At 58.4% G+C, this 57,671-nt stretch carries 53 protein-coding genes (2 of these 53 cut by a window edge); 28 read left to right on the top strand and 25 right to left on the bottom strand.

The window, feature by feature from the left end; genetic code table 11:
• Nucleotides 1-661 carry the 3' portion of a metal ABC transporter permease gene (locus ACWPM9_RS04555; RefSeq protein ID WP_484756912.1) on the top strand. The gene continues 197 nt to the left of window position 1, outside the view, so the window shows 661 of its 858 coding nt (coding positions 198-858); its start codon lies beyond the left edge, outside the window; the stop codon is at nt 659-661.
• Nucleotides 662-695: 34 nt separating this feature from the next.
• On the opposite strand, the gene ACWPM9_RS04550 is transcribed toward ACWPM9_RS04555, so the two are convergent.
• The 3 genes from ACWPM9_RS04550 to ACWPM9_RS04540 all read right to left on the bottom strand — a co-directional run bounded on the left by ACWPM9_RS04550 (nt 696) and on the right by ACWPM9_RS04540 (nt 7,237).
• Entirely contained in the window at nt 696-2,240 is a 1,545-nt protein-coding gene (locus ACWPM9_RS04550) for a trimethylamine methyltransferase family protein (RefSeq protein ID WP_484757595.1), read from the bottom strand.
• A 79-nt stretch (nt 2,241-2,319) separates the two neighbouring features.
• Entirely contained in the window at nt 2,320-4,776 is a 2,457-nt protein-coding gene (locus tag ACWPM9_RS04545; protein ID WP_484756911.1) for a GcvT family protein, read from the bottom strand.
• A 10-nt stretch (nt 4,777-4,786) separates the two neighbouring features.
• Complete coding sequence (locus tag ACWPM9_RS04540) at nt 4,787-7,237, bottom strand: GcvT family protein (RefSeq protein WP_484756910.1); 2,451 nt, start codon at nt 7,235-7,237, stop codon at nt 4,787-4,789.
• Between the two features lie 127 nt (nt 7,238-7,364).
• Between ACWPM9_RS04540 and ACWPM9_RS04535 the strand changes: the two genes are divergently transcribed.
• Entirely contained in the window at nt 7,365-8,210 is an 846-nt protein-coding gene (locus tag ACWPM9_RS04535) for a LysR family transcriptional regulator (RefSeq protein WP_484756909.1), read from the top strand.
• 5 nt (nt 8,211-8,215) lie between these two features.
• On the opposite strand, the gene ACWPM9_RS04530 is transcribed toward ACWPM9_RS04535, so the two are convergent.
• Nucleotides 8,216-9,118 (bottom strand): DMT family transporter, encoded by a 903-nt coding sequence (locus tag ACWPM9_RS04530; RefSeq protein WP_484756908.1) that lies wholly within the window; start codon nt 9,116-9,118, stop codon nt 8,216-8,218.
• A complete protein-coding gene (locus tag ACWPM9_RS04525; RefSeq protein ID WP_484756907.1) occupies nt 9,115-9,339 on the bottom strand; it encodes a hypothetical protein in 225 nt (74 codons plus the stop codon). The genes ACWPM9_RS04530 and ACWPM9_RS04525 overlap by 4 nt, the downstream gene beginning before the upstream one ends.
• Between ACWPM9_RS04525 and ACWPM9_RS04520 the strand changes: the two genes are divergently transcribed.
• The 6 genes from ACWPM9_RS04520 (at nt 9,319) to ACWPM9_RS04495 (ending at nt 15,949) form a co-directional block, all read left to right on the top strand.
• A complete protein-coding gene (locus ACWPM9_RS04520; protein WP_484756906.1) occupies nt 9,319-10,227 on the top strand; it encodes a LysR family transcriptional regulator in 909 nt (302 codons plus the stop codon). The two genes, ACWPM9_RS04525 and ACWPM9_RS04520, sit on opposite strands and share 21 nt — an antisense overlap.
• A gap of 167 nt (nt 10,228-10,394) precedes the next feature.
• Nucleotides 10,395-11,555, top strand: coding sequence for an ABC transporter substrate-binding protein (locus ACWPM9_RS04515; RefSeq protein ID WP_484756905.1), 1,161 nt, complete (start codon nt 10,395-10,397; stop codon nt 11,553-11,555).
• Between the two features lie 200 nt (nt 11,556-11,755).
• Entirely contained in the window at nt 11,756-12,742 is a 987-nt protein-coding gene (locus ACWPM9_RS04510; RefSeq protein ID WP_484756904.1) for an ABC transporter ATP-binding protein, read from the top strand.
• Nucleotides 12,739-13,689, top strand: coding sequence for an ABC transporter permease (locus ACWPM9_RS04505; protein ID WP_484756903.1), 951 nt, complete (start codon nt 12,739-12,741; stop codon nt 13,687-13,689). The genes ACWPM9_RS04510 and ACWPM9_RS04505 overlap by 4 nt, the downstream gene beginning before the upstream one ends.
• The gene (locus ACWPM9_RS04500) at nt 13,679-14,494 is read left to right on the top strand and encodes an ABC transporter permease (protein WP_428187748.1); all 816 of its coding nucleotides are present in this window, start codon (nt 13,679-13,681) and stop codon (nt 14,492-14,494) included. Before ACWPM9_RS04505 ends, ACWPM9_RS04500 begins: the two co-directional genes overlap by 11 nt.
• Before the next feature lie 30 nt (nt 14,495-14,524).
• Nucleotides 14,525-15,949, top strand: a complete 1,425-nt coding sequence (locus tag ACWPM9_RS04495; RefSeq protein WP_428187747.1) for a gamma-aminobutyraldehyde dehydrogenase — start codon at nt 14,525-14,527, stop codon at nt 15,947-15,949.
• A gap of 39 nt (nt 15,950-15,988) precedes the next feature.
• Here the strand turns inward: ACWPM9_RS04495 and ACWPM9_RS04490 are convergent, their stop codons facing one another.
• Both ACWPM9_RS04490 and ACWPM9_RS04485 read right to left on the bottom strand, forming a co-directional pair.
• Nucleotides 15,989-17,917 (bottom strand): FUSC family protein, encoded by a 1,929-nt coding sequence (locus ACWPM9_RS04490; protein ID WP_484756902.1) that lies wholly within the window; start codon nt 17,915-17,917, stop codon nt 15,989-15,991.
• Complete coding sequence (locus ACWPM9_RS04485) at nt 17,914-18,369, bottom strand: MarR family winged helix-turn-helix transcriptional regulator (RefSeq protein ID WP_484756901.1); 456 nt, start codon at nt 18,367-18,369, stop codon at nt 17,914-17,916. The genes ACWPM9_RS04490 and ACWPM9_RS04485 overlap by 4 nt, the downstream gene beginning before the upstream one ends.
• 131 nt (nt 18,370-18,500) lie before the next feature.
• Between ACWPM9_RS04485 and ACWPM9_RS04480 the strand changes: the two genes are divergently transcribed.
• Entirely contained in the window at nt 18,501-19,163 is a 663-nt protein-coding gene (locus ACWPM9_RS04480) for an SH3 domain-containing protein (RefSeq protein WP_484756900.1), read from the top strand.
• Nucleotides 19,164-19,185: 22 nt separating this feature from the next.
• On the opposite strand, the gene tal is transcribed toward ACWPM9_RS04480, so the two are convergent.
• A complete protein-coding gene (tal, locus tag ACWPM9_RS04475; protein ID WP_428187743.1) occupies nt 19,186-20,142 on the bottom strand; it encodes a transaldolase in 957 nt (318 codons plus the stop codon).
• Nucleotides 20,143-20,337: 195 nt separating this feature from the next.
• Here tal and ACWPM9_RS04470 point away from each other — a divergent pair, with 195 nt between their 5' ends.
• Nucleotides 20,338-21,345 carry a sugar-binding transcriptional regulator gene (locus ACWPM9_RS04470; RefSeq protein WP_484756899.1) on the top strand — a complete coding sequence of 336 codons (1,008 nt, stop codon included), beginning with the start codon at nt 20,338-20,340 and terminating at the stop codon, nt 21,343-21,345.
• On the opposite strand, the gene ACWPM9_RS04465 is transcribed toward ACWPM9_RS04470, so the two are convergent.
• Together ACWPM9_RS04465 and ACWPM9_RS04460 are read right to left on the bottom strand one after the other, a co-directional pair.
• On the bottom strand, nt 21,342-22,226 hold the full coding sequence (locus tag ACWPM9_RS04465; protein ID WP_484756898.1) for a methylated-DNA--[protein]-cysteine S-methyltransferase: 885 nt from the start codon (nt 22,224-22,226) through the stop codon (nt 21,342-21,344). The genes ACWPM9_RS04470 and ACWPM9_RS04465 overlap by 4 nt on opposite strands.
• A 67-nt stretch (nt 22,227-22,293) precedes the next feature.
• Complete coding sequence (locus ACWPM9_RS04460) at nt 22,294-22,791, bottom strand: DUF2244 domain-containing protein (RefSeq protein WP_484756897.1); 498 nt, start codon at nt 22,789-22,791, stop codon at nt 22,294-22,296.
• 22 nt (nt 22,792-22,813) lie between these two features.
• On the opposite strand from ACWPM9_RS04460, the gene nth reads away from it, so the two are divergent.
• Nucleotides 22,814-23,590, top strand: a complete 777-nt coding sequence (nth, locus tag ACWPM9_RS04455; protein WP_484757594.1) for an endonuclease III — start codon at nt 22,814-22,816, stop codon at nt 23,588-23,590.
• 4 nt (nt 23,591-23,594) lie between these two features.
• Here nth and ACWPM9_RS04450 read toward each other — a convergent pair whose 3' ends face one another.
• The 6 genes from ACWPM9_RS04450 to ACWPM9_RS04425 form a co-directional block, all read right to left on the bottom strand.
• On the bottom strand, nt 23,595-24,320 hold the full coding sequence (locus ACWPM9_RS04450) for a sulfate transporter family protein (protein ID WP_484756896.1): 726 nt from the start codon (nt 24,318-24,320) through the stop codon (nt 23,595-23,597).
• Nucleotides 24,321-24,401: 81 nt separating this feature from the next.
• A complete protein-coding gene (locus ACWPM9_RS04445) occupies nt 24,402-25,205 on the bottom strand; it encodes a carbon-nitrogen hydrolase family protein (RefSeq protein ID WP_484756895.1) in 804 nt (267 codons plus the stop codon).
• Between the two features lie 176 nt (nt 25,206-25,381).
• On the bottom strand, nt 25,382-26,713 hold the full coding sequence (locus ACWPM9_RS04440; RefSeq protein WP_484756894.1) for an NAD(P)/FAD-dependent oxidoreductase: 1,332 nt from the start codon (nt 26,711-26,713) through the stop codon (nt 25,382-25,384).
• Between the two features lie 153 nt (nt 26,714-26,866).
• Nucleotides 26,867-27,235, bottom strand: coding sequence for a DUF1850 domain-containing protein (locus tag ACWPM9_RS04435; protein WP_484756893.1), 369 nt, complete (start codon nt 27,233-27,235; stop codon nt 26,867-26,869).
• Nucleotides 27,232-29,319, bottom strand: a complete 2,088-nt coding sequence (locus tag ACWPM9_RS04430; protein ID WP_484757593.1) for a TRAP transporter permease — start codon at nt 29,317-29,319, stop codon at nt 27,232-27,234. The genes ACWPM9_RS04435 and ACWPM9_RS04430 overlap by 4 nt, the downstream gene beginning before the upstream one ends.
• Nucleotides 29,320-29,441: 122 nt before the next feature.
• A complete protein-coding gene (locus ACWPM9_RS04425) occupies nt 29,442-30,398 on the bottom strand; it encodes a TAXI family TRAP transporter solute-binding subunit (protein WP_428187734.1) in 957 nt (318 codons plus the stop codon).
• A 660-nt stretch (nt 30,399-31,058) separates the two neighbouring features.
• On the opposite strand from ACWPM9_RS04425, the gene ACWPM9_RS04420 reads away from it, so the two are divergent.
• Together ACWPM9_RS04420 and ACWPM9_RS04415 are read left to right on the top strand one after the other, a co-directional pair.
• The gene (locus ACWPM9_RS04420) at nt 31,059-32,054 is read left to right on the top strand and encodes a P1 family peptidase (RefSeq protein ID WP_484756892.1); all 996 of its coding nucleotides are present in this window, start codon (nt 31,059-31,061) and stop codon (nt 32,052-32,054) included.
• A 94-nt stretch (nt 32,055-32,148) separates the two neighbouring features.
• Complete coding sequence (locus ACWPM9_RS04415) at nt 32,149-33,324, top strand: alpha-D-ribose 1-methylphosphonate 5-triphosphate diphosphatase (protein ID WP_484756891.1); 1,176 nt, start codon at nt 32,149-32,151, stop codon at nt 33,322-33,324.
• 3 nt (nt 33,325-33,327) lie between these two features.
• Here ACWPM9_RS04415 and ACWPM9_RS04410 read toward each other — a convergent pair whose 3' ends face one another.
• The 7 genes from ACWPM9_RS04410 to ACWPM9_RS04380 form a co-directional block, all read right to left on the bottom strand.
• Nucleotides 33,328-34,077, bottom strand: a complete 750-nt coding sequence (locus tag ACWPM9_RS04410; protein ID WP_484756890.1) for an ABC transporter ATP-binding protein — start codon at nt 34,075-34,077, stop codon at nt 33,328-33,330.
• A complete protein-coding gene (locus ACWPM9_RS04405) occupies nt 34,074-34,907 on the bottom strand; it encodes an ABC transporter ATP-binding protein (protein WP_484756889.1) in 834 nt (277 codons plus the stop codon). The genes ACWPM9_RS04410 and ACWPM9_RS04405 overlap by 4 nt, the downstream gene beginning before the upstream one ends.
• On the bottom strand, nt 34,904-35,833 hold the full coding sequence (locus tag ACWPM9_RS04400) for an ABC transporter permease (RefSeq protein WP_428187729.1): 930 nt from the start codon (nt 35,831-35,833) through the stop codon (nt 34,904-34,906). Before ACWPM9_RS04400 ends, ACWPM9_RS04405 begins: the two co-directional genes overlap by 4 nt.
• A complete protein-coding gene (locus tag ACWPM9_RS04395) occupies nt 35,830-36,834 on the bottom strand; it encodes an ABC transporter permease (protein WP_428187986.1) in 1,005 nt (334 codons plus the stop codon). The genes ACWPM9_RS04400 and ACWPM9_RS04395 overlap by 4 nt, the downstream gene beginning before the upstream one ends.
• 81 nt (nt 36,835-36,915) lie before the next feature.
• Nucleotides 36,916-38,556, bottom strand: coding sequence for an ABC transporter substrate-binding protein (locus ACWPM9_RS04390; RefSeq protein WP_484756888.1), 1,641 nt, complete (start codon nt 38,554-38,556; stop codon nt 36,916-36,918).
• Nucleotides 38,557-38,605: 49 nt separating this feature from the next.
• The gene (locus tag ACWPM9_RS04385; protein ID WP_484756887.1) at nt 38,606-39,658 is read right to left on the bottom strand and encodes a dipeptidase; all 1,053 of its coding nucleotides are present in this window, start codon (nt 39,656-39,658) and stop codon (nt 38,606-38,608) included.
• Nucleotides 39,659-39,840: 182 nt separating this feature from the next.
• The gene (locus ACWPM9_RS04380; RefSeq protein WP_484756886.1) at nt 39,841-41,256 is read right to left on the bottom strand and encodes an amidase; all 1,416 of its coding nucleotides are present in this window, start codon (nt 41,254-41,256) and stop codon (nt 39,841-39,843) included.
• Between the two features lie 415 nt (nt 41,257-41,671).
• On the opposite strand from ACWPM9_RS04380, the gene ACWPM9_RS04375 reads away from it, so the two are divergent.
• From ACWPM9_RS04375 to ACWPM9_RS04345, 7 genes are all read left to right on the top strand, one after another.
• Complete coding sequence (locus ACWPM9_RS04375; RefSeq protein WP_484756885.1) at nt 41,672-42,769, top strand: ABC transporter ATP-binding protein; 1,098 nt, start codon at nt 41,672-41,674, stop codon at nt 42,767-42,769.
• 2 nt (nt 42,770-42,771) lie between these two features.
• On the top strand, nt 42,772-43,695 hold the full coding sequence (locus ACWPM9_RS04370; RefSeq protein WP_428187724.1) for an ABC transporter permease: 924 nt from the start codon (nt 42,772-42,774) through the stop codon (nt 43,693-43,695).
• Nucleotides 43,688-44,491, top strand: a complete 804-nt coding sequence (locus tag ACWPM9_RS04365; RefSeq protein WP_428187723.1) for an ABC transporter permease — start codon at nt 43,688-43,690, stop codon at nt 44,489-44,491. Before ACWPM9_RS04370 ends, ACWPM9_RS04365 begins: the two co-directional genes overlap by 8 nt.
• Before the next feature lie 41 nt (nt 44,492-44,532).
• Nucleotides 44,533-45,567: an ABC transporter substrate-binding protein gene (locus ACWPM9_RS04360; protein WP_484756884.1), complete on the top strand. Its 1,035-nt coding sequence runs from the start codon at nt 44,533-44,535 to the stop codon at nt 45,565-45,567.
• A gap of 74 nt (nt 45,568-45,641) precedes the next feature.
• A complete protein-coding gene (locus tag ACWPM9_RS04355) occupies nt 45,642-46,826 on the top strand; it encodes a serine hydrolase domain-containing protein (RefSeq protein ID WP_484756883.1) in 1,185 nt (394 codons plus the stop codon).
• Between the two features lie 27 nt (nt 46,827-46,853).
• A complete protein-coding gene (locus ACWPM9_RS04350; RefSeq protein WP_484756882.1) occupies nt 46,854-48,524 on the top strand; it encodes an amidohydrolase in 1,671 nt (556 codons plus the stop codon).
• Nucleotides 48,525-48,529: 5 nt separating this feature from the next.
• Nucleotides 48,530-49,192: a TetR/AcrR family transcriptional regulator gene (locus ACWPM9_RS04345; RefSeq protein WP_484756881.1), complete on the top strand. Its 663-nt coding sequence runs from the start codon at nt 48,530-48,532 to the stop codon at nt 49,190-49,192.
• A gap of 11 nt (nt 49,193-49,203) precedes the next feature.
• Here the strand turns inward: ACWPM9_RS04345 and ACWPM9_RS04340 are convergent, their stop codons facing one another.
• Both ACWPM9_RS04340 and ACWPM9_RS04335 read right to left on the bottom strand, forming a co-directional pair.
• Complete coding sequence (locus ACWPM9_RS04340) at nt 49,204-50,109, bottom strand: sugar kinase (RefSeq protein ID WP_484756880.1); 906 nt, start codon at nt 50,107-50,109, stop codon at nt 49,204-49,206.
• Nucleotides 50,106-50,816 (bottom strand): GntR family transcriptional regulator, encoded by a 711-nt coding sequence (locus ACWPM9_RS04335; RefSeq protein WP_484756879.1) that lies wholly within the window; start codon nt 50,814-50,816, stop codon nt 50,106-50,108. The genes ACWPM9_RS04340 and ACWPM9_RS04335 overlap by 4 nt, the downstream gene beginning before the upstream one ends.
• Before the next feature lie 98 nt (nt 50,817-50,914).
• On the opposite strand from ACWPM9_RS04335, the gene uxaC reads away from it, so the two are divergent.
• From uxaC to ACWPM9_RS04295, 8 genes are all read left to right on the top strand, one after another.
• Nucleotides 50,915-52,321 carry a glucuronate isomerase gene (gene uxaC, locus ACWPM9_RS04330; protein WP_484756878.1) on the top strand — a complete coding sequence of 469 codons (1,407 nt, stop codon included), beginning with the start codon at nt 50,915-50,917 and terminating at the stop codon, nt 52,319-52,321.
• 85 nt (nt 52,322-52,406) lie between these two features.
• Nucleotides 52,407-53,342: a TRAP transporter substrate-binding protein gene (locus ACWPM9_RS04325; protein WP_428187985.1), complete on the top strand. Its 936-nt coding sequence runs from the start codon at nt 52,407-52,409 to the stop codon at nt 53,340-53,342.
• An 88-nt stretch (nt 53,343-53,430) separates the two neighbouring features.
• Nucleotides 53,431-53,922 (top strand): TRAP transporter small permease, encoded by a 492-nt coding sequence (locus tag ACWPM9_RS04320; RefSeq protein WP_484756877.1) that lies wholly within the window; start codon nt 53,431-53,433, stop codon nt 53,920-53,922.
• A 1-nt stretch (nt 53,923) separates the two neighbouring features.
• Nucleotides 53,924-55,204 carry a TRAP transporter large permease gene (locus ACWPM9_RS04315; protein ID WP_428187714.1) on the top strand — a complete coding sequence of 427 codons (1,281 nt, stop codon included), beginning with the start codon at nt 53,924-53,926 and terminating at the stop codon, nt 55,202-55,204.
• A 9-nt stretch (nt 55,205-55,213) separates the two neighbouring features.
• Nucleotides 55,214-55,537: a cupin domain-containing protein gene (locus ACWPM9_RS04310; protein WP_484756876.1), complete on the top strand. Its 324-nt coding sequence runs from the start codon at nt 55,214-55,216 to the stop codon at nt 55,535-55,537.
• Nucleotides 55,538-55,556: 19 nt separating this feature from the next.
• A complete protein-coding gene (gene kduI, locus ACWPM9_RS04305; protein WP_484756875.1) occupies nt 55,557-56,378 on the top strand; it encodes a 5-dehydro-4-deoxy-D-glucuronate isomerase in 822 nt (273 codons plus the stop codon).
• Complete coding sequence (kduD, locus tag ACWPM9_RS04300; protein WP_484756874.1) at nt 56,375-57,121, top strand: 2-dehydro-3-deoxy-D-gluconate 5-dehydrogenase KduD; 747 nt, start codon at nt 56,375-56,377, stop codon at nt 57,119-57,121. The genes kduI and kduD overlap by 4 nt, the downstream gene beginning before the upstream one ends.
• 10 nt (nt 57,122-57,131) lie before the next feature.
• Nucleotides 57,132-57,671 carry the beginning of a mannitol dehydrogenase family protein gene (locus ACWPM9_RS04295; RefSeq protein WP_484756873.1) on the top strand. Its footprint extends 891 nt past the window's final position, so only the first 540 of its 1,431 coding nucleotides appear in the window; the start codon lies at nt 57,132-57,134; the stop codon falls past the right edge of the window.

Here is a 57,671-nt window from a genome sequence, read left to right as displayed (position 1 = left end):
GCCACTGGCACTGGGAGCCTTTGCGGCGGGCATGGTCTGTGCGGTTGCCACCGGCTACCTCAAGGAAAACAGCCGCATCAAGGAAGACACCGTGCTTGGAATTGTCTTCTCAGGAATGTTCGGGCTTGGCCTCATTCTCTATCTGAATGTCGAAAGCGACGTGCATCTCGATCACATCCTGTTTGGCGATATGCTGGGCATTCAGATGAGCGATCTTCTGCAAACAGGCCTCATTGCATTGGCAGCCACCGCCTTCCTCGTTCTTTGGCGCAAGGATCTGTTGGTCCATGCCTTCGACCCTCAGCATGCACGCGCCATCGGCCTGCCGGTGCGTTTCCTGCATTATGGGCTGCTGGCTGTTCTCTCGCTGACCGTGGTCGGTGCCCTGAAGGCGGTCGGCATCATTTTCTCGGTCGCCATGCTGGTGGCACCAGGCGCAATCGCGTTCCTTCTGACGCGACAGTTCACCGCAATGCTGATCGTCTCCGTGGCCATTGCCTGCGGATCATCCCTGCTCGGCATCTATCTGAGCTTCGTCCTCGACAGCGCACCGGCACCCACCATCGTCCTGCTTTTGACCGCCACTTTCATTTTTGCCTTCGTCCGGACCGTTCGACGCGCGGGGCGCGCAACAGATACACCAGTTGTAAACGCAGAATAGGCAGACGATCTGCGTTCGGCCCTCCGCTTCGCCGCTAGCAATAGATCTGATATTTCTCCCGGATTGCCCTGTCGGCATCGGCATCGATGGTCGAAAGCGGAGCGCTCTCAAGAATGCGGTTCTTCCGGGCAATGGCTTTCTGCAACAGATCCGGCCGGCCATTCTCCACCCACTCCTTGGGGCTCGTTCGATCGGCAACGGCTGGATAGATATATTCAGTCTGCATCAGCTCCAGCGTCTGCGGGTCGCCCAGATAGTGGCCGGGACCCTCCAGACACACCGATCGCATGGTCTCGATCGACAGGCTGTCCTCTGTCACATCGATGCCGCGGATACAACGCTGCGCCTGTCCCAACAGGTCGTCACCCAGAACAAGACTTTCCAGCGAAAAGCCCAGCAGCGAGGCATGCATGCCGACGGACTCGTAGACGAGGTTCAGTCCGGCAAGACCGGCGAGCACATTGGAAATTCCCTGTTCCCATCCTGCCTGCATGTCCGGCAACTTGGAATCTGCAATACCGGCAGCCGCTCCGCCCGGCAGATCGTAGAAGCGGTGCATCTGGGCAAGACCCGCAGTCAGCAAAGCCTGTTCGCCTGACCCGCCCGACATGGCTCCCGTGCGAAGATCCGAAACGAAAGGCCATGTTCCGAAGATCGCCGGGTGACCGGGTGCCATGGCATTGACATAGACCACGCCAGCCAGGCACTCGGCGACCGCCTGGACAATGGCAGCGGCCAGAGGAGCCGGTGCCGTGGCGCCCGCCTGCCCCGCCGATAACAGCAGCACCGGCATGCCAGCACGAATGCAGGCCTCCATGGTAATGCAGCTTTCCTCGGCGAACTTCATGGGCGGCACGACGAAACAGTTGGAATTCGACACGAACGGCCGCGCCCGCCACTTGTCCTCGCCACCGGCGATCATGTGCAGGACATCGAAACAACCCTCGACATGGGCGGGATCGGAAAAGCTCGTCCCCACATGCTTGGTCGTCCCCGCACAGCAGGCATAGAGCGTGTTGATATCCATCAGGAAATTGTCGGTGACATCACGGCACACCATTGCGCGCTGGAAAAAATGCACATTGTCGAGATGCTGCACCAGACGGGCGGCATCGAGCAGATCCCTGGAGGTCGATTCCCGATACTCGCGCTTTTCGCAATCCACTACATGTACGGCAGCACCTGCCGTTCCATAATGAACGCGGGTGCCGGACAACTGCATATCGTGCTTTGGATCACGGCCAAAAAGCGTGAGGTTGCGCGCGGCAAGCGCCAACATGTCCTCCACCAGTGCCCGGGGAAACCGAAGCCGCCCGTCGTCGCCCAACAAGGCACCCGCCTTCGTCATGATTTCCACGCCCGACTTTGGCGCATTGGCAAGGCCAATCTGTTCCAGGGCGTCAAGGGCTGCTTCATGTATGCGAAGAACATTGGCGTCGGTCAGGGGTTTGTATTGCCCGCCCGAGAGGCCGGGTCTAACGGGCCGGATATTCTCCGCAAGCGGTGAGCTGCGCATGGCCACCCGTGCGGCACGTCCGCCGCTGCGACGCGATGGCACCACTGCGCAACCGGGCCCCATGTCCCCCAAGCTGCTGGAGGGCACCTCAGTCGATCCAAGTTCTACAATCATGGTACCCTCCCAAAATGTTCGGTTCTGCCTAGACCCGCACGCGCTCGGCGCCCGGATCATACATCGGCTTCAGCGATGCCTCCGCCGGGAACCGTTCGCCGGCGATCTCGATTTCGTATGTGGACGACAGAACATCGGCAGCCGTCTCCCCGGCACAGGGCACATAGCCCATGCCGATGGCACCGCCGAGGAAGTGACCGTAATTACCTGACGTCACCGGACCGATGATCTTGCCATCGCGCACCAGTGCCTCGTTGTGAAAGAGCAGCGGCTCGGGATCCTTGAGCCTGAACTGCACCATGCGGCGCGTCAGCCCATCGTCCTGTTTCCTGAGAACGGCATCGCGCCCGATGAAGTCGCCCTTGGCCGTCTTCACAGCAAAGCCGAGGCCCGCTTCCAGCACGTGATCCTCATCCGTGATGTCGTGACCGAAATGGCGGAAAGCCTTTTCGATGCGGCAACTGTCGAGCGTATGCAGACCGCAAAGCGTCAAGCCGACATCCGCCCCCGCCTCTTCCAGTGCCTCGAACACATGCGCGGCCTGATCGGTTGAGACATAAAGCTCCCAGCCGAGTTCGCCCACATAGGTGACGCGGTGCGCGCGGGCGATCCCCATTCCGACCTCGATCTCGCGGGCCGTACCGAAGGGATGCGCCGCATTGGATAAATCATCCGGGCTCACCTTGGCCATCAGATCGCGCGCCTTGGGACCCATGACGCATAGCACGCTTTCTGAAGCCGTAAGGTCGGTCACGACAACGAATTCATCCGTTAAAATATGCCGGCGAAGCCAGGCGAGATCGCGCTGCAGCGTGGCTGCAGGAACCACCAGGAAGAAGGCCGTCTCGGACAATCGTGTGACCGTCAGATCGCTCTCGATGCATCCTCTGCCATTCAGCATCTGGGTGTAGACAATGCGTCCGTTCGGCACATCCATCTGGTTGGCGCACAGCCGTTGCAGGAAGGACAGGGCATCGCGTCCCTCCACCCGGATTTTGCCGAATGAGGTCATGTCGAAAAGACCTACATTCTCGCGCACCGCCATATGCTCGACCCGCTGGTTTTCAAACCAGTTCTGGCGCTTCCAGCTATATTGGTATTCCGGTTTCTGCCCCTCTATGGTGAACCAGTTGGCACGCTCCCAGCCAGCGACCTCGCCAAAGACGGCACCGCGATTTTTCAGATGTTCGTGAATGGGCGAGCGTCGCACACCGCGTGCCGTCTCCATCTGGCGGTAGGGAAAATGATCGGCATAAAGCAGACCCAGCGTTTCGGTCACCCGTTCGCGAAGATAGGCACGGTTCTTCTGGAACGGCTGGGCACGACGGATATCAACTTCCCACAGATCGAAGGGCGGCTCGCCATCGTTCATCCACTGCGCCAGCGCCATACCCGCACCGCCAGAGGACACGATACCGATGGAATTGTAGCCGGCGGCCACCCAGTAGCCCTTCAGCTCCGGTGCCTCCCCGAGATAATAGCGGTCATCCGGCGTGAAACTTTCCGGGCCGCAGAAGAATGTGTGGATGCCGGCCGTTTCCAGCATGGGCAAACGGTTGATCGCCATCTCCAGGATCGGCTGAAAGTGATCGAAATCATCCGGCAACTGGTCGAAACAGAAATCGGCGCGAATGGCCTCTCCCTTGGGCGGCCAGGCCTTGGCCTTGAGCTCGAAGGCACCCAGCAACAGCTTGCCTGCATCTTCCTTGTAATAGGCCTGTTCGTCGGGGACGCGCAGCACCGGCAATTGCTTCAGTCCGGCCACGGGTTCGGTGACGATGTAGAAATGCTCGCAGGCATGCAGTGGAACAGTCACGCCGGACTTGGCCGCGAAGTCTCGGCCCCACATGCCAGCCGCATTGACGACATGCTCCGTCTCGATCGTATATTGCTCGCCGTTCTGCGCGCATACGACCCCGGTTACCCGTCCGTCCACGGTCAGCACATCGACAACCTGCACCCCTTCGATGACCGTGGCGCCGAACTGGCGCGCGCCCTTGGCAAGGGCCATGGCGATATTGGCCGGATCGCATTGCCCATCGAGCGGCAGATGCACCGCTGCAACTGCATCGGCGATATTCAAATGCGGATACATCGCCTTCGCTTCATCGGGCGAGATTTCTTGGACGTCTATCCCGAATGCCCGGGCAAGCGATGCCTGGCGATAGATCTCCTGTTTGCGTTCTTCGGTCAGTGCGACGGTGATCGACCCGTTCTGCTTCATGCCGGTGCCGATACCGGTCTCGTCTTCAAGCTTGACGTAGAGATCGCGCGAATATTTGGCGAGGCGCGTCATATTCTGGCTGGAACGCAACTGGCCGATCAGCCCGGCGGCATGCCAGGTTGTCCCGCACGTCAGCTGCTTGCGCTCGAGAAGCACGACATCCGTCCAGCCCAGCTTGGCCAGATGATAGGCCACCGAGCAGCCGGAAACGCCCCCACCGATAATGACCGCGCGCGCTTTGGAAGGGATCGTCTTGCTCATACTTCAAATCTCATGCTTTCAATCTTTCATTTGTCGGGTCCCAGAGCGGTTGATCGGCTTGCACCACCGCCTTGAACCGATCGCCGAAAATCTCGACCTCGACTTCAGTTCCCTCCGTCGCCAGATCCGCGCGCAGCATGCCAAGCGCGACCGATTTTCCGATGCGGTAACCCCAGTTTCCGGAGGTGGTCTCACCGACAACCTTGCCGCCATGCCAGAGCGTCGACATGTAGGGCGCATCGCAGTCACCGGCTTCGACCAACAGCGTCACAAAGCGCTTGGCAACGCCGTGCTGCTTCTCGGCAAGAAGTGCCGCCTTGCCTTTGAAGTCGTCCTTGGACCAGTCGACGAAACGCTCCAGTCCACCCTGCAACACCGTGTAATCCGTTGAGAGATCCCCCTTCCAGGCGCGGTAGCCCTTCTCGATCCTCAGGCAATCGAGAGCCTCCATCCCGAATGGCTTGAGCCCACGGGACTGCCCGGCCTCCCACACCGCGTCGAACACGGCCGCCGTATCGTCCATCTTGGTGTGCAGTTCCCAGCCAAGTTCACCGGCAAAGGAGACGCGCACCAGCTGCAACCAGCGTCCGGCAATCTGGCAGGACTGGTGAGTGAGCCATCCCTTGGAAAGGTCAGCGTCGCAAACTTCTGCCAAAATCTTGCGCGCCGCGGGACCAGTCAGGATCTGGCAGGAAAAGGCGTCCGTCATGTCGTCGATAGAGAAAGCCGAGCCAGCAGGCACAAGCGCCTTCAGCCATTCCAGGTCATGCCACTGCGCCGTTGCAGCCGTGATCAGGAAGAAGAAATCCTCGCCCAGCATCATCACCGACATCTCCGTAACAATACGGCCCTTGTCGTCGGCGAAATAGGCAAGACCCATACGGCCAGGCTTCGGCACCTTGCCGGTGATGATCGACGACAGCCATTCGGTGGCGCCCTTCCCCTGAACGCGAAAACGGGAAAATCCGGGAAGGTCGAGAATGCCGGCAGCGTCTCTCACAGCCAGACACTCTTCCTCGATACGCGGGCTCCACGGCCCATTGCGGCTCCAGGTCTGCGTCGCCTCTTCCGACGTATCGTCGCCCGGCTTTGCGTACCACATGGCCCGCTCCCAACCGTTGAACGGCTTGAACTGTGCGCCGAGCCTGGCGACACGATCATGGATCGGCGACAGCTTCCTGTCGCGTCCCGCAGGCCAGTAATGTTTCGGAAAATGCATCGCATATTCGTGGCCGTAGATTTCCACGCCCTTGGCGACGCAGTAATCCTTGTCTGAGGCAAAACCCGTATAGCGACGCGGGTCGCAGGACCACATGTCCCATTCGGTTTCGCCCTCGGTGATCCATTCGGACAGAACCTTGCCGGCCCCGCCCGCCTGGCAGATGCCGAAGGTGAACACGCAAGCCTCGAATGCATTGGGCACACCCGGCATCGGTCCGATCAGCGGATTACCATCGGGCGCATAGGGGATCGGCCCGTTGATCATTTTCGACAGTCCAGCCGTACCAAGGATCGGCACGCGCTCAATCGCATCGCTCAGATACCATTCCAGCCGCTCCAGATCGTCGGGGAAAAGCTGGAAGGAAAAATCCTCTGGCATCGGATCGTCAGCCGTCACCCAGTGCGGCTTGCAGTTCTTCTCATACGGGCCGAGATTCATCCCGTATTTTTCCTGCCGCAGATAATAGGAACTGTCGACGTCCCTCATCAGTGGAAGCTTCTGCCCCACTTCTTTCGACCAGGCTTCGAGCTCTGGAATGGCCTCAAACAGCATATACTGATGGCTCATCACCATCATCGGCACATCCCGGCCAAACATCTTGCCCACTTCGCGCGCGTAATAGCCGGCGGCATTGACGACGTATTCGCAGCGGATCTCGCCCTGCGGTGTCGACAGCACCCATTCCTCGTTTTCCCGCCGCGCGGCTGTGACCGGGCAAAAACGGACGACTTTGGCACCGAGATCGCGCGCGCCCTTGGCCAGCGCCTGCGTCAACTGTGCCGGGTCGATATCGCCGTCATAGGGATCGTAAAGGGCACCGGTCAGATCGTGCAGTTCGGCAAAGGGGTATTTCGACTTGAGTTCATCAGGCGTCAGGATATCGAGATCCATGCCCTGATAGCGACCCATGCCGACCACGCGCTTGAACTCTCTCAGCCGCTCGTTCGAATGGCCGAGCCGTACCGACCCGGTGACATGATAGTTCATCGGATAACCGACCCGCTCACCCAGATCGCGGTAGAGCGAAGCCGAATAGCGCTGCATGTTCATGATCGACCAGGATGACGAAAAGGTCGGCACATTGCCCGCCGCATGCCAGGTGGAGCCAGCCGTCAATTCGTTCTTTTCCAGAAGAACGCAGTCCGTCCAGCCCGCCAGTGCCAGATGGTAAAGTGCGGACGCACCGACTGCGCCGCCGCCAATGATGACCACCCGTGCCTGCGTCGGTAAATCCGCCATTCCAAAGCCCCTCATTTTTGCGAAGCTTCGCAGATCAGACAGGTCTCCATCAAGCCGCATGAAATTGCTTTATTGATCGATAAATTCGATTACAGTGCGGGAAAATTTCCACAAAAGCGACGCGAAAATGCAAATTGGCCTGATTGAGACATTTCTCGACCTGATGGAAACCCGCAACTTCAATCGAACTGCGGAACGAATGGGGGTAACCCAGTCAACGGTGTCCCACAGGGTGAAGTCGCTGGAGACCGAATTTGGCAAGCGTCTGTTTTCCAGAAACAAGGGAGGCACCGCTCCCACGTCTGCCGGCTTGCGTTTTCATGACCATGCCCGCGCCCTGCAAAGACAGTGGCACGAAGCGGCAAGAGCGGTTGAAAGTGCCGGCGCCTTTGAACATTCCATCCGCATCGGTGTGCAGCAGGATGTCGCCGAACAACTGGCCGGACCGTGGCTGAGCAAGATTCATCAGGAACTGCCGACAACCTCGATTTACATGGAGGTCGATTATTCGACCCAGATGAACCGCGATCTGGCATCGGGCGAACTGGACCTGGCAGTTCTCTACACGCCGCATTTCCTGCCAGACCTGCATTACGAGAAGATCGGAGAAATCACCTATCAACTGGTGAGCACGCTCTCGCCGTTTGCCGCAGACTTGCGGCTGGAGACCTATCGCAGCACCCACTATTCTCCCGCCTTCGAGCGCACACACCGCATAGCGCTACCCCATCTGGTCGGCGCCACACTGTCTACGGGCCAGAATGTCGCCATGACCAGCCTGTTGAAAAGCATGGGAGGCGCGGCCTTCGTAACCGATGTCACCGCCCGCGAGCTGGCTGACAATGGCATCGCGCAGATTGTGGTGGATGTCGCGCCGATACCCCAGCCGGTCTATGCGGCAACCAATATCAGAACACGCCACGCGCATCAGCACCGGCGCATCATAGATGCCGTCACTCAACTCTTGCAGTGATTTCTCTATCGAGCGGCGGCCTGCTGCTTTCGCGCCTCAAGGGCCGCACGCCGATTGAGCACATGTTCGCGCCAGACCGTGAAAAGGCCTGCCCCCACCACGATGATGGCGCCGGCAACCATGTTGAATGTCAGCGTTTCGCCAAAGATGAAAACCGCCAGCGTCGAGCCAAAGACAAGCTGCCAATAGGTGATCGGCTGAATAACCACGGCATCGAGGTTGTCATAAGCGCGGATCAGCGAGAAATGACCGATGATGCCTGTGCAGCACAAGGCGGCCATCCAGCCCCAGTCCTCGGTCGCAATCGGTGTCAGGAATGCCGGCGAAATGAGATTGATGCCGACAAAGCCGACGAAGCACATATAGACGAAACTGGTCACCGGCGGATCGTCTCGGCTGACCAACCGCGTCAGCACGCCATAAAGCGCACCCGCACAAGCCGTTGCCAGAGGAAGCAGGAAATAGACGTTGAGCCCGCTGGAATCCGGAGACAGGATCAGCAGCACGCCACAAAGGCCGACACCGATTGCCGTCCAACGACGCCAACCAACCTTTTCTCCAAGGATAGGCACAGACAGCAGCGCAACGATAATCGGTCCCGACGCAAAGATTGCCTGCGACTGCGCGAGTCCCGCGTAGTGAAAGGCGGCGACCGAGATGATGATCTGCCCGGCCAGCAGAATGCCGCGAATGGTCTGCAAAACAGGGTGTTTCGTTTTGAGGCTGTGGCGCACGCCACCCGCGCGGCGCGCAAGGAAGATGGCAAAGGCCGCAAAGGCCCAATAGCGCACCAAAGCAACCACCACCGGCGAATAGCTGTCGCCCAGATGCTTGGAAATTGCGTCCTGCATCGCGAAAACGGTGAAGGCCGTGAAAGCCAGGAGGTAGCCGAGGCGAGTGGATTTCATGAAGCTTGCAATGCAGAAACGGTGACGCGAGGATCGTAATCGCGCCACCGTATCAAGACGAGGTCAATAAAAAGACAATAAACAGCATTCTTGACGTTTGCGAAGTCGCCAATTTGCACAGCCGCCATGCGTTTTTGGTAAGGCCGAGTTTCGGTCTCGATCATCTTGCGGTTCAACCTTGCGTCATGCTCTAAAGCGACATGGCCTTCACGCTTCGACAATTGCAGTATTTCGTCGCCGTTGCCGAACAGGGTTCGGTGACCCGGGCCGCACAGAATCTCTCCATTTCCCAGTCTTCGGTCACCGAAGCGATCAAGGAGCTGGAAAGCGATCTGGGCCTGGAACTGTTTGACCGCCATCCGCGCGGATTGTCGATCACCCATAACGGCCATCAGTTCCTGCGCCACGCCACCAAGATCCTTGGCTCCGTTGCCGATGCCCGCAATGTGTTTTCCGAAACCCGAACCGAGCCGGGTGGAACGCTCAATATCGGCGTGACATCGCTCGTCGCCGGCTATGTTCTCTCCGACCTTCTGGCCCGCTATCGCCGCGCTTGCCCCAATGTCGAGATTTCGGCCATCGAGGATAACGGCTCCTATCTCGAACATCTGCTGGTGGGCGGCGAACTGGATGTCGCCGTCATGGTGATTTCCAACCTGCGCGACCGCATGGCGCTGCAGGCCGAAATCCTCGAAACCTCGCCCTATCGACTGTGGCTGCCCATGGGGCATCCGCTGGTATCGGCAGACATCATCTCGATTGCCGATATCGCCCGTGAACCGCTGATCATGCTGACGGTCGATGAAATCGAGGAAAACACAGGCAAACTACTCTCTGCTCTGGGTGCGCGCCCGCATGTGGCCTTTCGCACACGCTCGGTGGAAGCCGTCAGAAGTCTGGTCGCGACGGGTGCCGGCGTCGCTCTGTTGCCCGACCTTGTCTACCGCCCCTGGTCGCTGGAAGGTGACCGCATAGAAAGCCGCGACGTCTCCGGTTCGCTTCCGGTCGTGCAGGTGGGCATGGTCTGGCGCAAGGGGTCAAGCCTGCCGCAATCGGCAAGAGATTTCGTGGGAATTGCCGAAGCGCTCAGAAGCGGTCGCCCGCGATAATTGCGCCCCACGAAACTTTCGCCTGCGCAATCGGCATTTCACCCCGGTATCGGAAAAATCGATATCAACTTTCTGACAAATGAATTTGCGAATGCGGTGAAATCACGGCAGGTTCAACATCGGGAACAAACGCCGCAAAAATGCGGCCCTTACCGGGAGAATTTGCGATGAAGACCATCCTGAAATCCTGCACTGCGATGACCGCCGTTTTGAGCTTTGCCACTCAGACGATTGCAGCCGAGCCACTCAAGGAACTGGGTCCCGGCGAAGGCGCGCTGTCGATCGTTGCCTGGGCCGGCTATATCGAGCGCGGCGAAACGGATCCCGCCTATGACTGGGTCAGCAAGTTCGAAGAAGAGACGGGCTGCAAGGTCTCGGTCAAAACCGCGGCAACCTCCGACGAAATGGTCGCGCTGATGAACGAAGGCGGCTTCGATCTCGTGACCGCCTCTGGCGATGCGTCGCTGCGCCTGGTTGCCGGCAAACGCGTTCAACCGATCAACACGGCGTTGATCCCGAGCTGGAGCACCATTGACGAACGCCTCCAGAACGCGCCATGGCACACGGTCGATGGCGTCCATTACGGCACACCATATGTCTGGGGTGCCAATGTGCTGATGTACAACACCGATGCGTTCAAGGGTGAAGCACCGAAAAGCTGGAACGTCGTCTTTGAAGAAATGACGCTTCCCGATGGCAAGTCGAATGCCGGTCGCGTTCAGGCCTATGACGGCCCGATCTATGTGGCCGATGCCGCCCTCTACCTGATGACCCACAAGCCTGAACTTGGCATCAAGGACCCTTACGAACTCAATGAAGACCAGTACAAGGCCGCCCTCGATCTGCTCCGCGGTCAGCGCAAGCTCGTGGGTCGCTACTGGCACGACGCCATGATCCAGATCGACGACTTCAAGAACGAAGGCGTGGTCGCATCCGGTTCCTGGCCATTCCAGGTCAACCTGATGAAGGCCGAAGGCGCCAAGATTGCATCCACCTTCCCCGAAGAAGGTGTGACAGGCTGGGCAGACACCACCATGCTGCATGTCGACAGTGAGCATCCGAACTGCGCCTATATGTGGATGGAGCATTCGCTGGCCCCCAAGGTTCAGGGCGATGTCTCCGCCTGGTTCGGCACCGTGCCCTCGGTACCGGCTGCCTGTAAGGGCAACGAGCTCTTCACCGACGAAGGCTGCACAACCAACGGCTATGACGACTTCGAGAAAATCAGCTTCTGGCGCACGCCAACCTCGAAATGCGAAAGCCAGAGCGAGTGCGTCCCGTACCACCGCTGGGTCTCCGACTATATTGGCGTGATCGGCGGACGCTGACCCGTCACGTCAGGCAAATCCGGATAGGTTTTGCCCCATACGCCAACCTTCTCCCCGCCTCAGGGGAGAGGGACACGCCCTGAACCGATGTTGCAGATTTGTAGCTGAGGCCGGCTGGATTCGTTCTTCTGCCCGCATGCGGGCAGAAGGTCCCGGCCGGCGGATGAGGGGCCGTAAAATCAGTCAGACCCGGAGTATCCATGACCGCAGCGGTAGAATTTTCGAAGGTGTCACGCCATTTCGGTGACGTCAAAGCTGTCGATGGGGTGGATCTGAAGATCGCGCCGGGCGAATTCTTCGCCATGCTCGGCCCCTCCGGTTCCGGCAAGACGACATGCCTGCGCCTGATTGCCGGTTTCGAGCAACAGACATCGGGCCATATCGAAATCTTCGGAGAAAGCTGCGAGGGCGTACCGCCCTATCGTCGCCATGTGAACACCGTCTTCCAGGACTATGCGCTCTTTCCCCATCTGACCATTCTCGACAACGTCGCTTACGGCCTGATGGTCAAGGGCGTTGCAAAGCAAGAGCGGCTGAAAATGGCCGAAGACGCGCTCGAACTCGTCAAGCTTCCGGGCTATGGCAACCGCAAGCCAAGCCAGTTATCCGGCGGCCAGCGTCAGCGTGTGGCGCTCGCCCGCGCTCTGGTCAACAAGCCGAAAGTGCTGTTGTTAGACGAACCTCTCGGCGCACTCGACCTGAAACTGCGCGAGCAGATGCAGGACGAATTGAAAGGCCTGCAACGCGGCCTCGGCATCACCTTCATCTTTGTCACCCACGATCAGAGCGAGGCCCTGTCGATGGCTGACCGGGTGGCGGTTTTCAATGAGGGCAAGATCGTACAGGCCGGAACGCCGGAAGATATCTACAACAAGCCGAGAACCCGTTTCGTGGCCGATTTCGTCGGCTCCTCCAATGTCATATCACCGGCAGATACGGCAAGGCTCGGTGGCGAACAGAGATGGGCCAGCCTCAGGCCCGAGGCCATCAGCATCGCCTCAGATGGAATTCCGGCCACCGTCACCTCAAGGAACTTCCTTGGTGCCACAACGCGGATTTGCGTTTCGGCCATGAATATTCCGTTGACCGTCATGGCTCCCGCTGGCCTGCCGCTGCCAGAGACAGGAACTGAGACACATATCAATTGGCGGCCGAGCGACCTGCATTATATGGACGGCGAGGCATGAGCGCCCTTCCCCAAGCCTCCATCCTGCCCGCCAGCGGTGGCGTGCTTGGGCGCCTGTCGGATCTGTTCTGGCGCAAGCCCACCTTCTTCCTCATCCTGATGCTGATCCCGCCGCTTCTCTGGCTCGGCATCATCTATATCGGTTCGCTGATCGCACTTCTGCTGCAGAGCTTCTTTTCGATCGACGACTTCTCCGGGATGATCAATTACGAGCTGACATTCTCGACCTATCGTCAGCTTCTCAACCCGGCCAATCTGGACATTATCGTCCGAACGCTTCTGATGTCGGCAGCCGTCACCCTTGCCTCCGCAGCCATTGCCTTCCCGATTGCCTATTACGCTGCCCGTTATGCCAGGGGTCGCTGGAAGGCCTTCTTCTATCTCGGCATCATGCTGCCACTGTGGTCCAGCTATCTGGTCAAGATCTATGCGTGGAAACTGATCCTTGCCAAGGAAGGCATCCTTACCTGGATCTTTGCCAAGCTCCATTTGACATGGTTGATGGACGGCATTCTGGCGATCCCCGTGATCGGCGGCAATTCCTTGTCGATCAGCTATATCGGCACCTTCATCGTCTTCGTCTATGTCTGGCTGCCCTACATGATCCTGCCAACGCAGGCAGCACTGGAACGCGTGCCCGGCAATCTGATCGAGGCCTCCGGCGATCTTGGCGCGGAGCCCGGACAGACGTTTCGCCATGTACTGTTTCCGCTGGCACTGCCCGGCATCATCGCCGGCTCGATCTTCACCTTCTCGCTGACGATGGGCGACTACATCATCCCGCAGATCGTCGGCTCGTCCCGCCTGTTCATCGGTCAGGCGGTCTATGCCCAACAGGGAACCGCTGGAAATGTGCCGCTTGCCGCCGCCTTTTCCGTCGTCCCGATCGTAATCATGGGCATCTATCTGGCTGTTGCCAAACGCATGGGGGCCTTCAATGCGCTCTGACCGTTCGACTGGCGCCAGCATGACGCTCAAACTGGCAGCAGGAACAGGCCTGGCCTTTCTGCATCTGCCGATCCTGCTGATCTTCGTCTACGCCTTCACGACGGAGGAAAAGAGCTATCAATGGCCGCCGCCGGGCTTCACCATGAAATGGTTCGAGGTGACCTGGAACCGTCCCGATGTGTGGGATGCGCTGGGACTGTCGCTTCGGGTTGCGGCCATCGCAACCCTCATTGCACTGGTGCTTGGCACGCTTGCAGCAGCGGCAGTTTCCCGGACCAGGTTCTTCGGGCGCGAAGCCATATCGCTGCTGGTCATTCTGCCCATTGCACTGCCGGGCATCATAACCGGTATCGCGCTGCGTTCCGCTTTTTCGCTGGCTGATATCCCCTATTCCATGTGGACGATCATTCTCGGCCACGGCACCTTTTGCGTGGTGGTGGTCTACAACAATGCGGTCGCCCGTTTCCGCAGAACATCCGGCTCCTTGATCGAGGCCTCGATGGACCTGGGCGCCAATGGCTTCCAGACCTTCCGTTATGTGATCCTGCCCAATATCGCGACGGCATTGCTGGCCGGCGGCATGCTCGCCTTTGCCCTATCCTTCGACGAGGTCATCGTCACCACATTCACCGGCGGGCAACAGTCGACGCTCCCCATCTGGATGCTCGAGGAACTGATCCGCCCACGCCAGCGCCCTGTGACCAATGTGGTGGCCATGGCCGTGGTGCTGGTGACATTCCTGCCAATTCTTGCCGCCTATTACCTGACCCGCGACACCGACCAGATTTCCGGCAGCGGGAAGTAACCCAGACAATAAAGCCCGAGGGAGAACGACATGGACACGCAAATGCTGATCGGCTCGAAGTTCGAAGCTGGAACCGAGATCGAGGAAAAGATCCTCAACCCCAAAACCGGTGAAACCATCCTCGACCTGCCGGAGGCATCCGCAACCCAGATCGACGCAGCCGTGGACGCAGCCGGCAAGGCATTCGACAAATGGTCGGAAACGACGCCGGGTGAACGCTCGGCTTATCTTCTCAAGATCGCCGATGCAGTGGAGGCCGACGCGCTGGGCTTTGCCACGCTCGAAGCGCTCAATTGCGGCAAGCCGATCAATGCCGTCCTGAACGATGAAATCCCCGCCATTGTCGATTGCTACCGCTTCTTTGCTGGTGCGATCCGCTCGCTGCACGCCCCCGTTGCCGGTGAATACCTGCCGGGCCACACCTCCATGATCCGCCGTGATCCGGTCGGCATCGTCGGCTCCATCGCCCCCTGGAATTACCCGCTGATGATGATGGCCTGGAAATTGGCACCGGCCATTGCCGGCGGCAACACAGTCGTCTTCAAACCGTCTGAACAGACGCCTCTCACGGCTTTGAAGATGGCCAGGCTGCTGGCCGACATCCTGCCCGAAGGCGTGGTCAATGTCGTGCTCGGTCGTGGCGAGAGCACCGGCAATGCGCTCATCAACCATCCGCAGATCAACATGGTCTCGATCACCGGCGATGTGGCAACTGGCAAGAAGGTGCTGGCGGCAGCCGCCAAGACGGTGAAGCGCACGCATCTCGAACTGGGCGGCAAGGCCCCGGTGATTGTGTATGACGATGCCGATATCAATGCCGTTGTCGAAGGCATCCGTGCGTTCGGCTATTACAATGCCGGCCAGGACTGCACCGCAGCCTGTCGCATCTATGCCTCCGACAAGGTCTATGACAATTTTGTCGCCGACCTTGCATCCGCCGTCTCGACGCTGAAGTTCAATCTGGCAGATGACACTGAAAACGAGATCGGCCCGCTGATTTCCAGGCGCCAGCGCGACCGGGTCGAGAGCTTTGTCGCCCGCGCCTCCGAACACAAGCACATCGAAATCGTCACCGGCGGAAAGGTGTCCGGCGACAAGGGCTTCTTCTATGAGCCGACCGTCGTTGCAGGGGCTCTGCAGGATGACGAGATTGTGCGCCGTGAGGTGTTTGGTCCCGTCGTCTCTGTGACCCGTTTCTCGCAGACGGACGATGCCATCGCCTGGGCCAATGACAGCGATTACGGTCTCGCATCCTCCGTCTGGACCAAGGATATTTCCCGCGCCATGAAGACCGCCGCCAAGCTTCGCTACGGCTGCACCTGGATCAACACCCACTTCATGCTCTGCAACGAGATGCCCCATGGCGGACTGAAGCAGTCTGGCTATGGCAAGGACATGTCGGTCTATGCGCTGGAAGACTATACGGCGGTGCGCCATGTGATGATCGCACACTGACACGCGTAACGAGGCGGCGTTCGGCCGCCTCTGTTCGACTTATCGGGCGGCAGTCAGAAAAACTTTGTGCTGCGTGAGTGCGTCATTGGCGTCGCTGAGTAACCGCAGTGACGGCAGCCACCCGGCGCCGACACGTCGCGCAGCGCGGTTCAGCGCAACCGCTGCCTTTGCCGGCTCACGATCGAGCCGCTGTAATCGTGCCAGCGCGGCCAAGGCAACGCGTCTTTCCGCGGGCGTCGCACGTTCACTTTGCAAGATCATCTGTAATTCCATGACCGCCTTGCCGAGTGACAGCACCGCGAGAGCACCCTCTGCCACCTCATGCACGGGCATGCCACTGCGCTCTGCATAGCACACCATGCGCAACAGACGATGATGCAGGCGTGCACGCCAGACCAGACGGTGGTCAAGCGCATCCTCTGCACGCGCCAGCATCGCAACCTCATCGACAGCCATCCTGATCAGCGCGTTCAGGCGGCGTTTGGCATCCACAGGATAAATGCCTTTGAAAACGAAGAACGCCACGACGGGAGCAGCGACAACCGCAGCCGCATTGGGTATCCAGCCCGCAAGGTCTAGCGTCAGCGGTAGATGCGGTTGCAGCAGGAGCAATGAGACCATGGCATAGTCAAAGCCAAGTACCGCAGTGCGTTTATGCGCAAACAAAAGCGCGCTCGCAAAGATGAACGGGATCATCATCAACACGAGTTGGAATGCGTTGTCGGCGAAAGGCCAGACGACGAAATTGCAGACAAGAGCGCCCAACGCTCCGAGGAATTGCCCTTTCATGACGAAACGCATCAGGCCCGCCGGATTATCGAAGGTGGAGAATATGGTGGTCATGATGGACAGACCAAGCATCAGAAACGCAAGCGGGTGCCAGCCGGTCAGGCTCCAGGCCAGACCAACCAGCATAAGACTGACAAAGGCCCGCACCGCCGATTGCCGTGCACCGTGCCAGTCGCGATGCAGCACAGGTAAAAACGCTGTCGGCAAAGGCACAGGCTTCTCAAAGCGAGCCGAACGGAAGGCAGTTATAGCATTGCCAAGACCATGCAACGCCTCCGCAAGGTCAGGAAAATGATTTATTTTGGCGGCCGCAAGATTGATCCGCTCAATCGCCAAGGCGCTATCCTCGCCTCCCTCGAGCAGGCTTGCAGCGTCTTCCAGTGCAGCGGCAATCTCGATATCGTTACCCTCTGACAGAGAGCGGGCCGACAACAGTAGCGCTATCTGCGCAGACAGAATGCTGCGCATTGCCCGGGTCGACTGCCGACGTCGCAAAGATCCAGCGGCATGCGGATCGAACTGCTCATCGGCCAGCGCCATGTCGGCCAGTATCCGTTCCTCGGCCGGGGTCAACTGCTTGGCCCCGCCGTTACGAACGCGTAATGCCAGGGCACGCAACAGATTGGCCGTCATGTGGCGCATACGCCCGACGATCTCGGCCTCTCCGCTTTCAGGGGTGAAAATCCATCCGATAACAACCGATGCAACGACGCCTGTCAGAATGGTACCCAACCGATCGAGACCCAAAGCAAAGACATGGTCAGGATGACCAATGTCCAGCAGCGCGACCATGGATGCCGAATAGGCAGCCAACATGGCACAGTAAGACGTAAGCCCACGCAGGATGTTCCCTGCGGCAACACATCCCGCTACCCAGATTGCGAGCCCGATGACCATACCAAGCGGCGAACTGCTGAACAGCAATACAAGCAGGATGCCCGCAGCCACCCCGACAAAGGTGCCGCCTGCCCTGAACAGTCCCTTTTCCAGCAATTGTCCCCGCGTCGGCTGCGATGTCGCCCATACCGTCATCGCCGCCCATTGGGGATGCTCGAGGCCCAGAAGCCAGGCGATAACCAGCGCAACCGAGGCCGCAAAGGCAGTCTGTGCCGCAAAGCGCAGTTTTGGCAGATCAAAGCCAAGCTTTGAAAGAGGTGACGCATTACATGTTGATTTCATTGATTATCTCGGTTGTCTTTTGTGCCTTCAAGCCGTTCTTCAATCCGCGAAAAAGCACTCATCATCGCCTCGGCGGTCCGATCGTCGACATCCTGCAAAAGCTCCTCTTCCAGTTGCGCGACTACGCCCATGATCTCATCCACACGGTGCTTGCCCGCAGCTGTCAGCGAAAGCCGCTTGGCACGGCGATCTGCGGGATCTTGGCACCGCTCGATCAAACCTTGCTCCTCAAGCTTGTCGAGCAGGCGCACAAGGCTGGACACGTCCAGTCCAATCCGGGCCGCCAGATCTTTATGATGCAGCCAGCCGTCAGCGCGATGGAGATGCACAAGCGGCGCCCAGGTCGCATCGCTCAGCCCGCTTGCGGATAGTCGGTCATCCAGAAACTGGCGCCAGCGCCGGGCAAGAACGACGATGCGCATGCCGAGAAGGTGTTTCGAATTTTTCGTCATATTTCATTTGTATCAAAATAGTTTGTACTGCAAGTAAATTTTGAACTGCCCAAGAATTTACCTTTGCCTGCGATAATTCGTGAGCCTGTCGGACAGATCGTTTATGCTTTGCCCGAACAACGGAGAATTGCATGCGTTCAATTGCCGCCATCATTGCAGCCAGCACCATCCTCACTGCTGGCATCGCTTTCGCGCAGGAACCTTATGTCGTGCCAGCGCCTGAAATTCGCACGAATCCGTCAGACGACGCAGCCATCTGGCATGTCCTGGGACTTCGCCGGGGAGATGTACTCAACATGCGAACGGCGCCCAGCCTGCGAGGTAGAGTGATTGCTGCCCTGGAAGAAGGCATGCCGGTGCGCAATGAAGGCTGCCAGGACCGCGATGGTCAATACTGGTGCCGCGTTTCGACCTATGGCAGGCCGCGCATCAGCGGCTGGGTAAACGGACGTTATATCTCGGATGAATTTGTCGATCCCGGTCAGGGCGGAGCCTATCAACCGCCGCCGGTCAAACCTGGTCGCTACGATCAGTCAGGCTATGTCGACTGCCGTTTCGACCCCGACCCCAAGCTCTACAACTGCCGCTTCGGCCTGCAACGTCAAGGGACCAGCGCCCTGATCGACATTGAAACACCGGACGGTATGACCCGGCAGCTCGAATACAGGGCGGGACGGTTCAAAAGCACGGACGGGGTCGCAACCAGATCGCGCAAGCGCGGCGGTGAGGCAGAGGTCACCGTCGGTGGCTATGAGACGTATTTTATTCCAGATAAAGTCGTGCTCGACTGGTAAGCCGAGCACGATACAGTCTTGATCAGGCGTCGAGCGCCTTGGAGACCTTGCTGCGCAGTGTGCCCAGATCCTTGGCAAAGCTGCGAATACCTTCGGCCAGCTTTTCGGTTGCCATTGCATCTTCGTTCATGGCCCAACGGAATGCCTTTTCATCGAGCGAAACAGCCGGATCGGCTGTGGTCTTCTCGGGCGAAAGCTTGCGCTCCAACGTGCCCTTGTCAGCATCGAGTTCGTCCAGTAGCGCTGGGCTGATAGTCAGGCGATCGCAACCGGCAAGGGCTTCGATCTCGCCGGCATTGCGGAACGATGCGCCCATGACGATGGTCTCGATACCATTGACCTTGTAGTAGTTGTAGATCTCGCGCACCGACTTCACACCCGGATCGGTTTCAGCGGTATATTCTTCACCTGTCGACTTCTTATACCAGTCGAGAATACGACCGACGAAAGGTGAAATCAGGAATGCCTTCGCTTCGGCGCAGGCAATCGCCTGAGCCTTGGAGAACAGCAGCGTCAGGTTGCAATCGATGCCTTCGGTCTGCAACACTTCAGCTGCGCGAATGCCTTCCCATGTCGATGCAAGCTTGATCAGGATGCGATCCCGCTCGATGCCGCGCTCCTTGTAGGCAGCGATGATCTCGCGCGCCTTGGCAATGGAAGCCTCGGTGTTGAAGGAAAGATCGGCGTCCACTTCGGTCGAAACGCGGCCAGGAACGATACCGGCCAGCGCTGCACCAACGGAAATGGCCAGACGGTCGGCAACGGCAGACGCCACTGCATCGCTGGATCCGCCTTTAGATTTTCCCCAGGCAATTTCTTTCTTGAAGGCATCATCGAACATATCGGTGCCGAGCGCCTTCAGGACGATGGTGGGGTTGGTGGTGCAGTCGACTGGCTTCAGCCGCGCCACAGCCTCGATATCGCCGGTATCGGCCACCACGGTAGTCATGGAACGCAGTTGTTCAAGCTTGGAAGTCATCTGGAAAACCCTTTGGAGAATGCGTTTCTATTGGAACGGTCGGCAGGCGAATTCGTTTCACGACCGAACGCTTTAATTAAGCAGAATATCATCGCTCGCTCGCGACAAAGTCAAGACATTTGTTCATCCCATTTGACATAAGTTTCACGGATGGCAATAGTATGACGATCTTCACCTGACGGGAATGAATGCATAGTGGCCAAACTTCGACGCGGCAGCCATCCGACCTATTCCGAAGCTTCGTCCTTGAGACTGCGTGCCGCCTGGCTTTATTACAACCAGGGCCTGACCCAGAAAGATGTGGCCGAACGTCTCGGCATCAGCAGGTCGACCGTAATCCGACTGCTCGACGAAGCGCTGAAGCGTGCCGAAGTCCAGATCTGGATCAGCGACGCGATCGGCGATTGCGTTGAGCTTGCAACGGGGCTGGAAAAAGCCTTCGGGCTGGATGAAGCCATTGTCGTTCCGGCGCCGGCGTCGGATCAGGCTGACGCGATTGCCAAGGCAGTGGGGCTGGCTCTCGGTGAATTTCTATCTGACGTCATTGAAGACAATACCACGATCGGCGTCGGTTGGGGCCGCACGATGACCGCCTCGCTGTCGGGCTTTCGCCCGCCACGACGCGAAAACTGCAAGGTCGTGTCTCTCCTTGGCGGCATCGTCGCCGTCCATCAGACCAATCCCATCGACTATACATGGCGGCTTGCAAGCCAGCTCGGCGCGGAATGCTACATGTTCCTCGCCCCATTGCTGGTGGACTCGGTGGAGACCAAGCAGGCACTGATCGAAAAATGCGGCTTGAAGACCCTCTACGACCTTGCCGAAAATCTGGACCTCGCCGTGGTTTCCTGCGGCGATATAGGTCCACAGTCCACATCGCTGTCGGAAGGCTTTATCAGCCATGAAACCCTGGACGAACTGATCGCGGCCGGCTGCATCTGCGATACTATGTTCAACTTCCTCGATGCCGAGGGCCGTTCCGTCGAACACTCCATCAACCAACGCGTCATGTCGGTGGAACTGGATACGCTGAAGAAAGCGAAGCACATTGTGCTCTCCTCCGGCGGCGCCCATCGCGCCAAAGCCATTCGCGCTACAATAAAACGCATCGGCTGCAACACGCTGATCACGGACGAAGCCGCCGCGCGGGAATTGCTCGAGCTGCAGGGGCAATCGCTACCCGGGGCTGAGGAAACCGCTTAAACCTGCCCCGCCTCCCAACCCAGCATTGCGCGCTTGCGTGTCAGTCCCCAGTGATAACCGGTCAGGGTGCCATTCTTTCCAAGCGCCCGGTGGCATGGCACCACGAAGGAGACAGGATTGCGTCCGACCGCTGCACCAACGGCCCGGCTTGCCTTCGGTTGACCGATACCCTTGGCAATATCGGAATAGGTCACAGCCTTGCCAAGCGGTATGTGCAGAAGCTGTTCCCACACGCGGACCTGAAAATCGGTGCCGATCAGGACAACCCTTAACGGTTGATCGCCTGACCATTGCGCGGGATCGAATATGCGAGCGGCATAGGGAGCGGTAACCGCCTGATCGGCAATATAATTGGCCTCTGGCCAGCGTGATGCCATATCCTCGAAACTTGCCGCCTCCGCGCCAATATCGGCGAAGGCAACACCTGCAAGACCGCGCTCGGTCGCCATGATCAGCGCTTGGCCAAAGGGCGATGAATGAAAGCCGTAGCGAATAGTCAGGCCGGCTCCCCTCGCCTTCCATTCGCCCGGCGACATCGCCTCATGGGTAACGAACAGATCATGCAACCGCCCCGGTCCCGACAGACCAAGCTCGATGGAGGTCTCCAGAAGCGGCATCGCCTCCTGCCCCAGCAACCGCTTGGCATGATCCAGCGTAACAGCCTGCAGGAAAGCCTTGGGCGACAGTCCCGCCCAGCGCGTAAACGTCTTTTGCAACTGGGTCGGCGACTGGCCGAGCCGTGCGGCTACCGTCTCCAGTGACGGTTGCTCCTGATAGTCCAGCGTCATCATCTCGATCACGCGCCGCACAGTCTCGTAGTCGCCGCCCTCAGGCGTGATGTCTTGAAGCGTGGATATGTCGATCTTGGCAGCAAGGGTCATGGGGCTCTCCTTCATGATGAGAGAACACCACGATGAACGCGTTGAAACCACCCGATTCTTGCGCGCATCAGATCCGCTGTTTCACCGTTGCCAGAGCGCCGCGAAACGCCTTGGCAAAACTTTCGCGATCATCCGGATTGAGAAAGGAGCCGATATCCGTTCGCCGCCCCTCGCCACTCACATGCATCGATACGATACCGTCCTCGCCCTGACGCTTGACGAAGAATTTTGCCCAGAACGGATTGAAGCGATGTTCGGTCATCAGACCGGAAGGCGTGAACTTGCGGACATGGAGATAGGTGCGCGCAACCTCTACCTCTTCGCGGGCGCGACCGGACCGGTAGCTGAGCCAGAAGGCGCCGTAGAGAAGCAGGAAGTCGAGGCCGAAGAACAGACCGATGGGCCAGGCACCGGTCATGATGAAGAACAGCGCATGGCCAACGCAGACCGAACCGGCTATCGCCAGCATGATGACAAAGCCCTTGCGCCCGAGCGAGCGATAGGGTGTCAGCTCGGCTGCAAAAATTGGCTGCTCGATCATATCGTCTACGTTGCCTTCGCTCATGTGAACCATCTATAGAATGACGATGACGACTCCGAAGGCCAAATCCAGCACCCAAAATACGAAAATGTCAATTTCCGCGACTGCGCGGAAAAAGCCCGTGCGTCGCAGTGCCTATTCAAAGGCGGAGCTGGAAGAGATCTTTCGCCGTTTTGCGATCCAGCGGCCGGAGCCCAAGGGCGAACTCGAACACGTCAATCCCTTTACCCTGGTCGTCGCCGTGGCCCTATCGGCGCAGGCGACTGATATCGGTGTCAACAAGGCAACCCGCGCCCTGTTCCAGATTGCAGACACGCCGGAAAAGATGCTGGCGCTCGGCGAAGACAAGGTCCGCGACTACATCAAGACCATTGGCCTTTATCGCAACAAGGCCAAGAATGTCATCGCGCTCAGCCGGATGCTGGTAGATGAGTTCGGCTCGGTCGTGCCCCGTACCCGCGAGGAGCTTGTGCAACTACCGGGCGTCGGCAGAAAGACCGCCAACGTGGTCATGTCCATGGCCTTCGGCATTCCGACCATAGCCGTCGACACCCATATCCTGCGCATTGCCAACCGCATCAAGCTTGCACCGGGCAAGACGCCAGACGAGGTGGAAGCCAGGCTCGAGGCGATTATCCCCAAACACTATCTGTTCCACGCTCACCACTGGCTAATCCTGCACGGGCGCTATGTCTGCAAGGCGCGCAAGCCGGAATGCGAGCGCTGCGTCATTGCCGATATCTGCAAGTCCGGCGAAAAGACCTGCGACGTGCCAGCCCCTCTGGTCGAGCTGCCGGCTCAGATTTTGGCCACGTCCGCCTGACCTCTCATCGAGGCTGGCTTGGGGCAAAGCCCGGATCGCGTTTCGACAACATCTTGTGCAGATGCACCATCATGCTCGCCGCAAACAGCGGAGTGAGCAGGTTGACGATCGGCACCGCCAGAAAGGCCGCGATCAGCAATCCGGCCATGAAAACGGTGGCACTGTGTTTGGCCCGGAAAAGCCGTGCATCCGCAGGCGTCCGGAAGCGTGTCGCGGCGAATTCGAAGAACTCACGTCCGAGCAGATAGCCGTTGACCAGAAAGAAGGCGACGATGTTAACGCCGGGAATAAACAGTAACAGCAGCGCAATGATATTGCCGAGAATGACGACGCCGAAGAACTTGAGTGAGTAGATGATGGCCTGCCCAAGAGGCATTGCCGTTCCGGGCGCATCGGCTGGGTAATCGCGCTTTTCCACCACCTCGGCCACATCATCCAGGAACAGTCCGGCAATGATTGCGGTCACCGACGACAACAGGAAAGCCAGCACCAGCGCCAGACCGATACTGGCAACAATGCCGAACACAAATGTCAGCCAGCCAGCCCAGTCGGGCAGATCGGGAAAGAAGCCGGCAAGCCAGGGCATGGCATAGGCCATGAAGGCGCTGCGAAAGGTGAACCATAGCCCCATCAGAACGAGGATGGTCAGGCCCAGCACCTTCCAGAAAACCGACCGGGTCTCGACCGCAAATAGATTGGTCAGCGCAAGCCTCGCCGCGTCGAAAATCATGTATCTCTCCCTCGTGACATGACTATCGATGTAAGAAGGCGGGCGCGAACGCGCAAGCCAGCGCCCAAAAGTGTCGGAGGATTATGCCTTGGTCGCAGTCACAGCACCGTAGAGTTCTGGCCGACGATCGCGCAGATAGGGCAGTTCTGCTCGGCTCTCGTCATAGGCGGCCGGATCGAGGTCGGCGAACATCAGGCATTCGCCGCTGCCGGCGCGGCAGAGGAAACTGCCATCAGGTGCGACCGCAACCGAATGGCCTTCGTAGTTCAGCACGCCGTCATTGCCGCAAAGGTCGGTATAGAGAATGAAAAGCTGGTTTTCCATCGCACGCGCCGGCAAGATGCGTTCCGGGATACGACGATTGGCAGGTGTCGTCGCAAGTGCTGTCGGCACGATCAACAATTCAGCGCCGGACAGGCCGATGCTGCGCACGATTTCAGGGAATTCCACATCGTAGCAGATCAACATCGCAGCCTTCAGACCGCCAATCTCGAACAGTTCGGGCCCTGTATCCGAAGGCGTGAACGCAAGGCGCTCCATATCGCCATAGAGATGGCATTTCCGGTAGACACGCTGTGGCTTGCCCGGCTGCGAAAGAGCAACGCTGTTAAAGATCGTGTCACCATCGCGCTCGGCAAAACCGGCCACCAGGGCAATCTTGAACCTGTCTGCGATCGCCTGAAGCTTGGTGGCAATAGGACCATCTGCGGGCTCCGCCATCGTTGCTGTCGCAGCTTCCAGCGCATAGCCCGTCACGGACATTTCCGGAGTGACCAAGAGATTAGCCCCCATAACGGCTGCCGCTTCCGCAGCTTTAGCGATCTTGGCAAGATTGCCGTCGACATTCGTCAACTCTGAAAACATCTGGAACATGGCGACGCGCATGAAAACTCCGTGGCAGTGTGGCTGACATAGTCGGACCGCATTGGAAATGTGTTAGACACATCTCCAGTCAGCGATGAGCTGAAACACTTATCGTACTCAACATCTCAGGGAAACCTGAGAACTGCCGAAGATATTCCTCTGATTTCTTGAGGCGCAACGCGCCCCACGGACCTCGATCAGAGCGTGGTCAGCAATTCGATCGTCGAACCGTCGAAAAACCGTGAGAGCCTGAAGGCTGTCGGATCCACGCACGGTGTACCGCCAGTCACCAGATCCGCGGTCAATCGTCCGGCGCCCGGACCGATGCCGAATCCGTGGCCGGAAAAACCGGTGGCGATGAAGAAGCCCGGCACTGTCTCGACAGGCGAGATGACTGGCACGGCATCGGGGGTGACGTCGATCAGGCCGGCCCAGCGTTGTGCGATCTGGGCATCCTTGAAAACCGGATAGGCCGCCTTGAGCCTGGAAAGCGCACGATCAGTCTCACGAGGTGCAGGAACGGGATCGAGTACCCGGCAGCGCTCAAACGGGCTTTGCCTGTCGAGTGCCCAGCGCGACGGCAGCATTGCCTCTTCGAGGAAACGGTTTCCGACGCGAAATTTCAAAGAACGCCAATCGTTCTTCAATGCCGGCAGGAATTTTCCGAAATAGCGGAAGCTGTCGGGCACGATATCGACGACATTGTCGCCCTCTGAGGCAATGGTATAGCCGCCATCCTGACGCTTGCGGATGGCAAAATCATTGCTGAACAGCGTTGTCTCAGGCCCGCCTTCGACCGGGGTTGTCCGGATGACCGTGTTCATCACCTTCAACTGCGGCAGGTCTACACCCAAATTGCGCGAGAAGAGGCTTGACCAGGCACCGCCGGCCAAGACCACCGACGAGCAGGCGATAGAGCCGCGTTCGGTCACCACCCCGCAGATTTTGCCGCCTGCTTTTTCAATGCCGCGCACGGCGCAGCGGGTGAGGATATGGGCACCTTTGTCGCGCGCGGCCTCGGCAATGGCGGGTGCCGCCTTTTGCGGCTCGGCACGACCGTCAGCGGCCGTATAAAGAGCACTTCGAACAGGAAGCCTCAGGCCTGGATATAGGCTGTCGAACTCCACCTGCCCCACCATGCGCGACGGCAACTGGTAGCGCCCGAGCTCTTCCGGCCACTGCGCATTGGAGGCCTCCTCCGCTTCATCGGCAGACACAAAGACAATTCCGCATTGGCGATAACCGGTATCCCGCCCGACACGGCTGTCGAGATCGCGCCAGATGCGGATCGATTCCGCCATCAAAGGCACTTCACGCGGATCGCGTTGCGAGATACGCACCCAGCCCCAGTTGCGACTGGACTGTTCCTCGGCAATGCCACCTTTTTCGCAAAGAGCGACAGACACGCCGCGCTCGGCAAGTTCCAGTGCTGTTGAGGTACCGATAATACCGCCGCCGATGACCACCACATCCACCTTGGACGGAAGCGCTTCATCTCCCTGAACGGCAACAACCTGCGGACCTGGCATGCGATAGCTCCAATACGAAAAACAGATAAAGGGCCAAAGACACCCTCGGACCACGGGTCAACCTATAGCCCCCATGCTTTCGCGCAAGCAACATCCGGCAGAAACATCATAGCGATGGGAAGACGCAGGCCGTGATCGCGGCGGTCGGGAATGTCAGCTATCGCAGGGTCTAATCACGACCGGCGCGTCCGCATGTCCGCCGATATCCTGGCAAACGCCAGCGGAGCATACTGTCCAGGCGGAGACCGTTGCACCTGAGGCGGCAAGCGCCAGTTTCGGCTGCGGCGGCAAGTGTGGAGACCAGACCCACCAATCATCGACAAGCTTCGCTCCCTCGCCCGGATCCATGCCGGCACCGGACCCCTTGACAGACGCCTCGGTCAGTTCGAACCCGGATGGTGTGAGAGCCCAGCTTTCCCGCCACTCGGTCTTCTCGACCGAATGTATCCACGACAGCGTGAAGGTTGCAGCCGCCAGCGCAACGGTTTTACCGCCGGCCAGAATGCAAACGGCTGCACTCACGCGCCGGCTTCCGTAACCTGCCGGTTGGCAGACCGCCGCCAGACGACAAAAGCAAACACCAATGCCAGTGCAAAGCCGATCTCGTCCGTCAATGGCAAGGCCGTAATGAGCGTGAAGGCCGCTGCCATGGCAAGCAATCGTTCAAGCCAACTGAGATGAATGCGCAAGAAACCGATGACCGCAGCCCCCCAAAGACCGATGGCGATCACAGCCTTCAGCACGATATAGGCAACCGCCAACGGGAAGCCGATTGCACCGGCAAGCGTGCCACCATCCTGCAACATCAATGCCGGCGTATAGACTGCCATATAGGGAATGACGAAGCCGGCAGCGGCCACCTTGATCGCCTCCATGGAGATCTTCAGCCCCTTTTCCTTGGCAATGGGGGCTGCGGCAAAACAAGCAAGCGCCACCGGCGGTGTCAGATCCGCCAGAATGCCGAAATAGAAGACAAACATGTGGCTGACGATCAGCGGCACACCGAGGGTGAGCAAAGCCGGACCGGCAATCGAGGACGTGATGATATAGTTCGGAATGGTGGGTATACCCATGCCGAGCACGATGCAGGTGACCATTGTCAGGATAAGCGACAGGAACAGGCTCTGCCCGCCAACCGAAACGATGAACTGGCCGAAGGTGTTGGCAGCTCCGGTAAGCGTCATAGTGCCGATGATCACGCCGACGACGGCGCAGGCAACCGCGACCGGAAGTGCGGTCTTTGCCCCGTCAGCCAGCGCATCGCGGCAGATGATGAGCGTTTCGCGCCCGCCTTTGAGGACCGCGTTCCAGGCCACCAGCACAACCAGAGCTGCAAGCACCACATGCATGCCGAAGCGGAAGAAGGCTGCTGCCACAAGACCGAGTCCCACCCACAGGATGACCCGCAGCACAGTGGAGGGAAGCCCAAGCGCTGCCGATGAGCCAAGGATCAGCAATACGGTGAAAGCGAGACCCACAGTGCCGGCAAAGAGCGGCGTGTAACCGGAAAACAAGAGCCAGACGAGGGCAGCCAGCGGCAGGATCAGATACCACTGCGTGCGGATGGCGTTGAGCGCCGACGGCAGCTCGCTTTTGGGAAGGCCGACCAGATTATATTTTCCGGCCTCCAGATGGACCATCCAGAAAGCAGAGGCGAAATAGAGAAGCGCCGGAATGATCGCGGCCCGCACGATCTCGTGATATTCTACGCCAATTGTTTCAGCCATGATGAAAGCGACCGCCCCCATGACCGGCGGCATGATCTGCCCGCCCATGGAAGAGGTGGATTCCACCCCGCCGGCAAAGGCCGCCCGATAGCCGAAACGCTTCATTAGCGGAATGGTGAACTGCCCGGTGGTTACGACATTGGCGACCCCCGAACCGGAAATGGTCCCCATGAGCCCCGAAGAGATGATCGCAACCTTGGCCGCGCCACCCTTCTTGTGACCGACCAATCCTAGCGACACATCTGTGAACAGCTTGATCATGCCGGCCTTTTCCAGAAAGGCACCGAACAGGATGAAGAGGAAGATATAGGTCGAGGACACATATACAGGAATGCCGTAAATGCCCTCTGTGCCATAGGTCATGTGATCGATGACCTGCGAGAAATCATAGCCGCGGTGATTGAAGGGCGACGGAAGATATTGCCCGAACAGGCAGTAGGCGAGAAAGAGCCCCGATATCACCGGCAAAGTTGGCCCCATCACCATCCATGCAGCGGAAAACACCGTGACCAGCGCAATGATGCCCATCACCAGATCGCGTGTCAGGGGATCGCCCGCACGCTGGATCAGCGGCGCATATTCAACCCACTGATAGAGCGCGACTGCCACGCCGGCGAGCGCAAAACCCCAGGCAACGGTTTTCAAGATCACGCCATACTGGCGCGCCAGCGCCAGAAGCGGAAAGGCCAGCAAGGTCACAAAGCCGACATGCAATGCCCTGACCACCTGGCTGGGCAGGTCGATCAGATGGGCAGCGGTCGCAATCTGGAAGACGGAAAAGGCAATCGCGATGTAAAACAGCAAACGCCCCTCGCGCCCGGCCGGGAAGCTTTCGGCCAATGGATCATGGATTGAGAGTTGCTGATCGCCCTGCGGCATATGATGCCCGGCCTTGTCGTGCGGCATGAGACGCTCCACTGAACCACAAATTCATCACCCGGCCGAAGAAGACGGACCGGGTCGAAAAAGGCCCGGCAAGAGCCGGGCCTGATCGGACGTCCTTAGAGGAGGCCCTTTTCCTTGTAGTAGCGCTCAGCACCGGGATGCAGCGGCACGGGCATGCCCTTGATGGCATTCTCAAGCTTGATCTGCGCAGCAGCCTTGTGAGCGGCTTCCATCTCCGGCAGGTTTTCAAACAGCTGCTTGGTCATCTCATAGGCGAGATCATCAGAGACATTCGTGCTGGAAACGAGGAAGTTGACGACAGCCACTGTCGGTACATCAGCATCCTGGCCCTGATACGTGCCAGCTGGAATGGTGGCGGCAATATAGGGAGCACCGAGTTTGGTGGCGATTTCTTCAGGCACCGAAACCACCTGGATGTCGACGGATGTCGCCAGATCCTTGATGGAAGCGACGCCAAGACCAGCGGACTGCAGTGTGGCATCGAGCTGACGATTCTTGATCAGTTCCACCGATTCCGCAAATGGCAGATATTCGGTCTTGGCAAGATCCTCATAGCTCATGCCGGCAGTCTCGAAAATCTTGCGGGCGTTAAGCTCCGTGCCGGACTTCGGCGCACCGACGGAAACGCTCTTGCCTTTCAGCTGATCGAGAGAGGTGATACCCGATTCCTTGGAAGCGACGATCTGGATATAGTTCGGATAGATCGCAGCAATGCCGCGCAATTTGTCCAGCGGTCCCTTGAAGCCCGCTTCGGTATCGCCTTCCCAGGCAAGCTTGACGCTATCGCCCAGTGCAAAACCGATCTCGCCCTTGCCCTGCTGCAGAAGGTTGAGGTTCTCGACCGATGCCTTGGTGGACTGGACCTGGGTGCGAACACCCTCGATCTTCTCACCGTAAATCTTGGAGAGTGCGGCGCCGAGCGGATAATAGACGCCGGATGTGCCTCCCGTCAGAACATTGATGAACTCATCAGCCTTGGCAGCCAATGGCGCGAGCGCAAGGCTGCTGACGGTGATGGCGGCAAAGGCCGCGCGTCCGAAAAATCGGGTCATGGAATTCCTCCTCTTGTCGGTGCGGTCCGCTCCCACGAAGCCCACCTCTTTGTGACAAGAAGCAATAAAAACCAATTGTGAATACAATGAAAGGTGCAAATTGTGCCAAGTTCCATCGACACGCCTTCAGGCCATGCGACGTTGGTCTAATACCTGCCTTAAAGCTTGGCCCAGAAGTTCATATGCTCCTCAACCGATACACCTCAGAGCAGCAAGAAGCGACTTGCGCCCGGTGTTGGCAGCGTCCACGGCCAGTCGCGCGACGCTCATCGCCGCCCACAACAATTCGGCACCGCGATCGCGCCCGCGTGTCGCAGAACATCGTTCACAAAACACCGGAAATAGAAAAGCCCGCCGCATCTCCTGATCCGCCAGGGACGCTAGAGTGATTTGCTACGTTCCGCAAGCAAAAAAGCCCGAACATTCATCACTACACTGTAATGCTCAAATAATGCGCAATAGCGCCCAACAGTTATTTACTTCAGGCTTCGAGGCTCGCGGTTCCACGCGTCAGTGGACGGATCCCAAATGCATCGGCTGGCGACGGATCGCCTGTAGTCCGGGCCATTCCAGTTCATTTATTGCCCAGGCCTCTCTCATTTATGTTCTGGGCAAAGAATCACGCTAGGGTCCCGGCCAACATTTGACGAAAGAGGCGCCATGACCCGTATGCTCAATCTCATAACCGACATCGACTGCCTATCTGTCGGCCATGCCACCGATCTCGCGCTTGGTTCCGGCGTCACGGTAATCGTATTCGATGAGCCGGCGACCGCATCCGGCTCCGTCCTTGGCGGCGCACCGGGCGGGCGCGAAACGGCACTTCTGGATCCGGCAATGACTGTTGAACAGGTCGATGCCTTCGTCCTCTCCGGAGGCTCGGCTTTCGGGCTGGATGCAGCAGGCGGGGTCCAGGCAGGCCTGCGCGAAATCGGTCGCGGCTATCCGGTCGGCCCCGTGCGCGTGCCGATCGTCCCGCAGGCAATCCTGATGGATCTGCTGAATGGCGGTGACAAGGACTGGGGCCTGCAATCCCCTTATCGCGACATGGGCTATGATGCCTTCAAGGCAGCGACCAAGGGCACATTTGCGTTGGGAACTGTGGGCGCTGGAACCGGCGCCACAACGGCAACGGTCAAGGGCGGGCTTGGGTCGGCGAGCGCATGCACCACCCGCGGGACCCACATCGCGGCGATCGTCGCCGTCAACGCCATGGGCTCACCCACCGTTGGCGAGGGGCCGCATTTCTGGTCGGCACCTTTTGAGCAGGAGAGCGAATTCGGTGGGCGCGGCCAACCGAATAAAGTCTCACCGTCCGACATCGCCCTACGGGCCAAGGGCGTCGATATCACGGCGACCACAATTGGCGCAGTCGTCACGGATGCAGTCCTGACCAAGGCGCAAACACATCGACTGTCGATCATGGCCCATGACGGACTTGCGCGCGCAATTCTGCCCGCGCACCTGCCGGCAGATGGCGACACTGTTTTCTCTGCAGCAACCGGAAAGCGCACTCTTGCCGATGCCGCGGAATTCATGGAACTCTGCCATCTCTCCACGATCGTCATGGCCCGCGCCATTGCCCGCGGAGTCTTCGAGGCGACGGCTCTTCCCAATGACACCGCCCAACCGGCATGGCGCGACCGCTTCGCCTGAAGGCGCGATCGTCGACATGGAACTGACATCAACCGGCGCTATCTGCCTGCATGATATCATCGCGAATTGAGAGCACTGCCGTAAAGGACGAGGAATGACGGGACAAGATCTGATCAGCGCCAGCGACCCGCTGGTGCTTGCCAATGCGAGGATCGTGCTTGCAGATCGCATGGAACACGGAAGTGTCGTTGTTCGCGGCGGCGCGATCGAGGCAATCGAGAAAACCGGCGACAAGGTCTCTGCGGGCGCGCTCGATCTCGGTGGCGATCACCTCATCCCCGGTCTCGTCGACATTCATACCGACCATTTTGAAAAGCACATTTTCCCGCGCTTTCACGTTCGCTGGGATTATGTCCGCGCAGCCCTCGCCCACGATGCGCAGATTATCGGCGGTGGCGTGACCACCGTGTTCGACAGTCTTGCGGTCGGCAATGCGGAAAGCGACAGCTACCGTTCCGAAATCCTGAAACCGATGATCGACGCGCTGGAGCGAGCCACCGCCGGCGGCATGCTCAGGGCGCAGCATTTCGTCCACCTTCGTTGCGAAGTCATCGACGAGAAGACACCGCAACTGATGGCGGAGGTGCTCGATAATGACCTGGTGAGAATCGCCTCAGTGATGGAGCATCTGCCAGGCATTCGGCAGACCCGCGACATTGACGGCTATATCGACAGGCTTGCCGACATTCGTCGCCAGAGCGTGGAGACGACACGCGAGCAGGTCATGAAAATGGTCGACGAGAAAAGCGAGATCGGTCGAAAGGTCCGCCCGCTGATCGTCGCCATGGCCAAGGCACGCGGACTGCCATTGCTCAGCCACGACGATACCGACATTGCCCATGTCGATCTGGCCGCAGATGAAGGCGTCGCCATTTCCGAATTTCCCTGTTCACTGGAGGCCGCCCGCGAAGCGAGGCTTCGTGGCATGGTCACTGTGGGCGGTGCGCCCAATATCCTGCGCGGCCAGTCGCAATCCGGCAATGTCGCGATGAAGACCCTGATGGCGGAAGGCCTGCTCGACATCCTTGCCTCCGACTATGTGCCACGCTCCATGCTGGACGCCGCCTTCGTGATTGCCGAAAGCGGCGCGTTCACCGAAGACCTGCCGGCCGCGATCCGAATGGTGGCCAAGGCCCCGGCAGAGGCGGCAGGCCTGATGGACCGCGGTGAGATCGTTGAAGGTCGCCGGGCCGATCTCGTGCATATCGGCCTCTTCGAAGGACATCCCTTCCCAAAGATGATCTGGCGCGAGGGGCTGAGAGTGGCCTGACGCTCAGACCCGTTTGAAGCCCTCGCTGGCGATCATCAATTCCCGCGTATAATCGGTTGCAAATTCGCGGCGCGGCAGAGCATCGGCACTCAGCGTCTCCACCACCTTGCCATGCTGCATGACCGCCAGCCGCTCGCACATATGGCTGATCACCGCCAGATCGTGGCTGACCATGACGAAGGTCAGCCCCCGATCCTTGCGCGCCTGCTCAAGCAGGTTGAGGATCTCTGCCTGGATCGAGGCATCGAGCGCCGATGTCGGCTCGTCCAGCAACAGGATCTTCGGCTCGACGATCAGCGCGCGCGCAACGGCAATGCGCTGGCGTTGGCCGCCGGATAGCTGGTGCGAATAACGAAAGCGGAAACCGGAGCCCAGTCCCACCTCGTCCAGCGCCCGTGCAATGCGCGCCTCGCTGTCCGCAAAACCGTGGATCTTCAAAGGCTCCAGCAATAACCGGTCGACCGTCTGACGCGGATGCAAGGACCCGTAAGGATCCTGAAACACCATCTGTACGGTCCGGAAAAACTCCTTGTCGCGCCGATGCCCCGAGAAACGACGACCGTCAACTTCAAGCGTTCCGCTGTCGAAAGAATTGAGCCCGGTCACGGCACGCAGCAGCGTCGATTTGCCCGATCCGGATTCGCCGACGATACCGAAGGATTCGCCGGTGGCAATATCGAAGCTCACCTCGTCGAGCGCCCGGTATTCATCGAAGGTCACAACCATGTCACGGATAGAAAGGGCTTTGGTCATTCGGCCCACTCCGCCTGACGTTCCAGCACCGGAAGCGGATGCCGATCGCCGCCGATACTTGGCAGACAGTTCAACAGTCCGCGCGTGTAGGGATGCTTGGCTTGCGACAAGTCGGAGGCTTTCAACTCCTCCACCACATGGCCGGCATACATGACCAGAACCCGATCGCAGAAGGAGGAGACAAGACGCAGATCATGAGAGATGAAGATCAAACCCATACCCCGCTCGGACACCAGCTTGTCGAGAACATCCAGCACTTCAAGTTGCACGGTCACGTCGAGCGCCGATGTCGGCTCGTCGGCGATCAGAAGCTCCGGCCCGCAGACCAGCATCATGGCGATCATGGCGCGCTGCCCCATGCCGCCGGAGACCTCGTGCGGGTATAGATCAAACACCCTTTCGGGGTCGCGGATCTGCACGGCCTCAAGCATCGCAAGCGCACGCTCACGCGCTTGCCGCTTGCCGATCTTCTCATGCGTCCTCAAGGTCTCGACGATCTGGCGACCGATACTCATCACCGGATTGAGCGAATATTTCGGGTCTTGAAGGATCATGGCAATCTGGCGTCCGCGCAGTGCACGACGTTCCCCAGGCGACGCGGCCAGAAGATCGGTTGTGCCCAGATGCAGCCTGTCGGCGGAGATGCGCGCGTGTTCCGGCGTAAGCCCCATGATCGCACGCCCGGTCTGCGACTTGCCGGAGCCGCTTTCTCCAACAATGCCTAAACGTTCCTTGCCAAGCGTAAAACTCACGCCGCGCACGGCCTCGACGACCCCTGTCCGGGTAGGAAAGGCGACCTTCAGATTGTCGACGGTCAGAAGCGGCGTCATTGGCCGGCCTCCTTCGGATCGAGCGCATCGCGAAGGCCATCGCCCAGAAGGTTGAAGCCGAGGCTGACGATCAGGATGGCAACGCCCGGAGCAGCAGCCACCCACCACTGGTCGAGAATAAAACGACGACCATCGGCAATCATCGCACCCCATTCGGGAAGTGGCGGTTGAGCGCCCAGCCCCAGAAAGCCGAGCCCTGCCGCTGTCAGAATAATGCCCGCCATGTCGAGCGTGACGCGCACGATCAGCGAGGAGATGCAAAGCGGCATGATATGCGACACGACGATCCGAAGCGGCGATGCCCCCATCAACCGAACGGCGGCAATATAGTCCGAATTGCGAAAGGTCATTGTCTCGGCCCGGGCGATACGGGCATAGGGCGGCCAGGACGTAACGGCGATGGCCAAAATGGCATTCTCGATGCCGGGACCAAGCGCTGCCACCAATGCCAGCGCCAGAACCAGCTTGGGGAAGGCAAGAAAGATATCGGTGATGCGCATCAACACCGCATCTAGCCATCCGCCTGCATATCCCGAGACCGTACCGACCAGAAGGCCGATCGGCGCGGCAATGATCGCCACCAGCGCCACAACCATCAATGTCAGTCGCGACCCATGGATCAGGCGAGAGAGAATGTCTCTGCCCTGCCCGTCGGTGCCAAGCCAATAGGTTTCATTGGGCGCAAGCAGACGTGCGTTTTTCAGATCACCGGTGACCGGCGAAAACGGCGACAAAAAATCAGCAAAGGCCGCAATGAATATCAGCCCAAGCAGGATGAAAAGGCCGACAACGGCAAGCTTGTTGGCAGAGAACTGCCGCCAGATGACATAGATACGTCCAAGCTTCGCCTGCCGTCGCGACTGCGGACGGTCGGACAGCAACCAGTCACGCAGGCCCTGTTTTTCGATCGAAGCTACTGGGCTCATCGGCTCTTCGTCCTCGGGTCAAGTGTGCGGTAGATAAGGTCAGTGAAAATGTTGATGGCGATGAACACAGAGCCCACCACGATCGTGCCGCCGAGCACCGCATTCATATCGGCATTCTGCAGCGAGTTGGTGATGTAGAGCCCAAGCCCCGGCCAGGAGAAGATGGTTTCGGTCAGGACCGATCCCTCCAGTAGACCGGCATAGGACAGAGCAATCACGGTCACCAGCGGCACCGCCGCGTTTCTGAGCGCGTGGAACCATATGATGCGGGTTTCCGACAGGCCCTTGGCGCGCGCTGCCACGATATATTCCTGGCTCAACTCGTTGAGCATGAAACTGCGGGTCATACGGCTGATATAGGCAAGCGAGAAATAGCCGAGCAATCCGGCCGGCAGAATGATGTGGCGCATCAGATCGCGAAACACATCCCACTCGCCCTGCCAGAGCGCATCGAAAAGGTAGAAGCCGGAATTGGGCGTGAAGGTGTATTCGTAGACGATATCGATACGTCCGGGATAGGCGACCCAGTGCAATCGGGCGTAAAACAGCACCAGAGCGATCAGGCCAAGCCAGAAGATCGGCACCGAATAGCCGATCAGCCCGATGATACGGACGATCTGGTCGACAAGGCTACCACGCTTGACCGCAGCCAGCACACCCAGAGGAACACCGATGAAGGAGCCAATCAGCGTGCCGAGCGTGGCAAGCTCGATCGTCGCTGGAAAGACCCGCCGGATATCCTCCATCACCGGATGAGTGGTGAGCACAGAAGTTCCAAAATCGCCTGTCAGCGCCTTGCTCACATAGATGTAAAACTGCTGATAGAGCGGCAGATCGAGGCCAAGTTCGGCGCGCACCCGCGCATAGGCAGAGGCCGGCGCTCGGTCGCCAAGCATCGCGAGCACCGGATCGATTGGAATGATGCGACCGATAAAGAAGGTCACGGCCAGTAGCCCGAGATAAGTGGTCACGATCGTGACCACGAATCCCAGCACCGGCATGGCATAGGCCGAAGCGCGCCGACTAATGCGCCGCGCTCCGATTTGGGGTTCTACGGAAGCCAACGAACTATTCCGATTCCACTATTCCTTGCTGACGGGTGCAAGGAAGTTGGTATCGAATGTCGGACCGAGCTTGTAGCCGGAAACCTTGGCGCGGTAGGCCGCGACTTCCGTTTCCTGCCACATGATGACGAAGGGGCCGGTATCCAGAACTGTCTTCTGCAGCTCTTCATACATGGCCTTGCGCTTGGCAGTATCCTTTTCGAGAAGCGCTGCCTGCGTCTTCGTGGTCAGTTCCGGAATATCCCACGCATTGCGCCACGCCAGCGTCTTTGTCATCGTCTCGTCGCTGTTGTCGAGGTTGGCGGCAAAGGTATCGGCATTGGAATTCGGATCCCAGTAGTCTGTGCCCCACTGACCGATATAGATGTCGTGGTTGCGGGCACGGTACTTGGTCAGCGTCTGCTTGCCGTCGCCCGGAATAATCTCGAGCTTGACGCCACCTTCTGCGAAGGACTGCTGAAGCGCCTCACCGACAACGCTGACCGGTGGCGTATTGCGCACATCCATGGTGATGGAAAAGCCATCGGGGTAGCCTGCCTTGGCAAGCAGTTCCTTCGCCTTGGCCGGATCGAATGTGTAGGGTTTCTCGTCAAGGGAACCGAACATGCCGGATGGCAGGAAAGTCTGGTGGATCGTGCCGATCGACTTGATCAGCGTGGTGCTGAGCGCATCGTAGTCGACCAGATATTTCATGGCCTCGCGCACTTCGGGCTTGGCCAGAATTTCGTTCTTCTGGTTGAGGCTGAAATAGTACACCGTCCCCTTGGCCGCCGATGCCGTCTTGATATCGGCATTGGAGGAGACGGCATCGATATCCTGCGGCTGCAGCTTGCGGGCAACGTCGATGTCGCCGGCTTCGAGCGCAAGACGCTCACCCGAGCTCTCAGGCATATGGCGATAGATCACATGCTCCAGAGCTGGCGCATCGCCGAAATAATTGTCGTTGCGGTCCAGCAGGATCACTTCATTGGCGCGCCATGCGCGGATCGCAAATGGCCCGGACCCAGCATAATTGGTCTTCAGCCAGTTATTGCCGAAGTCGTTGTCGAATTTATATTCGTCGCTGGGTGTGACCGACTCCACATGTTCCATGACAAGGGTCTTGTCCACCACGGAGGCAACGGAAGCCGTCAGGCAGTTCAAGACGAAGCTCGGCGCATAGGCCTTGTCCGTGGTGAAAGAGAAGGTCATCGGATCGCTGGCCTTGGCCATATCCGTAACATTGTCACCGGTCAGGCCGAACTGCTGCAGAATGAAGGCCGGGTTCTTGTTGAGCTTGACGGCGCGCTCGAAAGACCAAGCCACATCCTCTGCCGTGATCGGATTTCCCGAGGCAAATTTCAGGTCGGGCTTGATCTTGAATGTAAAGGTCTTGCCGTCATCCGACACCGTCCAGCTTTCGGCAATCGTCGGCAGAACCTCGGATGTGTTCTCGGTGTTGAGGCTGATCAGCGTATTATAGGTGTTGCCGGTAATCTCTCCGGTTGTGAGCTCGAAGGCTTCGCCCGGATCGAGCGTGATCACGTCGTCGATGGCCCATGCGATCACCAGCGTATTTTGTGGTGTTTCCGCAAAGGCGGCCGGAGCCGACGCGAGCAGTACGGCCAGAGCCGCGCTGGTTGCAAGCATCTTTACGCGTTTGTTGAGCATCATAGTCATGGTCTTTGTTCCCCTTTTTTATTGGTTGAGACCTTTACGTTCGCCCACACTATTCGTGCCAGGCAGAACTCAAGACACGGAGCCAGTTTTCCCGGCAGATCTTCCTTAAGTCGTCGTCACGGTAGCCAGCGTCTTGCAGCGCGGTAACCAGATTCTGATTGCCGCTGGCATCTGTAATTCCTTCGGGAATTGTTGCTCCGTCGAAATCGGAGCCAAGCGCCACACAATCGATTCCCACATGCTCGACCAGATAGTCGATATGGCGGATCATGTCGGAGATCGGCGTCTGCGCCTTGTCCAGACCATCCGCGCGCAGCATCGTGACGGCATAGTTGAGACCGACAAGGCCGCGGCTTTCACGGATTGCATCAAGCTGCTTGTCGGTGAGGTTGCGTGCCACCGGCGTCAACGCATGGGCGTTGGAGTGACTGGCGATCAATGGTTGGTCGCTGGTCTTGGCAACGTCCCAGAAGCCTTTTTCGGTAATATGTGCCAGATCGACCAGAATACCGAGACGGTTGCAGGCCTTGACCAGTTCGAACCCGGCCTCCGTCAGACCCGGGCCGGTATCCGGCGACATGGGATAGGCAAACGGCACGCCATGGCCGAAAATGTTATTGCGGCTCCAGACAGGTCCGAGTGAGCGCAGGCCGGCGGCATAGAAAATGTCGAGCGTCGACAAATCCTTGTCCAGCGCCTCGCAGCCTTCCATGTGCATGACAGCTGCAAACACGCCGTCCTCCATGGCGGCACGGATATCGGCGGTTGACGTGCAAAGCCGCCAAGCGCCGGCCCTGGCGAGACGAAGGGCAATCGAGGCCATATCGAGCGCGATATCGAGAGACTGCGCGCGATGAAGCGGCGCATCGAGCGGCGTCACATAGTGGCCTTGCGCGTCCGGCTCCGTCAGCGCAAAGTCGCTCATCGAAGGAATGTAGATGGCACATAGGCCGCCGGCCAGACCACCTTCCGCTGCACGCAACTTGTCGATATGGCCGTGATTGGCACCTTGCGAGAACTCGCGAACGGCATCGCCCCCGCCCTGCTCCCCTCTCCACAGCCGCAAAAGAACATCATTGTGGCCGTCGAATACCAATTCCATATGCATTTCCTGAAGCAGCACCCTGGTTCTTTATAATCGAGAACGCCGGCACCACTGATCGTGTGAGAAGTCTCCTCCGGTGGAGACACGATGCCAGCCTAGAGCCAAACGAGATTTGGTTTCAAGCGCAATTTTAGGCACTGCTCAAATCGATGGCAGCGCGCAATCTTGTCGTGACACACTCAAAACGGCGTATGCTGCAACCAATCCGTTTCCGCTTCGTAAGCACGCGCCAGGCGTAGAACCTGGGCATCGGCTCGGGGTGGCCCGATGATCTGGATCCCCGCCGGAAGTCCAGCTGGATTAAAGCCAGCCGGCATTGCGGCAACGGGCAGGCCAACCATACTCGGACCTATCACCACCTCCATCCAGCGATGATAGGTATCCATGTGGCGTCCATCGATCTCTCGAGGCCAGGGAATATCCGCATCGAACGGAAACACCTGCGCGGACGGAAGGACCAGTGCGTCATACCGGTCGAACAGCGACAGAAGCGCAGCATACCACGCACTGCGGATACGTGATGCCTCTTGAACTTCGGACGCTGTGACCTTGAGACCGTTCCTGATTTCCCAATGCACCTCGGCCTTCATCTGTGCACGTTCAGACGGATTGTCATATTGCGCCTGAAGACTGCCAGCCGTGAGCCAGCTTCTAAGCGTGATCCACGCCCACCAAAGCCGATCCATGGAGAAGTCCGGCAACGCGTCTTGTACATTCATGCCGAGCTTTTCGAACACCGGAAGTGACGAACGGCAGACATCGAGCACGCCCGGCTCAAACGGCAGATAGCCGCCGAAATCGCCGAGCCAGGCAACGCGTCCGCCTCTGCGCAGAGGTTTATCGAGATCGAATGCTTCCAGCGGCAGCGACAGTGGATCGCGCCGATCATAGCCCGCCTGCGTTTGCAAAAACCGCGCAACATCGGACACGCTGCGACCCATGGGACCAGCGGTCGCCAACTGACCGAGAAACAGTTCAGCCCCTGGCCCCGAGGGAACCCGCCCGAAACTTGGGCGAAAGCCGACGACATTGTTGAAGGCGGCAGGATTGCGAAGCGACCCCATCATATCCGAGCCATCGGCCACAGGAACCAGTCGTGCTGCAAGTGCTGCACCGGCACCGCCGGACGATCCGCCAGCACTCTTGCTGACGTCATAGGGGTTGCGCGTGACACCAAAGATCGGATTGTAGGAATGCGAGCCGAAACCCCATTCCGGTGTGTTGGTCTTGCCGATCACGATTGCCCCGGCCGCCTTGATGCGCTCGACGTGGATATCATCGAAATCCGGCACATAATCCTTAAACAGCGGCGATCCATAGGTGCAGCGGATGCCTTTGGCCTCGCTCAGATCCTTGATCGCGACCGGAAAGCCATGCATCCAGCCGCGTGACTTGCCAGCATCCAGTTCCCCGTCGCGGGCGCGCGCCTCCTCCATTAACTCGGCTTCGCGGCGCAGGCTGACAATGGCATTGATCCCAGGGTTGATCGCGGCAATCCGCGCCAGATAAGCCTCCATGACCGTGGTGCAGGAGAGCTTTCCCGCATGAATATCGGCGGACAACTGTCCGGCATTAAGTGTTGTCAGGTCTGTCACGCTGCAATTCCCGATTGGATGAACGCGGACCGCGTCGCTCGCAAGTGCTGAAAAATCTGATACAAGTTGAAGATCCTCATCGCTTTTCGTCAAGCGCATAACGCCGCTGAACCTGCATGCTTGGCTGATGATGCGCTAATTTGCCGAGAGCGAAAATAAAAAATGGTCAAACGACCAATTATGAGGCAACATGGGTTCAAAGAGACATTTGAACACGACAACCCAAGTGCACGCGACATAGAATAAGGTACAGAAATTATTCTCCTTTTACTGAAATTGCATAAAATGACAGCGGAGACGAAAAGTCATATGCGTGCGTGGCATGGTAATTGCGTTTTGATGGAGACAACAGCAATTGCAGTGTGAATGACTGACCAGTTGAGTGGCCGAACACAATAAAGACCGGGGAAAAATCTTGGGTGAAAATCAGGGACAAACGGCAATCGAAATTCGCGGCGTAAGCCGCGTTTACGGAGCCGGAGAATTCAAGGTCACCGCTCTGGGCGGCGTCGATCTGGATATCGCGGAGAATGAGTTTTTCACACTGCTGGGCCCCTCCGGCTGCGGCAAGACGACATTGCTGCGACTGATCGCGGGCTTCGATTTTCCGACAGATGGAGAGATTCGCCTGCATGGCGAAGACATCGCAACGCTTCCGCCGTTCAAGCGTCCGGTCAATACGGTCTTCCAGTCCTACGCACTTTTCCCGCATATGACAGTTGCACAAAATATCAGCTTCGGCCTGGAAATGCTCGGCAAACCCAAAGCGGAGATCAAGGCCCGCGTCGAAGAGATGCTGGAACTCGTCCACATGACCGCGATGCGTGACCGCAAGGTCGACCAGCTATCGGGCGGCCAACAGCAACGCGTGGCACTTGCTCGCGCACTGGCACCCAAGCCAAAGGTACTGCTGCTCGACGAGCCGCTCTCGGCGCTCGACTACAAGCTGCGCAAGGAAATGCAGATCGAACTGAAACGCGTTCAGTCCGAAACCGGCATCACCTTCATCTTCGTGACCCACGATCAGGAAGAAGCACTGACCATGTCCGACCGCATTGCGGTCATGTCCAATGGCGAAGTGCGACAGGTCGGCACCGCACGCGAAATCTACGACCGTCCGTCGGATCGCTTTGTCGCGGATTTCATCGGGGAATCCAATCTGATTGAGGGCCAGATCCAGTCTTCAAACGATGTGACCGCTCATGTGAAGCTGGAAAATGGTGCCTTGATCGAGGCGAGCCTTCCGCAAGGCGGCAAAGCATCAGGTAAGGTCACCATCGTCATCCGCCCGGAACATGCAAGCCTTGGCGAACCCGGCAGCGGCAGCTTCGATGGCGTGCTGGAACAGGCAATCTATTTCGGCACAGACACCCATTTTCACGTCCGGCTCGACAGCGGCACTGAATTCGTGGTGCGCGAGCAGAATATGCGCAGCGGTTCGGCGCTTCATAAGCCGGGCACGAAGATCGCCATCATACTCGGCCCGAATGCGGCCCAGATCTTGAAGGATTGATCATGAGTGGTGCCCAGGAAGTCGCAGAAGCGGCCCAGAAAAGAGAAATTCGAAACCGCTGGTTTTTGAGTGCGCCCGCGCTTGTCATCATTCTGATTGCCGCTGTCGGTCCGCTCTTCGTGATGCTGCTTTATTCGTTCATGCTCAAAGGCGACTACGGCGAAGTGCAGTTTGGGCATTTCTCGCTCGATGGCTGGACATCGGTTCTGTTCCAGCGCGACATCTTCGACGACACTCTAGGCTTGGCTGACGCCCACCTTTCGATCATCTGGCGCTCGATCAAACTGTCACTACTCACCACCATCCTGACACTGATCCTTGGCTTTCCGACGGCCTATTTCATCGCGACACGTCCGCCAAGCAACCGCGAGGTCTGGGTCTTCCTGGTCACGATCCCGTTCTGGACCAATCTTCTGATCCGCACCTTCGCAATGCAGCAGATCATCCGCAATGGCGGCCTGTTGAACAATGCGCTGATGTGGCTCGGGGTGATCGATAGCCCGCTCCAGATCATGTACACCGACACAGCCAATCTGCTCGGCATGACCTATGTCTATCTGCCCCTGATGGTCCTCCCGCTTTATGCATCCATCGAGAAGCTTGATTTCCGACTGATCGAGGCCGGCTATGACCTCTATGCCAACCGGCTTCAGGTTTTGCGCCGGATCACAATCCCATTGGTCAAACCGGGCCTGATCGCAGGCTCAATCCTGGTGTTCATTCCCTCGCTCGGCGCTTATGTCATTCCGCGCGTCCTGGGCGGCGGCAAGAACATGATGCTGGGCAACTTGATCGAGCTTCAGTTCGGTGCCGGTCGCAACTGGCCGCTGGGCGCTGCCATTTCAATCACGCTGATGGTTCTCGTCACGATTGCACTGCTGTTCTATGTGCGAAATGCCTCGCGCTCGGGAGCAGGTCATGCGTAGGAAAAACTTCGACATCCGCACCCAGCCGGGCTTTGCTTTCATCGCGATTTTCACCTTCTTTGCGCTCTATCTGCCGATTATCGCCCTGGTGGTGTACTCGTTCAATGGAGCGGAATCGCTGTCGGAATGGAATGGCTTTTCAATGCGCTGGTTCGTTTCCGCCTGGAACAACAGCGCTGTACAGGATGCAGCAATTCGCTCGCTGATCGTCGCGGTCTGGGCTGCTGCTCTGGCCACTGCGGCCGCGACCATGGCAGCCTTGGCGACCACCCGCACCGGGCCCTATCGCGGCCTCACATTCAAATATGCGATCATCAACCAGCCGCTGATGGTGCCGGAAATCGTCACAGCCGTGGCCCTCCTGATCGTCTTTTCACGCATCAAGGTCTGGACGGGCTATTCCGGTCTTGGCTACCTGGTCCTTGCGCATACAGCATTCTGTATTCCATTTGCCTATCTGCCCATCCGGGCGCGACTGGAAAGCATGGACCTGACGCTGGAGCGCGCCGCCGCAGACCTTTACGCAACGCCTTGGGCAGCTTTCAGACGCGTTACACTGCCTTTGCTGCGTCCGGCCATGATTGCGGGTTTCATGCTGGCCTTCGTCACCTCACTGGACGACGTGGTCATTACGGAATTCGTCAAATCAGGCGGTCAAGACACATTGCCGACCTATATGCTGGGACAGCTGAGACGCGAGACAACTCCGGAGATCAACGCCATAGCCACAGTCTTCCTGGCGCTCTCGGTCTTGCTCGTGGTGCTGCTGTTTTTCATCAATAGGCGAAAGCAATAACGAGATCCAAATCTGAACAACAGAGGGAACGGAGAATGACAATGAAATGGATGACAACAACGGCAACCGCGGCGATCATCGCCATGGGATTTGCAGGAAATGCCTTCGCAGCCGGCGACCTGAACATCTTCAACTGGGGTGACTATACCAATCCCGAGTTGATCAAGAAGTTCGAGAAGGAATTCGACGTCAAGGTCACCGTCACGGACTACGACTCGAACGACACGGCACTGTCCAAGGTTCGTGCCGGCGGCAGCGGCTTCGACATCGTCGTGCCTTCTGCCAACTACGTTCCGATCTGGGTGAAAGAAGGCCTGCTGCTTGAAGCCCGCCCTGACCAGATGGAAAACTTCAAAAACGTTGACGAGCGCTGGGTCGACGTCGCCTGGGATCCAGGTCGTCACTACACGGTTCCCTGGCAGTGGGGTCTCACCGGTATCGGCGTCAACACATCCGTCTACAAGGGTGACATCAACACGTCGGCAATCTTCCTCGACCCACCTGAAGAACTCGTGGGCAAGATCAACGTAGCGCCCGAGATGAACGACGTTCTCTTCGCCACGATCAAATATCTCGGCGGCGACTGGTGCACGGTGGACAAGGACCTGCTGCGCAAGGTTCGCGACAAGCTGGTCGAAGCGAAGACAAAGTGGCTCGCCATGGACTACAGCGTCACCGAGAAACTGCCAACCGGTGAATATGACGCCGTCTACTATTGGAACGGCGCGATCATGCGCTCGCGCGAGAAGAACCCGGACATCAAGTTCGGCTACCCCAAGGAAGGCTTCCCATATTTCATGGATAGCGTTGCCATCCTCAAGGACGCCAAGAACGTTGAAAATGCCAAGCTGTTCATGAATTTCATCATGGCACCGGAAAACGCGGCGCTTATTTCGGACTTCGCGAAATATTCGAACGGCATCAAGGGCTCCGCAGAATTCATGCCGGCAGAAATGCGCGATGCACCCGAATTGAATGTTCCCGACGAATACAAGGACGCTGGCGAGTTTCTCACGAGCTGCGAACCTCAGGTTCAGGAACTCTACACAAAGATCTGGACCGAACTGCAGAAGTAATCGGCCCCGACCATTCCACAAACAGCGAGCGGGAGGGCATCTACGCCCTCCCGCAGCATATTTGCGCGGCCATCATGACAGATTTCAAAACACGCTTCGGCTTTGAGAGGGGGGATGTGAACATCTCCAATTGGCGCAGCCATCCTTTCAGCCAATGGTCTTTTCAGAACTTTCGCGAGATGGTCCCGACATCCGCAATTTCCTGCATGCAGGAACTGGGGGAAACAGAGCTCGCGTCCTCACCCTTTCTGGATGAACCACTCCAAACCGGTCTTGCCGAAGCAGCAACGCCGCGCGCCTTTCTCGATTATGCCCATACCGATGCCTTCGTCTTGATAAAATCCGGGCGGATCGTCGCCGAACACTATGCGCCGCATGCCGGCGTCAATGAGAAGCACATCGTCTTTTCAATTTCCAAATCGCTGACGGCCATTCTTTGCGGAATATTGGAGGCTCAAGGTGTCGTAGACCCCGCCTGCCCCGTCGCCGATTATCTGCCTGAGGCAAAAAACTCAGCCTATGCCGATTGCAGTGTGCGTGATGTTCTGGACATGCGCGTGAGCCTCGATTTCGAGGAAGCCTATCTGGACAAGACCGGCGCCTTTGCCCGTTATCGCCGCTCTACTTTGTGGAACCCCGCTGAAACAGGTCTGGCAACGGAAACGTTGCAGGAATTTCTAATGAACATGAAGAAAGCCGATCGCCCCCATGGCGGTCGCTTCTTCTATGCATCCCCCAATTCCGATCTGCTCGGTCTCCTGATCGAGCAGGCATCCGGCAAACGCTATGCAGATCTCTTTTCCGAACTCCTTTGGAAACCGCTCGGCGCGCGCAATCATGCCTTCATCAGCGTCGACGGTGCTGGAACGGCCAGAGCGGCTGGCGGCGTCTGCGTCACCGCACGCGATCTAGCCCGGGTCGGGCAATTGCTTCTGGATGATGGCGTCTCAGCTATCACAGGCCAACAGGTCATACCCGCTGAATGGATCCTCGACATGCGCAAGGCGGGAGACGCGGAGGCCTGGCGGCAGGCAAAGCCGACTTTCCTGCCGAACGGGCGCTATCGAAGCCAATGGTATCAGTCAGGCGAAGCGGACGGCGCTTTTTGTGCCATCGGCATTCATGGCCAATGGCTCTATGTCGATCCGTCCGCGCAGACAGTCATCGTGAAACTGTCATCGCAGCCAAATCCGCTCGACGACGAACTCAAACAAGACAATTTCGCCTTCTTCCGGGCGGTCAGCAACGCCACAATCTGACAGCCGGCATTTTACGGGAACATGCACATGGCACAACACGCAGACATCATCATCGTCAACGCCAAGGTCCTCACCATGGACGAAGACCAGCCAAAGGCGGACGCTATTGCCCTTGCAGGCAACAAGATCCTCGCCGTCGGCAGCAATGACGAGATCAAGGCTCTATCGTCTGATACCACCCAGATCATCGATACAGGAGGCGCAACCGTTCTGCCCGGCATCAACGAAGCCCATATGCACATTTTTCCAGGCGCAGTGTCGCTCACACAGCTCAACCTGCACCACGTGCATGGCTTCGACCAATTGAAGTCAGCGATCCAGGATTATGCCAAGGCAAATCCTGACGAACCGCTTCTCGTCGGTTTTTCCGCCGACTACACACTTTTGGGCGGACAGGAAAAGGTCACCCGCCACCATCTCGATGCCATCTTGGCCGACCGCCCTTTCATGATGTTCGCACCCGATCACCATACCGCCTGGGCCAATACCGCAGCATTGAAGGCAGCCGGCATTCTGGGCGGACGCGATGTTGGTGTCGGCAATGAAATCGTCATGGGCGAAGACGGTCTGGCCAATGGCGAGTTGCGCGAGGGCAACGCCTTCGGTCCTGTGGCAGCGCTTGCATCGACGGGCGGCCGCGAGGAACTGGGCATGCTGACGGGCATGGATCCGGAAAATCTGACACCAGAACAATATGCGCTCGATCGCGCCATCCTGAAGCGCGGCCTCGAATATTGCGCGTCAGAAGGCATTACCTCAATCCAGAATTTCGATGGTAATCACCACCAGTTGAAGATCATGCATGATCTTGAACAGGCGGGCGAATTGCCGGTGCGGATCCGCATCCCGTTCCATATGAAGAACTTCATGGATCTGGAAAAGCTCGACGAAGCTGCCGAGTGGAAAAAGACCTATGCGTCCGACATGGTTCGCGGCGACTTCGTCAAGGTGTTCATGGACGGTGTTCTCGACAGCCAGACCGCCTACATGCTCGACGGTTATGGCGACCGCCCCGACTATTGCTATGAACCGCTGTTTACACCGGAAGCCTTCAATGCCATTGCCACCAGGGCCGATGCACTTGGCCTGCAGATTGCCGTTCACGCGATCGGCAGTGCGGCGGTGCGCCAGACCCTCGACGGTTATGAGGCAGCCATCAAGGCAAACGGCTCACGGGACAGCCGCCACCGCGTGGAGCATATCGAGCTGATCCATCCCGCTGACATCAGTCGATTCCAGCAGATGGGCGTCGTTGCCTCCGTGCAGCCGGTTCATTATCCCGGCGGCTCCTGCTTCCCGCCGGAACCGACAACGGAACGGATTGGCGAGGATCGCTGGGAATATGCCTATGCCTGGCGCACATTGAAAGATGCCGGCGCTCGCATGGTCTTTGCCTCCGACTGGCCGGTCTCGCCGGTCAACCCCTTTGAATGCATGCAGGATGCCCTTACCCGCAAGCCATGGAAGGAAGGCCTGACCGATCAGCGCATGACGCTGGAAGAAGCGCTTTATGCCTATACAGCTGAAGGTGCCTGGGTAGAATTTATGGAACATACCAAAGGAAAATTGAAACCGGGCTATCTCGCCGATGTCGTCGTTCTTTCAGGGGATATCGAGGCCGCCGCCCCCAACGGGGTTGCAGATATGACACCCGTGATGACCATATGCGATGGTCGCATCACCTACAAAGCAAGCTGATACGAATGAGTGAAGAGGCAACATCGACACGCGCGCCAACGACAGCTCCGGCAGTCGGAAACACGAAAAAGGGCGCTGAAACACGCGCCCGCATTATTCTTGGCGCACGCGAGGCTCTGGAAGACGATGGCATCGAAGCGCTGACGACGCGCAAGATCGCGGCCAGTGCCGATGTGCGCCTCGCCACCTTGCACTACTATTTCGACAGCAAGGAAGCCATTCTCCTGGCGGTGCTGGAAGACATGATTGCTGACATGACAAACAGCTACGAGACCGAACCTCTCAGCGCGGACCCCAACGAGCGCATCGCGTCGCTTTACAGGTTGATCTGGTATTATATAGGCCGCACCCGCGATCGGCAGATCGCCCAGATAGAGTTGACACTCTACGCGCTTAGAACCCGCGGATCGGGATGGCTGGCCGAGCGGCAATATGGCGCCTATATCGACTTCTACAGTCGTCTTGTTCTGGACGACAAGATGCTACCGAAAGCACAGCACGAGAAGATTGCAAAGGCGCTTGCCCGTTTCATCCTGATCGGTATCGATGGACTGATCCTGCAGACGTTTGCCCTTCACGATGAAGACGTGGCCAATGAAAGCCTGGAAGCGCTGATCATGGCCACCCAGGCCTATTTCAAGCACCTAACCGACGCGCCGACCAACTGAACCGTCCGGTTTTACTGACCGATATCGACGAGCGCCCCACGTTGCTGGATGACCTTCCCGGCAAGGGCAGCCCCCTGCTCAAGCGCAGTCAAAAGCGTCGCTCCACTCAGCCTTGCTGCCAGGAAACCGGCATTGAAACTGTCGCCCGCAGCTGTGGTATCGACCACTTGCGACGCAGCAACGGGCTGAAACTCGACAAGACCTTCTATTGCGTCTTCAGCGACCAGCAACCCGCCGCCATTCTTGACGATCACGGTGCCCGCGCCATTTTCGCGATAGCGACGAAGCGTATCCGTCACGGTCAGATCGCCAAAACCCGCCTGCTCTTCATCGAAGGACGGCAGCACGATATCGGCCACTTTGGATGCGTGTGTCACCGCATCGGTCATGTCCCGCTTGGTCGCCCAGAGGCGAAGGCGCATATTCGGGTCGAAGGCGATAACGGTTCCGTTCGCGCGCGCGCCGGCCAAAACGTCGAGCAGCACATTGCGATGTTCCGGTGAAAGGATCGCAAGCGTGATCCCTGAAAAAATCACCAGATCGCGACCAGCCACGGCGGCTTCGAGAGCGGCCCTGTCCTCGGCCAGAAGCTTTGCAGCCGAACTGTCGCGCCAATAGGAAAAGCTGCGCTCGCCATTGGCAAGCTCGATCATGTAAAGGCCGACGGTGCGCGAGGAGACGCGGCGAATATAGCCTGTGCCAACACCCGAGGTTTCCATGAAGCTGAGCATCTGGGAGGAGACAGTGTCCTCACCAACCGCTGTAAAATAGTCGACCTTATCGGCCTCTGGGAGAATATGACGGAGATACCAGGCACTGTTAAAACTGTCGCCAGCGAAGTTCCGGTCATAGGCGCCATCCGCGCGCAACGCCAACTCGACCATGCATTCGCCGATCGACACAATACGCTTACTCATGGAAATGACTTTTCACCTTCTGAAAAATAGGACGGGTGGCTTTCGCGAATGCGTCCGATAATGGTCTGAATCCTGTAGAGATGTTCGCGCATGGTGGCAGCCGCGACATCGCCGTTTTGGTTCCGTAACGCCTCCATGATCCTGACGTGATCGTCAAGAGCGCTTTGGGCACCGAATGACAGGCTGAGATAGCGGACACGGTCCATATGCGCCTTGCTGTCGCGGATGAGCGCCCAGGCAAAATGGTTGCCGGACATATCGCAGATGCGCTTGTGAAAATCGTCATCGAGGCTGTGAAACAAAACTCGGTTGCCATCGTCAATGGCGCTTTGCTGCTGACGAATCAGGTCGTCGAGCTCATCCATCTCGGCGGATGTCAGCCGACCGGATGCAGCCCGCACCGTTTCCATTTCAAGCGCCGTGCGGATGAAACGCGCCTGCATCACGTCTTCCTCGGAGATATGCGTGACGACGGTGGCGCGCTGTGGCCGGATCAACAGAAAGCCGAGCTGCGATAGACGATAGAAGGAATCGCGGACAGGCTGTCGTGAAACGCCCATCTGTTTGGCCACCTCCACCTCCGACAACTTTGTGCCGGGAGGCAGAACAAGCTCCACCACCTGATGATAAAGCTGGTCAAAAACCTGATCTGTAACGGACGGCGCCCGCGCGAAATCCACAACGCGCAGCTGCATTTCTTCACCCATAACGCCTCCGTTGACTCATCCTGCATACTAACATATTAGATGACCAGTAGACCAATTACAATCTTTCGGCACCATAAAGCGTGCCTGGCGGGGAGGCCATGAGAATGCTGGACGAAAATCGGTTATTCCCGATTGAATCGCAGGCTCGTGGCATTGCGCGTGAACTCTATGAGCGTGTGAAAGATCTCCCGATCATCAGCCCTCACGGACATACCGATCCGCGCTGGTTTGCAGAGAACGAAGCTTTTCCCGATCCGGCCCAGTTGTTCGTCACACCGGATCACTACGTCTTCCGCATGCTCTGCTCCCAGGGTATCGACCTGGCAGATCTGGGCGTTCCGCGCATTGACGACGGTCCGATTGAAACAGACGGACGCAAGATCTGGCGTCTGTTCGCCGAAAACTATTTTTTGTTCCGTGGCACACCCAGCCGGCTCTGGATCGATCATTCGTTCGAAAAGCTGTTCGGCCTCACCGATCCGCTTTCGGCCAAGAATGCGGATCATCATTACGACCACATTGCCGACTGCCTGCAGAAACCGGAATTTAGACCGCGCGCGCTTTTCGAGCGCTTCAACATCGAGGCAATCTCCACAACCGAAAGCGCGCTGGATGATCTGCGTTGGCACAAGATGATCCAGCAATCCGGCTGGAAGGGAAAGGTTGTCACGGCTTATCGCCCGGATGCGGTGGTTGATCCGGAATTCGAAGGTTTTGCCGAAAATGTCGAGCGCCTGGGCGAGCTTGCCGGCACCGACGCCACCACATGGTCGGGCTATCTCGAAGCCCATCGCAAGCGTCGCAGCTTCTTCAAATCCCATGGTGCGACCAGCTCTGACCACGGCCATGCAACGGCGCGCACGGAAAACCTGTCGGATCGGGACGCGGCGGCCCTCTTTGAAAAAGCGCTTGCCGGCAACTGCTCAGCAGACGAAGCCGATGCCTTCCGCGGCCAGATGCTCACCGAAATGGCGAAGATGAGCCTAGAGGATGGTCTGGTCCTGCAGATCCATCCGGGCTCGTTCCGCAACCATTCCGCCGAAGTCTTCGCCCGCCATGGCCGCGACAAGGGCTTTGATATACCCACGCGGACCGACTACGTGCATGCGTTAAAGCCGCTGCTCGACGCCGTCGGCATGCGTCCGGACCTGACCGTGATCGTCTTCACGCTCGACGAGACCAGCTATTCGCGCGAATTGGCGCCATTGGCCGGCGCCTATCCGGCGCTGAAGCTTGGCCCCGCCTGGTGGTTCTTCGATAGCACCGAGGGCATGCGCCGCTACCGGGAAGCGACCACGGAAACGGCAGGCTTCTACAATACAGTCGGGTTCAACGATGACACCCGCGCATTTTGCTCAATCCCCGCTCGCCACGATGTGTCGCGCCGCGTGGATTGTTCCTATCTCGCCACGCTGGTCGCCGATGGGCGGCTGGACCGGGCAGACGCAGACGAGGTCGCTGGTGACCTCGCCTATCGGCTTGCCAAGCAAGCCTACAGGCTGTGAGGACAGCCTTTTTCTCTGGGAGGAGTGGAAAATGACAGGATTGAAGAAATTGGGAATTGCGCTGCTGGCAACGGCAGCCGTGGTAATGACATCAATGGCAGCGCAGGCAGCAGACCGCGTTCTGCGTTCGTCTGACACCCATCCGGATGGCTACCCGACAGTGGAAGCCGTCAAGCACATGGGCAAGCTTCTGGAAGAAAAGACCAATGGCCGTCTCGGCATTGAGGTCTTCCATTCCGCTCAGCTGGGCGAAGAGAAGGATTCCATCGAGCAGACCCAGTTCGGCGTGATCGACCTCGACCGCGTCTCGCTTGGTCCGTTCAACAATATCATCGAGGAAACCCAGGTTCCCTCCCTGCCCTATATCTTCCGCTCGGTCGATCACATGCACAAGGTCATGGACGGACCGATTGGCGATGAAATTCTGGCCGCCTTCGCTGATCACGATCTGATCGGCCTGGCTTTCTTTGATGGCGGTTCGCGCAGTTTCTACAACTCGGAAAAGCCGATCAATTCGATGGCCGACCTGAAGGGCATGAAGTTCCGCGTCATGCAGTCCGACATGTTCGTCGACATGGTCTCTGCACTCGGTGCCAATGCGACACCCATGCCTTACGGCGAAGTCTATTCATCGATCCAGACCGGCGTTATCGACGGTGCTGAGAACAACTGGCCGTCTTATGACAGCTCCGGCCACTTCGAAGTTGCCAAATACTACACGCTCGATGAGCACCTGATCGTGCCGGAAGTTCTGGTCATGTCGAAGAAGACCTGGGACGGTTTGTCTGAGGAAGACCAGAAGGCCGTAAAGGAAGCCGCCAAGGAATCCGTGCCTTACATGCGCGATCTCTGGCAGAAGCAGGAAAAAGCCTCTGAAGCCAAGGTCGAGGCCTCCGGCGTCAAGGTTGTCACCAATATCGACAAGCAGCCCTTCATCGACGCCATGAAGCCTGTCTATGACAAATACGTCACGTCCGACAAGCTGAAGGACATGGTCAAGCGTATTCAGGAAACCAAGTAATCGTCACTCAGGCCTGCGGCACCAGCCGCAGGCCATCCCTTGTCGTGGAGCGTTTTCCTTGCAGAGTAAAATGATATTCATTGCGCGCATGACCAGCATTCTGGCCCGCGCCGCGCTTTGGACGGCGGGCATCGGTCTGGTCCTGATGACCGTTTTCATCGCCGCTCAGGTCTTTTTTCGCTATATTTTGAACGACAGCCTGATCTGGAGCGAACCGGCTTCAGTCATGATCATGGGCTGGTTCATCTTTCTGGGCGCAGCGGTGGGCACGCGCGAAGGCTACCACCTGTCCTTCGACGTCTTCCTCTACCTGCTGCCAGATCGCGGCAAGGATTTTCTGCACTCGATATCAGATGTGTTCGTTGGCTGTTTTGGCGGCGGCATGATCTATTACGGAACTGAACTGGCGCAGAAAACAGCCGGTAACACGATCCCGAGCCTTGGCATATCCGGCGCCTTCGATTTCATTCCTTTGGTCGCCGGCGGCGTTCTCGTCGTGCTTTTCTCCATTGAACGTATTATCCGCCGCGCCGCTGGTCTGCCGACCGCGCGCTTTGGCGAAACAGAGCTTGAGGATTGATATGGAACTCTATGTTCTCTTTGGCTCATTTGTCTTTCTTCTGCTGATTGGCACTCCCGTTGCATTCTGCCTCGGCGTTTCGAGCTTCGCGACGATCCTCTATCTGGGTCTTCCGCCGGTCGTGGTGTTTCAGCGGTTGAACTCAGGCGTCTCGGTCTTCGCATTGATGGCGATCCCCTTCTTCATCTATGCCGGTGACCTGATGGTTCGTGGCGATATCGCCCGCCGGCTCGTGGCGCTTGCGGGCGCGATGGTGGGCCACCTGCGTGGCGGCCTTGGCCAGGTCAACATCATGGCATCCGTCATGTTTGGTGGAGTCTCTGGCTCGGCAGCCGCCGATGCTTCCGCCGTCGGCGGACTGATGGTTCCGCAAATGAAGGAACGCGGCTACGGCGTCGACTATGCCGTCAACATCACAGTCGTCGGCTCCATCATTGCCCTGATGATCCCACCGTCGCACAACATGATCATCTATTCGATCTCCGCCGGCGGAAAAATCTCCATCGCCGACCTCTTCACCGCCGGCATCATTCCAGGCTTTCTATTGGCCGTCTCGCTGATGGTCGCCGCCTGGTTTGTTGCAACCAGACGAGGCTACCCAACGGAAGCCTTTCCCGGCTGGAGCCGGATGGGTGGTCTTTTCCTCAATGCCGTGCCGGGTCTCATTCTGATCGCCATCATTTTCGGCGGCGTGCGCTCCGGCGTCTTCACCGCTTCGGAATCCTCCAACATTGCCGTGGTCTACGCGCTGTTGGTCACCATCCTCGTCTACCGCACGCTGTCATGGAAGGACTTCGTCGAAGCGACCTTTGCGGCCGTGCGAACAACAGCCATGGTGCTGATGGTCATCGGTTGCGCCGCGTCCTTCGGCTGGCTTCTCGCCTATTTGCGGGTGCCGGCATCCATGGTCGAACTGCTGCGTGGCGTCTCCGACAATCCGATCGTGATCCTGTTGCTTTTGAACGTGGTCCTTTTGATCCTCGGCACATTCATGGACATGTCGCCGCTGATCGTCATCACCACGCCGATCTTCCTGCCGGTCGCAACGGCCTTCGGTGTGGACCCGGTTCATTTCGGCGTGATCCTGATCCTCAATCTGGGGATCGGCCTCTGCACACCCCCGGTGGGAGCGGTGCTCTTTGTCGGCTGCGCCGTCGGGCGCATACCGATCTGGCAGGCCATGCAATCCATCTGGCCTTTCTATGGTGCCGCCGTCATGACACTGCTGCTGGTTACATACATTCCGGCACTGTCGCTGTGGCTGCCGAAACTGTTCCATTGAGGCCTTCTCATGTCTGACACCATCGTGAAATCCTTTCCAACCGTCATCACCGGCGAAGGCGTCACACGCAAGGTGGTCGCCGACAGCCCGGAGCTGATGGTGGTGGAATTCCACTTCGACACAGGGGGCGTCGGCGCCCTCCACAATCATCCCCATGTGCAGTCGACTTATGTGCAATCCGGCACATTTGAATTCACGGTTGGCGACGAAAAGACGGTGGTGAGAACCGGAGACAGCTTCGTCATCCCCTCCAATGTAGTGCACGGCTGCAGGGCGCTGGAGGGCGGCACGCTTGTCGATTGCTTTACGCCCCGCCGCGACGATTTTCTATAAAACATAAAGGAATGCGATAATGCTGAATGTTGAAATCCGCCACGCCATCGATCCGAAGACCGCCAAGACCTTCGGCACCGAAGAACTCCGGCAGAATTTCCGCGTCGGCGATATCTTTCAGTCCGGCCAGATCAATCTGATCTACACCCATTACGACCGCATGATCGTCGGCGGTGCCGTGCCGGACGGCAAGGAACTGGTGCTGGACGAGGTCAAGCCCTGCGGCACAGCCTCCATCCTCGATCGCCGCGAAATGGTGATCGTCAATATCGGCGGCGACGGCACGATAAAGGCCGATGACGAATATGCCATGAGCAAAGGCGATATGCTTTATCTCGGCATGGGCGCCGGCAAGATCTCGTTCTCCGGTAAGGGCCGCTTTTACATTCTGTCGGCCCCGGCCCATCACACTTATCCCTCACGTCTCATCAAGATCGAGGATGCGGCATCGGTCACTCTGGGTTCAAAGGAAACCGCCAACGAGCGCACCATCTACCAGTTTGTCCATCCGGAAGTGATGAAAGCCTGCCAACTGGTGGTCGGCATGACGAAACTTTCCACCGGCTCGGTCTGGAACACCATGCCTGCCCATTATCATGACCGCCGCATGGAGGCTTATCTCTACATCGATGTGCCCGCCGATCAGCGCGTCTTCCATATGATGGGCGAACCCAACGAGACACGCCATATGGTGCTGAAAAGCGAAGAAGGCGCGATCTCCCCGCCCTGGTCGATCCATTCCGGTGCCGGCACGAGCGCCTATACATTCATCTGGGCCATGGCTGGCGACAACATCAACTACAAGGACATGGACATGGTCTCGATGGAGACCCTGCGATGAGCGGCATCTTTTCCCTCGATGGCAAGCGGGCGTTGGTGACGGGCGCCAATACCGGCATCGGCCAGGCCATCGCGATCTCATTGGCAGAAGCCGGTGCAGAGGTGATCTGCGCTGGCCGCTCCTCGCTCGACGAAACAGTGGGCATGATCGAGAAGGCTGGCGGAAAAGCGAAAGGCCTCAAGCTCGATCTCGCCGACCCGATGGCGGGTGCCCCGGTGTTCGAGGACAATGGTCCGGTTGATATTCTCATCAACAATGCCGGCATCATCCGCCGCGCCGATGCGATCGACTTTACCGAGGAAGACTGGGACGCGGTGATGGACGTCAACCTGAAGGCGATTTTCTTCCTCTGCCAGTCCTTTGCCAGATCGGTATTGGCCAGAAGCGGCGAAGGCAAGATCGTCAATATCGCCTCGCTTCTGTCCTTCCAGGGCGGCATCCGTGTTCCGTCCTACACCGCATCCAAAAGTGGCCTTGCGGGCCTGACAAAGCTCTTGGCCAATGAGTGGGCGGCGAAGGGCATCAACGTCAATGCTATTGCACCCGGCTATATTTCGACCAATAACACCGAGGCGCTGCGTGCCGACGAAAGCCGCAACAAGGCTATACTCGAGCGCATTCCAGCAGGTCGCTGGGGCGACGCTTCCGACATCGGTGGCGCTGCGGTTTTTCTTTCCTCTCCGGCCGCCAAATACGTGCACGGAGCGATACTCAATGTTGACGGAGGCTGGCTTGCCCGCTGAATATCCCCGCTTGAAACGTCCCACTGACGCCGCGCGTCCATCGACCGCGATCGTGCATCTCGGTCTTGGCGCGTTTTACCGTGCCCACGGCGCTGTCTATATCGCAGAAGCCATGACGAAATCCGGCGGCGACTGGGGCATTGCAGGTGTAAGCCTTGTGCGCCCGGATCAGCGCGATGCGCTGGCCCCCCAAGACTTTGCCTATACCGCTGTCGAGCTTGGTCCCGAGGGCGAAACACCAAGGGTGATCAGCGTCATTACGGATGTTCTGGTGGCGCGGGAAGATCCCGCCGCGGTTCTGGGTGTCATGAGCGCGCCCGAAACGAAGATCGTTTCGCTGACGGTAACGGAGAAAGGCTATTGCCACGAACCATCGACCGGCAAGCTCAATCGTGACCACCCCGATATCGCCCACGATCTGGAAAACCCTGATGCGCCGCGCTCGGCCGTCGGTTTTCTCGTGCGTGCGCTCGACCGCCGTCGGAAGGCGGGAACACGGCCCTTCACCGTTCTTTGCTGCGACAACCTGCCGGAAAACGGCAAACTGTTG

Source organism: Agrobacterium sp. H141, assembly GCF_057158725.1.
The sequence above is the reverse complement of the archived record's forward strand: the minus strand, read 5'-3'. Positions and strand labels throughout refer to the sequence as shown.

Excerpts from the sequence above, each read along its gene's own strand:
- ACWPM9_RS04410 (WP_484756890.1), bottom strand. The coding sequence starts at position 34,077 with ATGACCAAAGCCCTTTCTATCCGTGACATGGTTGTGACCTTCGATGAA.
- kduI (WP_484756875.1), top strand. The coding sequence starts at position 55,557 with ATGCTGAATGTTGAAATCCGCCACGCCATCGATCCGAAGACCGCCAAG.
- ACWPM9_RS04360 (WP_484756884.1), top strand. The coding sequence starts at position 44,533 with ATGAAATGGATGACAACAACGGCAACCGCGGCGATCATCGCCATGGGA.
- ACWPM9_RS04445 (WP_484756895.1), bottom strand. The coding sequence starts at position 25,205 with ATGCGCGTCGCCATGTTCCAGATGTTTTCAGAGTTGACGAATGTCGAC.
- ACWPM9_RS04530 (WP_484756908.1), bottom strand. The coding sequence starts at position 9,118 with ATGAAATCCACTCGCCTCGGCTACCTCCTGGCTTTCACGGCCTTCACC.
- ACWPM9_RS04340 (WP_484756880.1), bottom strand. The coding sequence starts at position 50,109 with ATGAGTAAGCGTATTGTGTCGATCGGCGAATGCATGGTCGAGTTGGCG.
- ACWPM9_RS04420 (WP_484756892.1), top strand. The coding sequence starts at position 31,059 with ATGACCCGTATGCTCAATCTCATAACCGACATCGACTGCCTATCTGTC.
- ACWPM9_RS04350 (WP_484756882.1), top strand. The coding sequence starts at position 46,854 with ATGGCACAACACGCAGACATCATCATCGTCAACGCCAAGGTCCTCACC.
- ACWPM9_RS04345 (WP_484756881.1), top strand. The coding sequence starts at position 48,530 with ATGAGTGAAGAGGCAACATCGACACGCGCGCCAACGACAGCTCCGGCA.
- ACWPM9_RS04385 (WP_484756887.1), bottom strand. The coding sequence starts at position 39,658 with ATGGAATTGGTATTCGACGGCCACAATGATGTTCTTTTGCGGCTGTGG.
- ACWPM9_RS04400 (WP_428187729.1), bottom strand. The coding sequence starts at position 35,833 with ATGAGCCCAGTAGCTTCGATCGAAAAACAGGGCCTGCGTGACTGGTTG.
- ACWPM9_RS04415 (WP_484756891.1), top strand. The coding sequence starts at position 32,149 with ATGACGGGACAAGATCTGATCAGCGCCAGCGACCCGCTGGTGCTTGCC.
- ACWPM9_RS04370 (WP_428187724.1), top strand. The coding sequence starts at position 42,772 with ATGAGTGGTGCCCAGGAAGTCGCAGAAGCGGCCCAGAAAAGAGAAATT.
- tal (WP_428187743.1), bottom strand. The coding sequence starts at position 20,142 with ATGACTTCCAAGCTTGAACAACTGCGTTCCATGACTACCGTGGTGGCC.
- ACWPM9_RS04520 (WP_484756906.1), top strand. The coding sequence starts at position 9,319 with ATGGCCTTCACGCTTCGACAATTGCAGTATTTCGTCGCCGTTGCCGAA.
- ACWPM9_RS04460 (WP_484756897.1), bottom strand. The coding sequence starts at position 22,791 with ATGAGCGAAGGCAACGTAGACGATATGATCGAGCAGCCAATTTTTGCA.
- ACWPM9_RS04535 (WP_484756909.1), top strand. The coding sequence starts at position 7,365 with ATGCAAATTGGCCTGATTGAGACATTTCTCGACCTGATGGAAACCCGC.
- ACWPM9_RS04425 (WP_428187734.1), bottom strand. The coding sequence starts at position 30,398 with ATGACCCGATTTTTCGGACGCGCGGCCTTTGCCGCCATCACCGTCAGC.
- ACWPM9_RS04450 (WP_484756896.1), bottom strand. The coding sequence starts at position 24,320 with ATGATTTTCGACGCGGCGAGGCTTGCGCTGACCAATCTATTTGCGGTC.
- ACWPM9_RS04500 (WP_428187748.1), top strand. The coding sequence starts at position 13,679 with ATGCGCTCTGACCGTTCGACTGGCGCCAGCATGACGCTCAAACTGGCA.
- ACWPM9_RS04515 (WP_484756905.1), top strand. The coding sequence starts at position 10,395 with ATGAAGACCATCCTGAAATCCTGCACTGCGATGACCGCCGTTTTGAGC.
- ACWPM9_RS04495 (WP_428187747.1), top strand. The coding sequence starts at position 14,525 with ATGGACACGCAAATGCTGATCGGCTCGAAGTTCGAAGCTGGAACCGAG.
- ACWPM9_RS04390 (WP_484756888.1), bottom strand. The coding sequence starts at position 38,556 with ATGACTATGATGCTCAACAAACGCGTAAAGATGCTTGCAACCAGCGCG.
- ACWPM9_RS04405 (WP_484756889.1), bottom strand. The coding sequence starts at position 34,907 with ATGACGCCGCTTCTGACCGTCGACAATCTGAAGGTCGCCTTTCCTACC.
- ACWPM9_RS04355 (WP_484756883.1), top strand. The coding sequence starts at position 45,642 with ATGACAGATTTCAAAACACGCTTCGGCTTTGAGAGGGGGGATGTGAAC.
- ACWPM9_RS04395 (WP_428187986.1), bottom strand. The coding sequence starts at position 36,834 with ATGCCGGTGCTGGGATTCGTGGTCACGATCGTGACCACTTATCTCGGG.
- ACWPM9_RS04505 (WP_484756903.1), top strand. The coding sequence starts at position 12,739 with ATGAGCGCCCTTCCCCAAGCCTCCATCCTGCCCGCCAGCGGTGGCGTG.
- kduD (WP_484756874.1), top strand. The coding sequence starts at position 56,375 with ATGAGCGGCATCTTTTCCCTCGATGGCAAGCGGGCGTTGGTGACGGGC.
- ACWPM9_RS04320 (WP_484756877.1), top strand. The coding sequence starts at position 53,431 with ATGACCAGCATTCTGGCCCGCGCCGCGCTTTGGACGGCGGGCATCGGT.
- uxaC (WP_484756878.1), top strand. The coding sequence starts at position 50,915 with ATGAGAATGCTGGACGAAAATCGGTTATTCCCGATTGAATCGCAGGCT.
- ACWPM9_RS04490 (WP_484756902.1), bottom strand. The coding sequence starts at position 17,917 with ATGAAATCAACATGTAATGCGTCACCTCTTTCAAAGCTTGGCTTTGAT.
- ACWPM9_RS04430 (WP_484757593.1), bottom strand. The coding sequence starts at position 29,319 with ATGCCGCAGGGCGATCAGCAACTCTCAATCCATGATCCATTGGCCGAA.
- ACWPM9_RS04545 (WP_484756911.1), bottom strand. The coding sequence starts at position 4,776 with ATGAGCAAGACGATCCCTTCCAAAGCGCGCGCGGTCATTATCGGTGGG.
- nth (WP_484757594.1), top strand. The coding sequence starts at position 22,814 with ATGACGACTCCGAAGGCCAAATCCAGCACCCAAAATACGAAAATGTCA.
- ACWPM9_RS04465 (WP_484756898.1), bottom strand. The coding sequence starts at position 22,226 with ATGACCCTTGCTGCCAAGATCGACATATCCACGCTTCAAGACATCACG.
- ACWPM9_RS04310 (WP_484756876.1), top strand. The coding sequence starts at position 55,214 with ATGTCTGACACCATCGTGAAATCCTTTCCAACCGTCATCACCGGCGAA.
- ACWPM9_RS04540 (WP_484756910.1), bottom strand. The coding sequence starts at position 7,237 with ATGGCGGATTTACCGACGCAGGCACGGGTGGTCATCATTGGCGGCGGC.
- ACWPM9_RS04315 (WP_428187714.1), top strand. The coding sequence starts at position 53,924 with ATGGAACTCTATGTTCTCTTTGGCTCATTTGTCTTTCTTCTGCTGATT.
- ACWPM9_RS04510 (WP_484756904.1), top strand. The coding sequence starts at position 11,756 with ATGACCGCAGCGGTAGAATTTTCGAAGGTGTCACGCCATTTCGGTGAC.
- ACWPM9_RS04325 (WP_428187985.1), top strand. The coding sequence starts at position 52,407 with ATGACATCAATGGCAGCGCAGGCAGCAGACCGCGTTCTGCGTTCGTCT.
- ACWPM9_RS04485 (WP_484756901.1), bottom strand. The coding sequence starts at position 18,369 with ATGACGAAAAATTCGAAACACCTTCTCGGCATGCGCATCGTCGTTCTT.
- ACWPM9_RS04440 (WP_484756894.1), bottom strand. The coding sequence starts at position 26,713 with ATGCCAGGTCCGCAGGTTGTTGCCGTTCAGGGAGATGAAGCGCTTCCG.
- ACWPM9_RS04550 (WP_484757595.1), bottom strand. The coding sequence starts at position 2,240 with ATGGGGCCCGGTTGCGCAGTGGTGCCATCGCGTCGCAGCGGCGGACGT.
- ACWPM9_RS04365 (WP_428187723.1), top strand. The coding sequence starts at position 43,688 with ATGCGTAGGAAAAACTTCGACATCCGCACCCAGCCGGGCTTTGCTTTC.
- ACWPM9_RS04335 (WP_484756879.1), bottom strand. The coding sequence starts at position 50,816 with ATGGGTGAAGAAATGCAGCTGCGCGTTGTGGATTTCGCGCGGGCGCCG.
- ACWPM9_RS04480 (WP_484756900.1), top strand. The coding sequence starts at position 18,501 with ATGCGTTCAATTGCCGCCATCATTGCAGCCAGCACCATCCTCACTGCT.